The 57,671-nt window shown below is 42.2% G+C and carries 53 protein-coding genes and 1 riboswitch (1 of these 54 running past the window's edge); of the genes, 37 read left to right on the forward strand and 16 right to left on the reverse strand.

Translation table 11 applies throughout. From position 1 onward, the window contains the following. Window positions 1-875: 875 nt before the first annotated feature. From H5181_RS02830 to H5181_RS02855, 7 genes are all read left to right on the forward strand, one after another. Window positions 876-1,292: a hypothetical protein gene (locus H5181_RS02830; RefSeq protein ID WP_182750170.1), complete on the forward strand. Its 417-nt coding sequence runs from the start codon at window positions 876-878 to the stop codon at window positions 1,290-1,292. 81 nt (window positions 1,293-1,373) lie between these two features. Further along, entirely contained in the window at window positions 1,374-2,603 is a 1,230-nt protein-coding gene (locus H5181_RS02835; protein WP_182750171.1) for a hypothetical protein, read from the forward strand. 1 nt (window position 2,604) lies between these two features. Further along, window positions 2,605-2,880 carry a hypothetical protein gene (locus tag H5181_RS02840; RefSeq protein ID WP_182750172.1) on the forward strand — a complete coding sequence of 92 codons (276 nt, stop codon included), beginning with the start codon at window positions 2,605-2,607 and terminating at the stop codon, window positions 2,878-2,880. Further along, window positions 2,870-3,340, forward strand: coding sequence for a hypothetical protein (locus H5181_RS02845; protein WP_220491640.1), 471 nt, complete (start codon window positions 2,870-2,872; stop codon window positions 3,338-3,340). Before H5181_RS02840 ends, H5181_RS02845 begins: the two co-directional genes overlap by 11 nt. Window positions 3,341-3,680: 340 nt before the next feature. Continuing rightward, window positions 3,681-3,803 carry a hypothetical protein gene (locus H5181_RS20660; RefSeq protein ID WP_259396925.1) on the forward strand — a complete coding sequence of 41 codons (123 nt, stop codon included), beginning with the start codon at window positions 3,681-3,683 and terminating at the stop codon, window positions 3,801-3,803. 88 nt (window positions 3,804-3,891) lie between these two features. Then, complete coding sequence (gene trxC, locus H5181_RS02850) at window positions 3,892-4,314, forward strand: thioredoxin TrxC (RefSeq protein ID WP_182750174.1); 423 nt, start codon at window positions 3,892-3,894, stop codon at window positions 4,312-4,314. Between the two features lie 94 nt (window positions 4,315-4,408). Beyond that, a complete protein-coding gene (locus H5181_RS02855; protein WP_182750175.1) occupies window positions 4,409-4,855 on the forward strand; it encodes a DUF3465 domain-containing protein in 447 nt (148 codons plus the stop codon). A 284-nt stretch (window positions 4,856-5,139) separates the two neighbouring features. On the opposite strand, the gene metH is transcribed toward H5181_RS02855, so the two are convergent. Further along, complete coding sequence (gene metH / locus H5181_RS02860) at window positions 5,140-8,856, reverse strand: methionine synthase (protein ID WP_182750176.1); 3,717 nt, start codon at window positions 8,854-8,856, stop codon at window positions 5,140-5,142. Window positions 8,857-9,126: 270 nt separating this feature from the next. Here metH and H5181_RS02865 point away from each other — a divergent pair, with 270 nt between their 5' ends. The 8 genes from H5181_RS02865 (at window position 9,127) to cobO (ending at window position 16,792) form a co-directional block, all read left to right on the forward strand. Next, window positions 9,127-9,870: a histidine phosphatase family protein gene (locus H5181_RS02865; RefSeq protein WP_182750177.1), complete on the forward strand. Its 744-nt coding sequence runs from the start codon at window positions 9,127-9,129 to the stop codon at window positions 9,868-9,870. Between the two features lie 85 nt (window positions 9,871-9,955). Then, a riboswitch (cobalamin riboswitch) is annotated at window positions 9,956-10,089 on the forward strand. A gap of 78 nt (window positions 10,090-10,167) precedes the next feature. Beyond that, a complete protein-coding gene (locus H5181_RS02870) occupies window positions 10,168-10,977 on the forward strand; it encodes an ABC transporter ATP-binding protein (RefSeq protein ID WP_182750178.1) in 810 nt (269 codons plus the stop codon). Next, on the forward strand, window positions 10,970-12,076 hold the full coding sequence (locus H5181_RS02875) for an iron ABC transporter permease (protein WP_182750179.1): 1,107 nt from the start codon (window positions 10,970-10,972) through the stop codon (window positions 12,074-12,076). The genes H5181_RS02870 and H5181_RS02875 overlap by 8 nt, the downstream gene beginning before the upstream one ends. A 129-nt stretch (window positions 12,077-12,205) precedes the next feature. Then, a complete protein-coding gene (cobT, locus tag H5181_RS02880) occupies window positions 12,206-13,261 on the forward strand; it encodes a nicotinate-nucleotide--dimethylbenzimidazole phosphoribosyltransferase (protein WP_182750180.1) in 1,056 nt (351 codons plus the stop codon). A gap of 9 nt (window positions 13,262-13,270) precedes the next feature. Then, window positions 13,271-14,056 (forward strand): adenosylcobinamide-GDP ribazoletransferase, encoded by a 786-nt coding sequence (locus H5181_RS02885; RefSeq protein WP_011636351.1) that lies wholly within the window; start codon window positions 13,271-13,273, stop codon window positions 14,054-14,056. After that, a complete protein-coding gene (gene cobU, locus H5181_RS02890) occupies window positions 14,056-14,586 on the forward strand; it encodes a bifunctional adenosylcobinamide kinase/adenosylcobinamide-phosphate guanylyltransferase (RefSeq protein ID WP_182750181.1) in 531 nt (176 codons plus the stop codon). Before H5181_RS02885 ends, cobU begins: the two co-directional genes overlap by 1 nt. Next, a complete protein-coding gene (locus tag H5181_RS02895) occupies window positions 14,586-16,157 on the forward strand; it encodes a cobyric acid synthase (protein WP_182750182.1) in 1,572 nt (523 codons plus the stop codon). Before cobU ends, H5181_RS02895 begins: the two co-directional genes overlap by 1 nt. Next, the gene (gene cobO / locus H5181_RS02900) at window positions 16,154-16,792 is read left to right on the forward strand and encodes a cob(I)yrinic acid a,c-diamide adenosyltransferase (RefSeq protein ID WP_123777233.1); all 639 of its coding nucleotides are present in this window, start codon (window positions 16,154-16,156) and stop codon (window positions 16,790-16,792) included. Before H5181_RS02895 ends, cobO begins: the two co-directional genes overlap by 4 nt. Window positions 16,793-16,868: 76 nt before the next feature. Here cobO and H5181_RS02905 read toward each other — a convergent pair whose 3' ends face one another. Further along, window positions 16,869-17,678: an ABC transporter substrate-binding protein gene (locus tag H5181_RS02905; RefSeq protein WP_182750183.1), complete on the reverse strand. Its 810-nt coding sequence runs from the start codon at window positions 17,676-17,678 to the stop codon at window positions 16,869-16,871. Window positions 17,679-17,827: 149 nt separating this feature from the next. Then, window positions 17,828-18,184: a helix-turn-helix domain-containing protein gene (locus tag H5181_RS02910; RefSeq protein ID WP_011636356.1), complete on the reverse strand. Its 357-nt coding sequence runs from the start codon at window positions 18,182-18,184 to the stop codon at window positions 17,828-17,830. 121 nt (window positions 18,185-18,305) lie between these two features. Here H5181_RS02910 and H5181_RS02915 point away from each other — a divergent pair, with 121 nt between their 5' ends. The 3 genes from H5181_RS02915 to H5181_RS02925 all read left to right on the forward strand — a co-directional run bounded on the left by H5181_RS02915 (window position 18,306) and on the right by H5181_RS02925 (window position 21,614). Beyond that, entirely contained in the window at window positions 18,306-19,667 is a 1,362-nt protein-coding gene (locus tag H5181_RS02915; RefSeq protein WP_220491641.1) for an aldehyde dehydrogenase, read from the forward strand. A 10-nt stretch (window positions 19,668-19,677) separates the two neighbouring features. Beyond that, the gene (locus tag H5181_RS02920) at window positions 19,678-20,457 is read left to right on the forward strand and encodes a 2OG-Fe(II) oxygenase (RefSeq protein ID WP_182750184.1); all 780 of its coding nucleotides are present in this window, start codon (window positions 19,678-19,680) and stop codon (window positions 20,455-20,457) included. A 572-nt stretch (window positions 20,458-21,029) separates the two neighbouring features. Then, complete coding sequence (locus tag H5181_RS02925) at window positions 21,030-21,614, forward strand: hypothetical protein (protein ID WP_182750185.1); 585 nt, start codon at window positions 21,030-21,032, stop codon at window positions 21,612-21,614. 177 nt (window positions 21,615-21,791) lie between these two features. On the opposite strand, the gene H5181_RS02930 is transcribed toward H5181_RS02925, so the two are convergent. The 4 genes from H5181_RS02930 to H5181_RS02945 form a co-directional block, all read right to left on the reverse strand. Then, entirely contained in the window at window positions 21,792-23,516 is a 1,725-nt protein-coding gene (locus tag H5181_RS02930; RefSeq protein ID WP_404948483.1) for a pseudouridine synthase, read from the reverse strand. A gap of 185 nt (window positions 23,517-23,701) precedes the next feature. After that, window positions 23,702-24,487: a subclass B1 metallo-beta-lactamase gene (bla, locus tag H5181_RS02935; protein WP_182750186.1), complete on the reverse strand. Its 786-nt coding sequence runs from the start codon at window positions 24,485-24,487 to the stop codon at window positions 23,702-23,704. 264 nt (window positions 24,488-24,751) lie between these two features. Next, window positions 24,752-25,135 (reverse strand): VOC family protein, encoded by a 384-nt coding sequence (locus tag H5181_RS02940; protein WP_011636362.1) that lies wholly within the window; start codon window positions 25,133-25,135, stop codon window positions 24,752-24,754. 36 nt (window positions 25,136-25,171) lie between these two features. Continuing rightward, window positions 25,172-26,521: an AarF/ABC1/UbiB kinase family protein gene (locus H5181_RS02945; RefSeq protein WP_182750187.1), complete on the reverse strand. Its 1,350-nt coding sequence runs from the start codon at window positions 26,519-26,521 to the stop codon at window positions 25,172-25,174. Window positions 26,522-26,701: 180 nt separating this feature from the next. On the opposite strand from H5181_RS02945, the gene H5181_RS02950 reads away from it, so the two are divergent. Further along, window positions 26,702-28,276: a sulfotransferase gene (locus H5181_RS02950; RefSeq protein WP_182750188.1), complete on the forward strand. Its 1,575-nt coding sequence runs from the start codon at window positions 26,702-26,704 to the stop codon at window positions 28,274-28,276. Window positions 28,277-28,403: 127 nt separating this feature from the next. Here H5181_RS02950 and H5181_RS02955 read toward each other — a convergent pair whose 3' ends face one another. From H5181_RS02955 to H5181_RS02965, 3 genes are all read right to left on the reverse strand, one after another. Then, entirely contained in the window at window positions 28,404-29,591 is a 1,188-nt protein-coding gene (locus H5181_RS02955; protein ID WP_182750189.1) for an aspartyl/asparaginyl beta-hydroxylase domain-containing protein, read from the reverse strand. A 99-nt stretch (window positions 29,592-29,690) separates the two neighbouring features. After that, entirely contained in the window at window positions 29,691-30,719 is a 1,029-nt protein-coding gene (locus H5181_RS02960) for a sulfotransferase (protein ID WP_182750190.1), read from the reverse strand. A gap of 58 nt (window positions 30,720-30,777) precedes the next feature. Continuing rightward, window positions 30,778-31,320 carry a hydrolase gene (locus tag H5181_RS02965; RefSeq protein WP_059746537.1) on the reverse strand — a complete coding sequence of 181 codons (543 nt, stop codon included), beginning with the start codon at window positions 31,318-31,320 and terminating at the stop codon, window positions 30,778-30,780. A gap of 131 nt (window positions 31,321-31,451) precedes the next feature. Between H5181_RS02965 and H5181_RS02970 the strand changes: the two genes are divergently transcribed. From H5181_RS02970 to H5181_RS03030, 13 genes are all read left to right on the forward strand, one after another. Further along, the gene (locus tag H5181_RS02970; protein WP_182750191.1) at window positions 31,452-32,489 is read left to right on the forward strand and encodes a DUF2235 domain-containing protein; all 1,038 of its coding nucleotides are present in this window, start codon (window positions 31,452-31,454) and stop codon (window positions 32,487-32,489) included. A gap of 255 nt (window positions 32,490-32,744) precedes the next feature. Continuing rightward, window positions 32,745-33,491, forward strand: a complete 747-nt coding sequence (locus H5181_RS02975; protein WP_310734263.1) for a cobalamin-binding protein — start codon at window positions 32,745-32,747, stop codon at window positions 33,489-33,491. A gap of 729 nt (window positions 33,492-34,220) precedes the next feature. Further along, complete coding sequence (locus H5181_RS02980) at window positions 34,221-35,258, forward strand: DUF5677 domain-containing protein (RefSeq protein WP_182750193.1); 1,038 nt, start codon at window positions 34,221-34,223, stop codon at window positions 35,256-35,258. A gap of 788 nt (window positions 35,259-36,046) precedes the next feature. Then, on the forward strand, window positions 36,047-37,306 hold the full coding sequence (locus H5181_RS02985; RefSeq protein WP_182750194.1) for an efflux RND transporter periplasmic adaptor subunit: 1,260 nt from the start codon (window positions 36,047-36,049) through the stop codon (window positions 37,304-37,306). A 77-nt stretch (window positions 37,307-37,383) separates the two neighbouring features. Continuing rightward, window positions 37,384-37,605 carry a hypothetical protein gene (locus H5181_RS02990; RefSeq protein ID WP_041412804.1) on the forward strand — a complete coding sequence of 74 codons (222 nt, stop codon included), beginning with the start codon at window positions 37,384-37,386 and terminating at the stop codon, window positions 37,603-37,605. Window positions 37,606-37,745: 140 nt separating this feature from the next. Further along, window positions 37,746-38,444 (forward strand): ABC transporter ATP-binding protein, encoded by a 699-nt coding sequence (locus H5181_RS02995; protein ID WP_011636372.1) that lies wholly within the window; start codon window positions 37,746-37,748, stop codon window positions 38,442-38,444. A gap of 10 nt (window positions 38,445-38,454) precedes the next feature. After that, window positions 38,455-39,768, forward strand: a complete 1,314-nt coding sequence (locus H5181_RS03000) for an ABC transporter permease (protein WP_011636373.1) — start codon at window positions 38,455-38,457, stop codon at window positions 39,766-39,768. A 30-nt stretch (window positions 39,769-39,798) separates the two neighbouring features. After that, entirely contained in the window at window positions 39,799-41,007 is a 1,209-nt protein-coding gene (locus tag H5181_RS03005; RefSeq protein WP_011636374.1) for an ABC transporter permease, read from the forward strand. A gap of 164 nt (window positions 41,008-41,171) precedes the next feature. Continuing rightward, window positions 41,172-42,575: a sigma-54 dependent transcriptional regulator gene (locus H5181_RS03010; protein WP_041412805.1), complete on the forward strand. Its 1,404-nt coding sequence runs from the start codon at window positions 41,172-41,174 to the stop codon at window positions 42,573-42,575. A 2-nt stretch (window positions 42,576-42,577) separates the two neighbouring features. After that, the gene (locus H5181_RS03015; RefSeq protein WP_182750274.1) at window positions 42,578-43,933 is read left to right on the forward strand and encodes a PAS domain-containing sensor histidine kinase; all 1,356 of its coding nucleotides are present in this window, start codon (window positions 42,578-42,580) and stop codon (window positions 43,931-43,933) included. A gap of 870 nt (window positions 43,934-44,803) precedes the next feature. Continuing rightward, window positions 44,804-45,457: a DUF4145 domain-containing protein gene (locus tag H5181_RS03020; RefSeq protein ID WP_182750195.1), complete on the forward strand. Its 654-nt coding sequence runs from the start codon at window positions 44,804-44,806 to the stop codon at window positions 45,455-45,457. A 76-nt stretch (window positions 45,458-45,533) separates the two neighbouring features. Next, entirely contained in the window at window positions 45,534-46,337 is an 804-nt protein-coding gene (locus tag H5181_RS03025) for a hypothetical protein (protein ID WP_182750196.1), read from the forward strand. Window positions 46,338-46,412: 75 nt separating this feature from the next. Further along, window positions 46,413-46,787 carry a DUF4160 domain-containing protein gene (locus H5181_RS03030; RefSeq protein ID WP_182750197.1) on the forward strand — a complete coding sequence of 125 codons (375 nt, stop codon included), beginning with the start codon at window positions 46,413-46,415 and terminating at the stop codon, window positions 46,785-46,787. Between the two features lie 640 nt (window positions 46,788-47,427). On the opposite strand, the gene H5181_RS03035 is transcribed toward H5181_RS03030, so the two are convergent. The 3 genes from H5181_RS03035 to H5181_RS03045 form a co-directional block, all read right to left on the reverse strand. Beyond that, complete coding sequence (locus tag H5181_RS03035) at window positions 47,428-48,237, reverse strand: DNA-binding domain-containing protein (protein WP_182750198.1); 810 nt, start codon at window positions 48,235-48,237, stop codon at window positions 47,428-47,430. Window positions 48,238-48,239: 2 nt separating this feature from the next. Then, window positions 48,240-49,178: a DUF692 domain-containing protein gene (locus H5181_RS03040; RefSeq protein WP_182750199.1), complete on the reverse strand. Its 939-nt coding sequence runs from the start codon at window positions 49,176-49,178 to the stop codon at window positions 48,240-48,242. Window positions 49,179-49,302: 124 nt separating this feature from the next. Next, window positions 49,303-49,761, reverse strand: coding sequence for a hypothetical protein (locus H5181_RS03045; protein ID WP_011636379.1), 459 nt, complete (start codon window positions 49,759-49,761; stop codon window positions 49,303-49,305). Window positions 49,762-50,147: 386 nt separating this feature from the next. On the opposite strand from H5181_RS03045, the gene H5181_RS03050 reads away from it, so the two are divergent. After that, window positions 50,148-50,531, forward strand: a complete 384-nt coding sequence (locus H5181_RS03050) for an MAPEG family protein (protein ID WP_011636380.1) — start codon at window positions 50,148-50,150, stop codon at window positions 50,529-50,531. 113 nt (window positions 50,532-50,644) lie between these two features. On the opposite strand, the gene H5181_RS03055 is transcribed toward H5181_RS03050, so the two are convergent. After that, window positions 50,645-50,890 carry a hypothetical protein gene (locus H5181_RS03055; RefSeq protein ID WP_011636381.1) on the reverse strand — a complete coding sequence of 82 codons (246 nt, stop codon included), beginning with the start codon at window positions 50,888-50,890 and terminating at the stop codon, window positions 50,645-50,647. 114 nt (window positions 50,891-51,004) lie between these two features. On the opposite strand from H5181_RS03055, the gene H5181_RS03060 reads away from it, so the two are divergent. Then, a complete protein-coding gene (locus tag H5181_RS03060; protein ID WP_404948484.1) occupies window positions 51,005-51,598 on the forward strand; it encodes a uracil-DNA glycosylase family protein in 594 nt (197 codons plus the stop codon). 42 nt (window positions 51,599-51,640) lie between these two features. On the opposite strand, the gene H5181_RS03065 is transcribed toward H5181_RS03060, so the two are convergent. Then, window positions 51,641-52,141: a YcxB family protein gene (locus H5181_RS03065; protein WP_011636383.1), complete on the reverse strand. Its 501-nt coding sequence runs from the start codon at window positions 52,139-52,141 to the stop codon at window positions 51,641-51,643. A 146-nt stretch (window positions 52,142-52,287) separates the two neighbouring features. Further along, window positions 52,288-54,936, reverse strand: coding sequence for a [protein-PII] uridylyltransferase (gene glnD / locus H5181_RS03070; RefSeq protein WP_182750201.1), 2,649 nt, complete (start codon window positions 54,934-54,936; stop codon window positions 52,288-52,290). An 81-nt stretch (window positions 54,937-55,017) separates the two neighbouring features. Between glnD and H5181_RS03075 the strand changes: the two genes are divergently transcribed. From H5181_RS03075 to H5181_RS03085, 3 genes are all read left to right on the forward strand, one after another. Next, window positions 55,018-55,731, forward strand: a complete 714-nt coding sequence (locus H5181_RS03075) for a 16S rRNA pseudouridine(516) synthase (RefSeq protein WP_182750202.1) — start codon at window positions 55,018-55,020, stop codon at window positions 55,729-55,731. Window positions 55,732-55,795: 64 nt separating this feature from the next. Continuing rightward, the gene (locus H5181_RS03080; protein WP_123777210.1) at window positions 55,796-56,752 is read left to right on the forward strand and encodes a LysR family transcriptional regulator; all 957 of its coding nucleotides are present in this window, start codon (window positions 55,796-55,798) and stop codon (window positions 56,750-56,752) included. 336 nt (window positions 56,753-57,088) lie between these two features. After that, window positions 57,089-57,671, forward strand: the 5' portion of a protein-coding gene (locus H5181_RS03085) for an OmcA/MtrC family decaheme c-type cytochrome (RefSeq protein ID WP_182750203.1). Its footprint extends 1,775 nt past the window's final position; 583 of the gene's 2,358 nt are visible here — the first part of the coding sequence; the start codon lies at window positions 57,089-57,091; its stop codon lies beyond the right edge, outside the window.

Genomic DNA, 57,671 nt, shown 5'->3' on the forward strand with positions numbered 1-57,671 from the left:
CTTCGATAAACATAGTTTTCAGTTCTTCAAAAGCTGTGATCACTAGCCAGTCGATGCCGTTAACATGATGGATAAACATTGAGTTTCTCGGTAATTCTGATGCGGAGATTTTAACATTATCAGGGGCAGAACGTAGTAGAGATTTAGTAATTATGTGCAATTTACGGTCATTCATTAGGCCACCTTGAAACACGTCTTTGCCCCAAAGCTTGTTTAGGTTATGGCCTTCGGCCACTAACGTCGTGGCGCTTCACCCACACCAGACCAAAAGGAAACCAACGGCTGTTCCCTCTTGGAACTCCCAGCCGCCCCGCAACATTTTCAAACAGCGAAAAGGTCGCCATGGGGTCAGATCCAGCTTTTAACCTCATTTGAATCTTGCCTCGGTCTTATTCGAAAATGCTAACGCTTCCGATGGTACATCCTGTACCTCGAAAGCTAGCCAGACATCCATGTCTGGACTCACGCCATTTTCTTCAACGACCTCAAGTTCAGAGACAACTCGAAACTTTAAATGAGTAGAATATTTAACTAGCTAATAATTATCATTATTTACAATAAATTAGTGGACAGATTTTAACCGCAGGTTTATTGTGGTTAACTTATAAAGTTATTAATACAAGGATTGCCCTACAAACCAACTAGTTTGTGGCGGAACACACATCAGGAAGATGAACTGCACTCAAAAATGAGCCAGCAGCTTAGTTTCAAACCGCTGTATAAGCGATAGATACAAAACTCTCATCCTAAAGCAGTTCCTATCCTCGTAAATTATTTATATTGAAATAGTGTGCAGAAAGAGCCTGTAACATTTGAGCTGATTGGGTTTATTCAGCTTTTCCATTGTGTTGTTAACGATGTTTGGAAGTTAATGGATGAAATCAGTTTTACAAATTACGCTTGGAATTTTGCTAGCAGGCTTAATCACTCTGTTAGTGAAGATTGGCTATGCCAATTATGTTGAATACCGTGTAACCCAAGAGCTTAACGAATTAGCCATGCAACAAAAGCAAGCACAATTAGTTCGTCAACAAGCAGCGAAAGATCGCCAACGTGCAGAGTACCAAGCGCAACAATTGGCTAGACAAGATAAAGTGAAAAGACAACAGATAGCCAAACAACAAGAAATTGCACGGATACGTAAAACCGAAGCATGGCGTAAGTATTACCTTGTTCCTGAGGATTGTAAAAACTTTAAATCTGACGAGCATATGGTCACTTGCATCAACCAGAAAGCCGATTTAAAAGCAGAGTTTGATAGAACATATCTACCAGAAAATATTAGATACTAGGAATGTCTTAGTTTTTGAAAAATGCAGATCACTATAGAAATATGAAATTCACTTCTTCCACAATTATTAATAAGGTTCTATATGAAGTTACAGGTAATTGATAATGATGTTAACTATTGGGTAGTTCGAGCTGGAAAGCGAGCTAAGTACTTTAATCATTTTAAAAATAATAATGTAGTCGCTTTGGGGCATATAGATCAGTTAAATCCTCAAGAAGGCATATTAGAAAAAATTGACTCAGTGTCATTGACAAAAGCCTTTAACAGCCTCCAAGGTTCAACTTCACAGATTGACACTTCTACTGATGATAATGTTATAAATATAGTAGATAAAGTTGTAAATGATAAATTATCAAATGATGAAAATGATGAGGATTTATTTGGGCCAGACGAGCATGTTCCAGAAAGTATGAATCAAGTTTCAGCAAAAGTAACTCAAGTGTGTACCTTTGTTAATTCAATGAAAATTGGTGATATAATAATAACAGTGAGTGATAAAGTTGTTTTATTAGGCACGATAAAATCAGAAGCTTATATTGAGCACAAAAATTTAGTTCTACTTGACACAAATGGTAAGGAATTTGACCGTAAACTAGACTATCAATTAAGACGTAAAGTGGAGTGGGAATATCCTAAGGAACGAAGTACTATTCCTAAACCAATTAAACCTAGCTTTAGTGCTCATCAAACATTATTTTCAATAAGTGATACAAATAAAGAGTTATTTTCTCATTGGTTATACGGAGTTTTTAGACAAGGTGATAGTCTTTATTTTTCGACTCGAATAGATGAAAAAGATAAGATCAGTCAATTTAATTTAACTGAATTTCAACGAGCTATTCAAAAGTTAGAATTACTAGCAGATAAAATTACAAATGAGGATATCGATTTAAACGATGACTTGATAAAAACTCTTGAAGAACAATATGTTTTGAGTGGGTTAGCGAATGATTTTACTTTGACAACAAAAAATTCCTTTTTATCGCCAGGAAATATGTGGAGTGAAGTAAAGGGGAATCCAATTAAATTAATTGTTTTTGCAATGCTTTTAACTCAATTATATGGTGTTGAAATTGAGAGTGTAGAAGGAGCAGAATTAGAGTTGTCATCATTGCAAATAAATGCAATAAATACATCGGCGAAGTTAATTAGGGCTCAAGGTCAGGGTAATTTTGATTTATATAGAGAAGGAATTAAAGCTAATTTAGACAAACCAAATAAATCGAATAGATCAGTGCAGCCTGACATTTTAATTGGAAAAGAGCGAATAGTATTTCCTGAAACAAAAAGTGAAGGCGAAATAGGAGTTTGATATGGTTTTATTACTTATATTTATCTCTGCAGTTTTCATAGTCATATTGTATCTTTATATTTTTAATAAGCATACAGATGGATCTCTTGGAAATCATACTACCATTAGTTCTACTTTTTATAATATTATTGCTGCGATAGGGTTGGTTGCTACAGGAATATGGGTTGTTTCTACTTTTAATATTTTAAGTCAACGAGATTTTGCTAATGCTCAATTAAAAGATTTAAAAGTAAAATTAAGAAATATTGAATCTTCAAAAATTAGAGTTGTCAACTGAAGTAGTTCCTTATTCTGATAGTCTAGGTTTGAGCAAGAATGTTAGCAAGGGTCTAATTGTTAAGGTTAAAATAACTAACATGGGTAATTCGTCAATTAATTTTGATCTATCAAAATCACCGTTGAAAATTTACGAGGTACTTTCGGAAGATATTAAAATTGGCTATACAAAGTTATATGAACCTCAGATTTTTACTGAACTAGCACAAATAGGTAGTAAAGAAAAAAACACACCTTTGGATGCATTTGTGTCTTTAATATCATCGGAGCGAACATTAAGTTATTTCACTGTATTACCGGCTAATAAAATGTACTACATTGTGTTTAAAACTGAAGCAGGTGATTTATCAAATCATGAAGATTCAATCGATAAATTGACTTCAGGCAAAAAAGATTCGTTAAAGTGTGATTCAGATACCAAATGTAAATGGTTTGCATCTAAATTTATTTTTGTTGAGTAAGAAATCATATTGATTTTTTGTAAGATACATTTATCAGGAGGCCGTTGAAGAAAATAGCGTGAGCCTGACAGGACGTCAGGCTAGCTTTCGCGGTACAGGTCGTTCTTTGGCGTCCTGCCATAACGACATTCGTGAATCCATTCACACCAGATGTACCATCTGAAGCGTTAGCATTTTCACTCTTTACTAATAAGATGGGCCGAAGCAGGCTACAAATGAAGTCCAAAGCTAGATCAATCCCCATGGCGACCTTTTTCGCCGCTGCTATTTAAGTCATTAGGAAAAATGTTGCGAGGTGGCTGGGCCAATTCTTTTATAATGAATAAAGAGGGAATAGCCGTTGATTTCCTCTTGGTCTGGTGTGGGTGAAGCGCCACGACGTTGGTGGGCGCAGGCTATAAAGCGAATTAATCCGGCAGGGTGGAACCTTGCGATGTTAAGCGTTGATGGCAGCAGGCCATAATATAATAAATTAAAACGATTATTCGTTTAACACACCAACAAGGTTTATGATTGAAGAGTCTCGATAATGAAGTTGATGAGGTCTAATCATGATAATAGCTTGCCCCCATTGCGATACCTTAAATCGCGTACCGGAAGAACGTCTTGAACAACAACCAACCTGTGGGAAGTGTAAACAAAGCCTATTCGTTGGTGAACCGATAGAGCTTACTGCTGCCAATTTTAGCCACTATGCTAATAAATCAGAGTTACCACTGGTGGTCGACTTTTGGGCCAGCTGGTGCGGTCCGTGTAAAAATTTTGCGCCGGTATTTACTCAAGCAGCCAAGAAATGGGAACCTAAGTTTCGTTTCGGCAAGCTCAACACCGAAGAGCAACAAGCCCTTGCTGCCCAATTCAATATTCGCTCGATCCCAACCTTGATGGTATTTAAACAAGGCAAAGTGCTTGCACAACAATCCGGTGCTATGCCAGCGTTATCATTCAATCAATGGCTAGAGTCGATTAAATAGATTTTGGACGTTAGATTACTCATTAAAAACGCGATAAACTATCGCGTTTTTGTTTAGCTTTATTTTGATTGTTGTTTAAAAGGAATTGATAAGCATGAAAAAAATCTTAGTTATCTGTTTACTTGGTCTCGCGATATTTGGCTTTTTGGATCAAAAGGGGCAAACAACTCAAATTGTACAAAACGTTTACGCTGGCTATACCGCTGGCAGTGATAGTGCGTTACAAAATGCCATTGATAATAAGCAGAGTAACCTTCAAATCGGTGGTTCAGGGGATGTGGTAAAAATACTTTCCGATGATTTAAAAGGCAGCCGCCATCAACGATTTATTCTAAAAATAGCCAGCGGAAACACGCTATTAGTTGCCCATAATATTGATTTAGCCCCACGGATAGAAAACTTAAATGTCGGTGATACCGTCGAATTTTACGGTGTTTATGAATTTAACAACAAAGGTGGCGTCATCCATTGGACTCACCACGACCCACGCGGCCAACACCCAGGCGGCTGGCTAAAACACAATGGCAGCGTGTATCAATAAACCGTAGCTTTAATAGTATCCAAACAAGTCAAAGTCCACGGGCAACAATCTGGTTGAGTGATCCATGAGAGAGGTACCTTTGGCTTTCTTTTGGTCTGGTGTGGGCGAAGCACCGCGAGGTTGGTGATCGCAGGCCCGTGCAGGGTGGAACCTTACGACCTTAATCCAAACGAAGTTTGGACATAAAAAAGAGTAACCGTGATGACTCAGGGTTACTCTTTATTTGAATCACTCCCTATTCGAGATCATTCTCTACTCTTGACCTTATTCTATTCGAAATAAATCTATTCTGGATCATAGTCCAATATCGGTGACAACCACTTCTCTGCTTCTGCCAACGTCATGCCTTTACGCTGGGCATAGTCTTCTACCTGATCTTTACCAATATTGGTCACACCAAAATAGCGTGATTTCGGATGGGCAAAGTACCAGCCAGATACCGCAGCCGTTGGGTACATGGCAAAGCTTTCGGTGATGTTCAAATCAATCGTTTCATCGGGTTTGAGTAAATCCCATAACAAACCTTTTTCAGTGTGGTCAGGGCATGCTGGGTAACCTGGTGCAGGGCGAATGCCTTTATAACGTTCGCGAATTAACGCTTCGTTATCGAGCACTTCATCCGCTGCATAACCCCAAAACTCTTTACGAACACGTTCGTGCATACGCTCGGCGAAAGCTTCGGCTAAACGGTCTGCTAAGCATTTGAGCATAATAGCGTTGTAGTCATCGTGATTGGCTTCAAAGCGGGCAACATGTTCATCAATACCGTGCCCCGTCGTTACCGCAAAACCGCCCATGTAATCAGCAACGCCTGAATCTTTTGGGGCAACAAAGTCTGATAAACAGAAGTTGTCGTTACCCACGCGTTCAAGCTGCATACGTAGATGATGAGTGGTCATTTCCAATGTGGTGCGGCTTTCATCGGTATACAGTTCAATGTCGTCATGGTTGACGGTATTGGCTGGGAATAAACCGATTACTGCTTTGGCGGTAAGCCACTTTTCAGCAATGATTTGTTTCAGCATGGCTTGGCCATCAGCAAACAATTTAACCGCTTCTTCGCCGACGACTTTGTCTTTTAAAATTTCTGGGTAATGGCCGTGCAACTCCCAGCTTCTAAAGAACGGCGTCCAGTCGATACGTTCAACTAAGTCTTCTAGTGGGTAGTCTTCAAACACTTGGCGGCCTAATACATTAGGCGTGAATGGGGTGTAGCTGTCCCAGTCGTGTTTGCAACGGTTTTCGCGCGCCGCTTCAATCGACACGATGGTTTTACGCTTGGTTTGCGACAAACGTTTCTCACGCATCATGTCGTATTCTGCGTAGGCTTCGTCGATGGTGGCTTGACGAGTAGCGTTATTAATCAGTTTCGACACCATAGGCACGGCGCGAGATGCATCGGCAATGTAAATGGCACCGTGTGGATAATGCGGGGCTATTTTTACTGCAGTATGAATTTTAGAGCAGGTTGCACCACCAATAATTGCAGGGATGGTTAAGCCTTCACGATGGAAGGTTTTGACGTTGTGAACCATTTCATCCAAACTTGGGGTGATTAAACCTGACATGCCGATGATGTCGATATTATGCTCTTTTACCGCATCGAGAATTTTATCGACCGATACCATCACTCCAAGGTCGACCACTTCGTAGCCGTTACAGGCCAGTACCACGCCGACGATATTTTTACCGATGTCATGCACATCACCTTTTACGGTGACCATTAAAATTCGCCCGTTTGACTGGCCAGCCACCTTTTCAAGTTCGATATAAGGATTAAGGTAAGCGACGGCTTTTTTCATTACCCGAGCCGATTTAACCACTTGTGGTAAGAACATTTTGCCCGCGCCAAATAAGTCGCCGACCACGTTCATGCCGTCCATTAACGAGCCTTCGATAACATCGAGTGGGCGCACGGCTTCTAGGCGAGCGGCTTCGGTGTCTTCATCAATAAATTCGGTAATGCCTTTAACCAATGCGTGCGACAAGCGTTTAGACACCGGCCAACTGCGCCAAGCTAAATCTTCTTTTTTGGCCACTTGCGAGCCATCACCTCTAAAGCTTTCAGCGATGTCGAGCAGTTGTTCGGTGTTACTTGAGTCGGCAACCGGGCAAGGTAAGTTTTGGACTACGTTTTCAACCCGTTTTTTGAGCTCTGGGTCAATATCATCGTATATGGCTAACTGACCTGCGTTAACAATACCCATGTCCATGCCTGCTTGAATGGCATGGTATAAAAATACCGCGTGAATGGCTTCGCGTACTGGGTTGTTACCACGGAACGAGAATGACACGTTAGACACGCCACCGGAGATCATCGCGTGTGGCAAGGTGGCTTTGATGTCTTTTATCGATTCGATAAAGTCGACGGCATAGTTGTCGTGTTCATCGATACCGGTGGCAATGGCGAAGATATTGGGATCAAAAATAATGTCTTCTGGTGGAAAGCCAACCACATCGACCAAAATGCGATAAGCACGGGTACAGATTTGGGTTTTACGCTCACGTGTATCAGCTTGGCCGTCTTCGTCAAAGGCCATGACAATGGCGGCAGCGCCATAGCGCTTCACTAAGGTAGCTTGCTCAATAAACTTGGCTTCGCCTTCTTTCATCGAAATAGAGTTAACAATCGACTTGCCTTGAACACATTTAAGGCCCGCTTCTATCACTTCCCATTTTGATGAGTCAATCATGATTGGCACACGCGAGATGTCGGGCTCAGAGGCGATTAAGTTTAAAAACTTCGCCATAGACGCTACGCCATCGAGCATACCTTCGTCCATGTTGACGTCGATAATTTGCGCGCCATTTTCAACTTGCTCGCGCACGACATCTAACGCTTCTTCGAACTTTTCTTCTTTAATTAAGCGTAAAAATTTAGCCGAACCGGTCACGTTAGCGCGCTCGCCGACGTTCACAAATAACGAGTTTTTATCGATGGTAAGTGGTTCTAGGCCAGATAAACGACACGCGACTGGAAGATCTGGGATCTGTCTTGGTTCATGTCTGAGTACTGCTTCACGGATGGCGCTAATGTGAGCTGGTGTACTGCCACAACAGCCGCCGACAATATTGAGCATGCCTTCTTGCGCCCATTGATTAATGACTTCGGCCATTTCTTCTGGGGTTTCATCATAGCCACCAAATTCGTTGGGTAAGCCAGCATTTGGGTGGGCGGAAACATAACATTCGGCAATACGTGACAATTCTTCAACGTACGGGCGTAACTCTTTAGGCCCAAGGGCGCAGTTAAGGCCAATCGATAACGGCTTGATGTGGCGTAAAGAGTTATAGAAGGCTTCGGTTGTTTGGCCGGTTAGTGTGCGGCCTGAGGCGTCGGTAATAGTGCCCGAGATCATAACGGGTAAGCGATCGCCAAGCTGATCGAATACTTTTTCAATCGCGAACAGGGCGGCTTTGGCGTTTAAGGTATCAAAAATGGTTTCAACCATAATGATATCGGCGCCGCCTTCAATTAAGGCGCTGGTTGATTCGACATAAGCTTCAACTAATTGATCGAAACTGACATTACGAAACCCTGGGTCGTTAACGTCTGGGCTGATAGAACAGGTACGGTTGGTTGGGCCTAATACACCGGCAACATAACGTGGTGAACCAGTTTGTGCTGCTACTTCATCTGCTGCTTGGCGGGCGACTCGGGCGCCAGCAAGGTTAATTTCAGCAGCCAGTGACTGCATGTCGTAGTCGGCCATGGCAATGGTGGTGGCATTAAAGGTGTTGGTTTCAATAATGTCGGCACCGTTTAGCAGGTACTGAGTATGAATATCTTTAATGATTTGCGGTTGGCTGAGTACTAATAAATCATTGTTGCCTTTAACATCGCAATGCCAATCTTTAAAACGCTCGCCACGATAATCTTCTTCTTCCAACTTATAGTCTTGGATCATGGTGCCCATGGCGCCATCTAAAATCACAATACGCTGCGCTAACAATGCATTAAGTTGTTCAAGTGTTTGACTGTAAGAAGTCGATTTCGCCATAACAGTTACCTTTTTATCACTATGTTGCTTGATACCTTGATTGAGATAAGCATACCCTTATTTTTACAATAGTAGGGCGATAACATCATTGTTATGTTCAACGGTCATTTGCAATGGTTGCGTTAACCGTTGCAGACAACTGCCGTGGACAATTGTTGCGTACAATGATTATCTTCTAAATGATTACCTGTTAAGATAGTATTTTAGACATATAAACGTATAGACGTCCATAGTACGCGAGTTTTTACTGCCAGAGCAAGGCTGAATTAAATGAAACAAGCCAAGATAATTTTAATGCGCCATGGAGAATGCGAAGGTGGGTCTATATTTCGCGGCCAAACCGATGTACAACTTACCGAGACAGGGATGGCCCAAATGCAGCAAGCATTTGCAGAGCTGCAATTCCCCATTAGCCATGTGTTTAGTTCACCATTGCAACGGTGCCAGCAATTCAGCCAGCCTTTAACGCAGCGATTAACATTACCGTTAATGACGATACCAGCACTGCAAGAAATTGATTTTGGTGTGTGGGATGGGCAATCGTTTGATGCAATTTACCAGCAAAACCCCGCTAAATTTGATGCCTATTGGGATAACCCATGGTCGGCTGAAAGCACGCCAGATAAAGCCGAGTCGGTGATTGATTTTGCTGCGCGAGTGGAGACCGGGCTTATGAGCGTGGTTGATGAACTGTGGCGCTCATGTCAACAGCAGCACTCTTGTTTACTGTCAATCGACGAACAACAAGGGCAAAACGTGCCGCAAACCGCTCAAGCTGTCGATTGCCCCCATGCGTTAGTGATTACTCACGGTGGGGTGATGCGCTGCTTAATGGGCTATGTGCTTAAGGTTGGCCAATCTAGCGGATTATTCGCTAACCTAGCGATCCCCTATGCTGCTATTATGGTGCTCGATGTATATTGGCCTGATGATGTTGATAAGGTTGACGGTTTTCAAGCGACTGCAATGAATAACAATACCGCTAAAGTGAGCTTTACCTTACATTGGCCGTAACATTTCATGAGCTTAACGTTACAACCCTAGTGTCATCATTTTTCGCTATAATTTGCATAATAGCGTGCGTCATAATTGTCGTAATAATCTGCGTCGAAACCATAGTGCCTTTCAAGGTATTGGGAATTGGGATAAGCCCAAACTGTACCCGCAACTGTAGATGTACCCATCGAGTATGGGGACATAAGTCAGATACCAGCTTTGAATCGCCTCAATATCCATGCCTAAGCGGGTGACTTAGGGGAGTTATTAAATAAATGTTTGTGTTAAATAATTGGACATGGCGGGCTAACTTTCATGTCTGAATCTGTATTAGATGTAAATCATCTTTTTTGGCAAGTCGATAATAAAACGATTCTGGCGGACATTCATTTCAGTTTGCCTAAAGGTCAAATGCTAGGGTTAATAGGCCCAAATGGTGCAGGAAAGTCGAGCCTGTTGCGCTGCTTGTATCGTTATATTGTGCCAACCAGTGGCGATATTGAGATATTTTCTAAACCCATCGGTGAATATTCTTCTAAGTTGTTAGCGCAGAATATTGCTGTGGTGCAACAAGATACCCCGCATTATTTTGACATGACTACCGAGCAGTTAGTGGCGATGGGGCTTACTCCGCATAAAGGCTTGTTTGACTCAAACACTGCCCAAGACCGTGAACGTGTGGTAAGTGCCTTAACCAAAGTTGGATTGCAGCAAAAAGCCCAACAACAGTATGAACTGTTATCTGGTGGTGAAAAACAACGCGCCCTTATTGCCCGCGCCATTGTGCAACAGCCGCATATTCTAATTTTAGATGAACCGACTAACCACTTAGATATTCGTTATCAAATTCAAATCCTTGAACTGGTTAAATCATTAGGCATTAGTGTTATTGCTTCTATACACGATCTGAATTTAGCCAGTGCAATGTGCGATAAATTACTGCTACTTGATCAAGGGCGTTTAATTGCTAAAGGTACCCCAACAGAAGTGCTAACCGAACGGCAAATTAGTGAGGTGTTTGGTGTGTGCTGCGACATTAATCTTCACCCACAACACGGTAAGCCGCTGATTAGTTATTTTTATGGTTACCAACCTAGCCAGAAAGGATGCCCCGATCATGATTGATGCATCGCAACGTCGCTACTATGTTTGTTTCAGTCTGTTGGTATTGGCTACGCTGCTTACCCCGATATTTGCCGCCAGTTTTGGGGCGGCCAACATTCATCTTAATGACGTATTAATGATATTTAATACCTTATTAGGCGGCGACATGCCGAGTGCGATTGATGGCCGTGAACATGCGGTTACGATAACCCAACGTATTGTGCTTGAATTACGCTTACCGCGAATTTTGTTGGCCTTTGTGGCTGGCGCAGGGTTATCTATAGCCGGCAGTGTTTTACAAACTGTGACCCGCAATCCGTTAGCCGACCCGTATTTATTTGGCATTAGCTCCGGGGCGTCATTTGGTGCGGTGTTAGTGGTGTCGTTATTCAGCCAGACCGGTTTATTTGCCGAGATGTTTTCTGGAGTATTGACCATAGCGCCAAGCTTTACCGCACAACCTTGGTGGTCTTGGTCGACATTAAGTATACCGATAGGAGCATTCATCGGCGCCAGTTTATCAGTGCTGGTGGTATTTATGTTATCGGGATCTGGTCGAAGTAGCCAGGTTGAACGTATGTTGCTGTCTGGTGTGGCAACGTCGTTTCTATTTGGGGCATTGACCAGCTTGCTGTTGTATTTTTCGACTCCACAGGCTGCGGCGTCAGTATTGTTTTGGAGCTTAGGCAGTTTTGCTAAAGCCAGTTGGTCTAATTTACTCTTACCCAGTGTGACGGTAGGGGTTAGTTTATTGGTTATGTTGGCGTTCAGGCGGCAAATTATGGCGCTGCAAGCGGGTGATGAAACGGCTCATACATTAGGCATTAATGTCGCAAAATTGCGCTTAAGTATGTTGTTACTGTGTTCGCTTATTACGGCAATGTTGGTGGCAACTTGTGGTGGCATTGGTTTTGTTGGTTTGATGATCCCGCATACGGTTAGGCTATTATTTTCCGGACGTCAGCCGATGATCTTAACCGCGATGTTGGGTGGCTTATTTATGGTGTGGATTGACGTGATAGCACGATGCATTTTATTTAACCAAGAATTGCCTGTCGGCATTATTACTGCTGCATTGGGCAGCGTATTTTTCTTGTTTATTTTGCGTCAACGCCGTTAAACGCTAAGCCTTTTGATAAGTACTTCTCTAATCACTTTAATAAGCGTTTAGAGAGGTACTTTTATAAGAATTGGATGAGTGCTGCAATACATCATATTGAATTTATCTGCCCAAATTGCTGGAGTTTTCATGTTTGTCATAGAAGCTGTTAAGTCAGATGTTGATGCCAATATTCAACATAAGATTAATCAAAAAACCAAACCATTAGGGGCGTTAGGGCAACTAGAATCTTTGGCATTAAAAATTGCTCGGGTGCAGTACCGCGGCGATAAACAGTCGTTAAGCACACCGCTGCAAATCACTAAGCCAACGATGTTAGTGTTTGCTGCTGACCATGGTATTGCCGCTTACGGCGTGTCGATTGCGCCAAGCGAAGTGACCACTCAAATGGTGCATAATTTTGTCCAAGGCGGCGCGGCAATTAATGTGTTTTGTCGCCAAGTTGGGTTTGAGCTCGAAATTATCGATTGCGGAATATTACAACCGCTTACAGGCCAAGCAAATGTTATCGACCAACGCTTAGGCGCAGGGACTAAAGCAATGCATTTAGCGGCGGCTATGCCACTTGAAAAAGTCGCCCAAGGTTTTGAATTTGCTCGACAGTTGATTGCTCGCCATGTTGATGCTGGGTGTAATTTAATTGCTTTAGGTGAAATGGGTATCGGCAATACTTCTGCTGCGACTGCGGTAATGTCAGCTATGCTCAATATTGATGTTGAGCAATGTGTTGGTCGAGGCACGGGAATAGATGATGCTACCTTGGTGATCAAAACAAAACTTATTAACCAAGCACTTGATTTACATCAACATGAGTTAGTTTCTCCTGAAGCAATTTTGGCTCACGTTGGCGGTTTTGAAATAGTGCAAATGACCGGGGCGATACTGGCGGCAGCGGAACAAAAAATATTAGTGGTGATTGATGGTTTTATCGCTACTGCTGCAGCATTAGTTGCGGTAAAATTATCTCCACAATCAAGAGACTATTTAGTTTTTGCTCATGAGTCGCAAGAGCAAGGACATAAGCTTCTGTTACAACAGCTACAAGCAACACCATTGTTGTCGCTGGGATTAAGACTTGGAGAAGGCACTGGCGCTGCGTTGGCGTTACCGTTAATTCAAGCAGCGGTGAATTTTTACAATCAAATGGCCAGTTTCGATGATGCTGGCGTTAATAATGTGGTTTAAGGGAACAACATGTCTGGCGAGATAAAATGGTTGCGGCAGTTAAATTTATTTTTTGTGGCGATGAGTTTTTTTACTCGGATCCCCGTTCCATCGTGGGTGGTGATTGATAGCGATAAGCTCAACAAAGCTAGCCGTTATTTTGGTTTAGTGGGCTTACTCATTGGCTTAATTTGTGCGTTGGTATTTTGGCTTGCACAGCTGATTTTACCGGCAAGCATTGCCATTTTATTAGCCATGGTGGCGGGTGTATTAGTGACCGGCGCCTTCCATGAAGACGGCTTAGCCGATACCGCAGATGGTTTTGGTGGTGGTTGGACGGTAGAAGACAAGCTGCGTATCATGAAAGATTCGCGTTTGGGCAGTTATGGTGCCTTGTCGTTGGGATTAGTGTTATTGCTAAAATGGCAATTGCTAGTTGAGCTGGCTTTATATAGCCCAATGGCGGCGGTAAGTGCGCTTGTAGCAGGCCATACACTCAGCCGCGTTGTGGCATCAAGCTTGATTTTTAGTGAGCAATACGTCCGAGATGACGACACCAGCAAGTCAAAGCCGATTGCCCAAGATCAGCAATTAAATGATTTATTTATTTTAATCGCCAGCGGTATTTTTGTGTTGTTATGGCTTAACGGTGTCGCGGCATTTGTGCTGTTTATTACCTTGTGGCTAGTACGCATTTTGTTAGGTGGCTTTTTCCGCAAACAAATTGGTGGCTACACCGGTGACACACTAGGCGCTGCGCAGCAAATCAGCGAAGTGTGTTGTTACTTAGTTATTTTAGCGGTTGGATTAAGCTAATGATTCATTTGGTGTTAGGCGGTGCGCGTAGCGGTAAAAGTCGATATGCAGAGCAATGTGTGGCGGAATACGCTGCTATTGGTTATTCATGTGTTTACTTAGCCACAGCCACAGCGTTAGACCATGAAATGTCTGCGCGCATTAATCGACACCAACAAGACCGTATGTCCAGCGCCCATAGCTGGACATTGCACGAGCAAGCTTATGACGTTGGCCAAACATTGGTGGCGATAGATAAACCACAACAAGTCATATTGCTCGATTGCCTGACGTTATTATTAACCAATCATTTATTGTTAAATGACGGCGCCTCGTGGGCCACGCAAAAGTCATTACTCATCGACAGTTTGTCTGCTTTGCAAAGCGATGTGGTGTTAGTCAGTAATGAAGTGGGCTCGGGCATTGTTCCCATGGGTGAGTTAAATCGTCGTTTTGTTGATGAAGCAGGTTGGCTTAATCAAGAAATAGCCGCAATTTCTGACCAAGTCACTCTAGTAGTTGCAGGCCTGCCGTTGGCTTTAAAAGCATAATGTCATTGGTTGACGATCAATCTCCAAAAGCTCCAACATTACGTGGCGCATTAATGGTGCAAGGCACCACCTCTGATGCAGGTAAAAGTACGCTTGTAGCAGGTTTATGTCGTTTATTTTCCCGTCAAAACATTAATGTCGCGCCTTTTAAACCACAAAATATGGCGTTAAATAGTGCCGTGACTATTGATGGTGGTGAAATTGGCCGAGCCCAAGCATTGCAAGCTATTGCTTGTGGTTTAGCGCCCCATACAGATTTTAATCCGGTGTTGTTAAAGCCAAGTTCTGATACCGGTGCCCAGGTGATTATTCACGGTAAGGCGCTGACAACATTAGAAGCCAAGGCCTTTTTCGGACCCGAGAGTCATGGTTATAAAACCTTAGCGTTAGCGGCAGTGATGCAATCTTACAGGCGCTTACAGCAACAATATTCGTTAGTGGTGATTGAAGGGGCGGGTAGTCCGGCAGAAATCAATTTACGTGAAGGCGATATTGCCAATATGGGCTTTGCCGAAGTGGCCGATTGCCCAGTGATCATTATTGCCGATATTGATAAAGGCGGCGTGTTTGCCCATTTAGTTGGTACGTTGGCGTTATTAAGCTCGTCTGAGCAAGCGCGAGTAAAAGGCTTTGTGATAAATCGTTTTCGCGGTGACATCAGCTTGTTGCAGCCAGGTATTGATTGGCTTGAAGCCTATACCAACAAACCTGTATTAGGCGTATTACCTTATTTGCACGACCTACATCTAGACGCTGAAGATGCGTTAATTGATACCCCTAAAAACTCATTATCAACAGTATTATCTGCCAGCCAGCGTTTGTCTGTATTGGTGTTAGTGTACCCAAGGATCAGTAATCATACCGACTTTGACCCACTGCGTTTACACCCGCATATTGATTTTCATTATGTGAGTATGCAGACCATGGCTCAATCATCCCATTGGCCCGCAGCAGATTTAGTCATACTGCCTGGCAGTAAAAATGTCCGTGCAGATTTAGCTTTTGTGCGCGAGCAAGGTTGGGATATTGCCTTAAAAAAACATTTACGTTATGGCGGCAAAGTCGTCGGCATTTGCGGCGGTTACCAAATGCTCGGTGAATTAATTGATGATCCTTTAGGCATTGAAGACCGTGCCGGTTGCAGTGACGGATTGGGCTTATTACCGATTACTACCGTATTAACTGCCAGCAAAACCTTAACTCAAGTAAGGGGTCACTTACGCTTACAAGACCAGCAGGCAGAGTTTAGTGGTTACGAGATCCATTGTGGTGAGTCTTCACTCACTCAAAGCGACGTTATCCAGCCGCTGTCGATTGAACACTATGCCCAGCAGCCAATGGCCATCACCAAGCTTGATGGCATGGTGAGTAATGATCAACAAATTTTAGCGACCTATGTGCATGGATTATTTGATCATCCCGCTGCATGCCAACTTATTTTGCAATGGGCTGGCTTAGACAGTCGCCATACTATCGATATTAACCAAATCCGCGAGCAGCAACTAAATCGTCTTGCAGACGTATTAGAAGCGCATTTGGACATGAATACATTGAAAGGAATAATCTCATGACAACTGATAACCACGAAAATGAACAAGCTAACACTATTGATGCAAGCAAAGCTGAACGTCATAAAGCCCGCCAGCAGAAAGTCAAAGTGGGCGTAGATGCTAAAATTGCCGCCGCTCAAGATGAAAAAGGCATTTTGTTAGTATTAACCGGTAACGGTAAAGGCAAATCTACTTCAGGTTTTGGTTCAATTACCCGCGCTGTAGGCCATGGCCATAAAGCGGCAGTGGTGCAATTTATTAAAGGCACTTGGGCTTGTGGTGAGCGTAATTTACTCGAAGGTGCTGGAGTGCCATTTCATGTAATGGGCACCGGCTTTACCTGGGAAACTCAAGATAAAGAAAAAGATACCCAAGCCGCAATGGAAGCCTGGCTTGAAGCAGAAAAGTTGCTTAAAGACGAATCGATTAATATGGTGCTGCTTGATGAGCTGACTTACATGGTCAGTTACCACTATATCGAACTTGAGCGAGTATTAGCGGCATTAAGAAATCGCCCACCAATGCAACACGTAATTATTACAGGCCGTGCTTGTCATCGTGACATCATTGAATTAGCCGATACGGTCAGCGAAGTACAACCGATTAAGCATGCGTTTAACGAAGGTATTAAAGCGCAGTTAGGGTTTGATTATTAACAATTGATGTTGCTGAAACCATACATTGGTTTCAGCAACAAGAGCCAGTTAAATAAACAGTGGTTCCATCGTGGTTTTACGATGATTTATCAGGCTTAGTTGTTATTGGGCTCACTACCTGAGTTGCTGTTTGTTGCGATACGGGCTCAGGAAACCATTTTTTTACCAGAAGCTCGAACTGACCATTTTGTTTAATTGTATCAAATGCATGTTGCATCATTTCGAGTAACTCAATCCGAGTCTCTTTATGGGTTGCTAGACCTAGTTCGACATTATTATAAACATACGCCACTGTGAAATCAGACTGTTTAAGCCCAAGTGCTTTTACCGAACCGGATAGACCGATATTATTATTATTAATTAAATCCACGCGTTCAAAATAAAGCATTTTCAGTGCTTTTGTTTGATTTGAAACTAAATATACATTTGGGTGTTTATGTTGAATATTTAGGCTGTCGAGTGAAATGTCACCTCTAGGTAATGCTAGCGTGTAACGATTAATATCTTCTTTGCTATCAATATTGATGTCAGATCGAGAAGCTTTTTTGTAAATAGCATTTTGCACCGTATAAAAATCGCTTACCCACTTAAACTGCTGTAAACGTTTTTCGGATTTACCGATTGAAAAAATAAAGGTATCAGGATTTTTTGCTGCATTTTTATATGCCCGATTCCAAGGCATGATTTGAATATTGATATCAAAATCGAGGTATTGCTGGGCAGCATGTAACACATCAATCGAAAATCCAACCAACTCTCCTTGGGGATTTAGCGACTGAAATGGAGGATAGCTTTCAGTGTAAAAAGTGACGGCGGGTCTAGCATTTGAAACCGGCGAACTGAAAAATGTAATGACCAAAATCACCACAGATAAGTAACGCAACATAAATAACAACACCTTAAATTAAGGCTTCCATGCATTTCATATCCGTAATTGGGGCAAGTTTAACATATTGTAATAATATTGTGATCATTAAGCTTTTTATTGTCAGATAATTAATTTTTGTGGTGAACTACAGGCCATAGTTGTTTTTACTAAACAATGTATTCATCAGCCCAGTCTTTTAAGCGTTCTAAAATATCCAATGCAGTGCGACCAAGTTCGGTAATGCTATAAGACACTGCAATAGGGCGATCACTAATCACATGGCGAGTCACGAGTCCTTGAGATTCTAATTCTTTAAGGCGTTGGTCGACCATTTTTTTACTTGCCCCGCCTAGCATGCGCGATAAATCATTAAATCGAACTGGACCATCTTGCAGGTGCCATAAAATGGATGCTTTCCATTTACCGCCTAATACACGCATACCGCGCTCGACCGAGCAGGGTTCAGCACAAGCGTTGATAACTTTTTTTTGACCGTTAGTCATTGTTTCAATTTTAGTTTTCATAAATTTAATTTAAATTATTCTAGGTTACTAAAAGTATACTGGTTGCTTTTGTATTCCATTGTATCAAAATAGGCAGTAATTAGACTAGCGTCACTTTAGTACCATTAAGGAATGTTTCTCCATGGCAGTATTAACCTCTTACGATCCCGCGAGCTATCACTATGTTGGTGAACACATTGAAGCCACTGCAGTCGGTAGTGTCGAAACAACCGCTATTGAGCAATTACCTACCGTAATAAACAATGCGAAGGTTGCTCAAAAGGCATGGGCAAGCTTGCCTTTAATAGAGCGTCAGCAGTATGTGGTAAAAGCGTATCAACAATTGCACGCGGTTCAAGATGAGCTGGCGACACTTATTGGCCAAGAAATGGGTAAAGATTATCGTCGGGCCACTTATGAAGTCGGCGGTACATTACAAAATGCAGGCTATTTTGCCAGTGAAATCGGTGATGCATTAGCCACCGAAGATGTGGGGAATCGCACTGAATTACAATATCGTCCTTTGGGTGTGGTAGCCGTGATTTCGCCATGGAATTATCCACTTGCGATGGCCAATAACTTATTAATGCCTGCGTTAATTGCAGGTAATAGTGTGGTGTTAAAGCCGTCTGAAGAAACCCCGCTGGTAGCTGAGTTATTTATTAATACACTTAACCAGGTGTTACCACAGCACGTGCTGCAGGTGGTTCAAGGTGGCAAAGCCCTTGGTCAAGCATTAGTGGCGGCAGACATTAACATGGTGGCGTTTACTGGGTCGATGGCCGCAGGTAAACACATTATGGCCAATGCGGCGTCTGGCTTAAAACGCCTAGTGATGGAGCTTGGCGGCAACGATCCTATGATTGTGATGGCGGGTGCCAATATGGATGCCGCGGTGCGCTTTGCTGTAGCCAGTTCGTTTGAAAATGCAGGGCAAATGTGTACCTCAACTGAACGTGTTTATGTGGATGAACGTATTGCCGATGAGTTTGAGCAAAAAGTGGTAGCGCTTGCTAGTCGGTATCGTGTTGGTGCATGGGATGGTGCAAATGTGAATATTGGTCCAATAGTCAATCCAATCCAACATCAAAAAGTGCTTGAGCAGTTAAAAGATGCCAAAGCCAAAGGAGCGAGCTTTTTATTGGGCAGCGATGATTATGCATTACCGTTTATTCAACCCACGGTAGTCAGTAACATCACCCCACAGATGCAACTCGAAACAGAAGAAACCTTCGGGCCTGTTGTCGCCATTAGTCGCTTTGGTGACATTGATGAAGCTATTAGTCGTGCCAATAACAGTCATTATGGTTTAGGTGCAGTGGTATTTGGTGGCCCTAGTGCGAATGCCGTTGCCGATCAGCTTGAAGCTGGCATGGTGGGCGTAAACCAAGGTGTGGGCGGTGGTAATGCCCCTTGGGTTGGCGCAAAGCAAAGTGGTTTCGGTTTTCATGGCACGGCTGCTGGGCATAGACAATTTGCTCAAGTACGTGTGATCAGTCGTTAAGGTGAATGTAATGAATAATACAGCAGAAAATGGCCAATACTTTGTCGCAGCTTTTGAGCCAGGAGCAGAGCATCCAGCGTTACCAACATGGGCAAGCTGTAACGACAATGGTGCAGAGCTAGCTTTATCCGCGCCTAGTACCGTGAGTAAAAAGCCGTTAACGGATGTTCCTGGGGCATTTCAATTATTAAATGTACTGAGCGCTGATGAATGTCAGCGACTCATTTCTGTCAGCGAAACTATGGGGTTTTTACCTGACGCTGCGGTGTCTTTACCGCGCAATGTGCGTCATAACGACAGCTTAACCTGGGTGGTCGATAACACCACCGAACGGCTTATTTGGGATCGTATTGCAGGGGTAATGACCGACGATTTAGGCATTTTTGAAGGTAAAGCCGCGCTGGGATTAAATAATCGTTTCCGTTTTTATCGCTATAACGAAGGTGATTATTTTAAGCCGCATTCAGACGGTTCGTGGCCGGGCAGCCAAGTTATTGATGGCGAGCTTGTGCGTGATGCTTTTGGCGATCGATACAGCCAACTCACATTTTTGATATTACTGACCGAAGACTTTGAAGGCGGTGCGACACGCTTTTTAGTCAATGCCGACAAGCCCAATTTACCAGCAAAACACGGCGATAATATGCGCCAAGTTGATGTGCGAACGCCTGCGGGAAGTGTGTTGTGCTTTCCTCATGGCATGCACCCGTTGCACTGTATACACAGCTCAGAGCCGATTTTCTCTGGGGTTAAATACATTATCCGCACCGATGTGCTGTTTGAGTTATAGCACTGGCAATCTTATAGCATGGGTTTTCACAGCGGTTGGCTTGACGATAAGCCAGCCCGTTTGTGAGTTGTTCTACTTCTCGCGGGGTAAAGCACAAGGTTCGCTCAGTTCGAGCCGTTTTTGTATTTTTCTCCTTGCTTAATCCTCGCTGAATTAAGCAGATGATTCGCAATCAGCCATGTTTTTTCTGCTCAAAATAAACACGCTTTTATCAAACTTACTCGCATATCATTTTCAGCAATGAACTTATAGAAAGCTGATCAAATAAGCTTACTCTTCGAGAGGGCTATTGTAATGGCGAATACTCGTCAAATAAAATTATCAGCGTGATTAGCATATGGCATGGCTAGGATTATCATTCAATAGCAGTGACTGAAGCATATTGATTGTTACTGGTGAAACGGTGTAAAAAATCGATTAATTTTTTACTATCGAGTTTATCAATCGGCGCTGTTACCCCCGAGAACACTGGAATTCATTAACACGATTTAATGTGCCACAGTACTTGCTATTTGACTGACTAAACTATCTAATTGCGCCGCTTTCCCAACCACATATATAGAGATATTTACATGAGATCAGTACTGTGTAGTTTGTTTGTTGTCAGTGTTATTAGCTTATCAGGATGCGCTGCACCGCAGAATAATTTTGCGTCAAAAGTGAAAGCGGAAGGTGAGCAACACTTAGACTTATCTCAACAGTGGGAACAAGGACAAAAAGACCTCAAGAAAGGTAACAGTTTATTAATCGATGGGCGTGAGTTAATCGGTAAAGGTAAAAACCAAATTCGTGAAGGTGAAACGTTAATAGCACAGGCTAAAGAAGCAGCGCAGAAACAACGTCAACTATTTCAATCGATGGCTAATACATTAAACAGCGCTCAAAATGGTGCCCGTGCAGTAGTGTTAGTTGATAGATTGGATGATGTAGCCGATCTCTGGGAAGATGCCGATGATAAGTATGCTGATGGTAAAGAACTTATTGAAGACGGTAATACCAACCTTGCTAAAGGCGAAAGTTCAATTGAACAAGGTCAAAACATGGTGACTAGCGGCCGTAGTAGAATGCAACAAGCGGAATCTACCTACCAACAACGTACTGGTAAAGGTTTAGTTGAGCAAATGCATTTAGAAGAACAAGCTAGTGAATTTAATTAGTCCGAGCTAATCTAGCTTGAGTTCATCTAATTTGGGCTATTTTAGTTAAGTTACGAAACCAAAACCCAAACCAAAACCGATATTGCTAATTCAATATCGGTTTCATAGTTTCTAGGGTTCAGTTTTAACTAAAATGATTAGGTACTTACACAGAATTTGTTACAGGGTCCTAATGCTCTATTCAAAATCCGCTTTGATTTCAAACACCATTTCTTTTCCGCTTACCGGATGATTTAAGCTTAAATACTGCGCGTGTAAATGCAATCTGTTGGTCGCGACACCGTATAAATCGTCACCGACAATTGGCATATGCAGGCCATCGTGATGAGCGCAATGCATCCGTAATTGATGGGTTCGCCCCGTTTTAGGGTACAAATATACTAAAGTGCGTTGCCCTTGACGTTGATACACTTGCCAATGCGTTTCGGCATGCTTGCCATGTTCATAACACACTAGCTGCTTAGGGCGGTCGTCCAAATCTACCCGTAATGGCAAACTAATGTCGCCCTCATCTTGGCTCGGCACACCTTCAATTAACGCGATATAACGTTTAGTGACACTGCGTTGAATAAACTGTTGTTGTAGGGCTTTGTTGGCTTCTTTGGTGAGTGCTATCACCATTAACCCTGATGTAGACATGTCTAGGCGATGAACAATCAGCGGCCCCGTTGCATTGGGGAATTGTTGCTGCATACGGCTAAACACCGAGTCGGTGATATTTTTTCCTGGTACCGATAATAACTCCGCCGGTTTATTAATAATCACCATCGCATCATCTTGATAAATAATATCAATATGCTGATCTTTACCCGGATTAATCAATAGTGGATCGTCATCAACCAGCATGCCTTTTAGCATGTGGGTTAAAATAGGTCGGCATTTTCCGTGACAAGCGGGATAGAAATTTTTGTGCTGTTTTATTTCAGATTTAGGTGATGATCCCCACCAAAACTCTGCCATGGCAATTGGAGTAAATTGATGAGTAAATGCGTATTGTAATAACTTAGGTGCAGCACATTCACCTGCACCAGCAGGCGGTAAATGATTCGGTGCATCATTAAAAATATCGTTTAAGTCACGCGCTTCACTCAAGACATTTAAAAACTGATATTGAGCAAACAGCTTTTTTTGTAATCCATTTGAAAGTTGTTTACGTTGTTGTTTTAACTTTTTAATTTGTTGCGCAAGTGCATCTAAGGCCACTTTAGTGACTTCAATTTGAGTCTGCCACTGTTGTTTTAACGCGTTTAGCTGATGTTTTTGCTGCACACTTTGACGGCTTAACTCGATAGACAGTGTTTTATGGCTATCGTCGTTAATGCTTGCTTGTGCTAATGCATCATCTGCTTGCTCACGTTGCAGCTTACGCTGTTTGCGGCCTTCAACTATTGCGTTACGTTGCTGCTCAAGCTCATTTTCTGCCTGGTGCTGTTGCGCAGCTAAAGTCGCGGTTAATGTTGCTAATAACGGATTCGCTTCATGCTGGCTTATCGACAGATTAATTTGGTTAATCTGTTTATTTTCATGACTAAAAAAACTGTCTTGGGTCAGCATGTCAAACACCGGTGGCACAAACGGTGGCAAGATATTTTGGTCGGCTAACTTACCTGAAAATGCGGCTAAAAAGCCAAGTTGCCCGAGCGTGTCTGTAACCACCAACACACCAAACATCTTGCCAATCACCATGCCACGATCACGTTCGCTGTCTAAGCCAAAATTATGTTCCCAAGGATTCGTCTCAAGTAACACCTGCTGTAACTGCTGTGCTGCCAGTATGGTTAATGGATGAGGTTGATAATAAAACGGGAAGGTAAAAGATTCAGGCAACCCTTGTTCGGCAAGCATGTAATTGAAAGCCATCGCATCACTAAAAGGAATAAAACACGGGTCGTTAACAGACATCAAAAACACACTCACTACACCAAAGGGCAGCTATTTTACCCTTTCAAACTAACAGATGCATTATTTACTGAGAGTGGATTTTTTAGGATGTTAATTCAAACAACGTTGCAGAAACGATAGGGATAATCCAAGAGGGGATTGCTGTAGATCCCCTTTTGGCCTGTGCAGGGTGGAAGCGTTCGATCTTAATCCAATTGATGTTTGGAAAGATAAACGTTAACTAACTCTTGTGTATGGTTAAGCAGCTCCGCATTGCCAATGGCTCCATGCCCTGGCACAACAACCTCAGCATCAGTGAATGCTGCTTTAACCTTGCTAATCGTTACTGGCCAATCGGTTAACGATGCCTCAGCAATATAGCCCATACTCTTACTATGAGCACTTTTTACCAAACAGCCGCCAAAGAGTAATTGTGCTTTAGGAAGCCACACCACAATGTTATCAATTGTATGGCCAGCGCCTAAATAGCGAGCCTCGAGTAAACCATTAGCTAGGGTAAACGAGTCACCATCAAACGGCTGACTTGCGAGTGCTTTATGTTGTGTGGTCAATATTTTTTGAGTCATTGCAGATACGTGAGTGCTAACACCAATACTGTTTAGGTAACTTATTCCAGCCGTGCGGTCGGCATGTGAATGGGTTGAAATACTGGCTTTGAGTATAAAATTTTGCTGCTTTATCCACTCGACTAACGCAATAGTGTCTTTCTCGCTCCATGGGGTATCGATTAAATACGCATCTTTACCTTCAACAACCACTAGACCATTAGCATCGACCAAACCAAAATCGTCAGTTTTGAAATATGACTGATATTCAAATAGTTGGATTTGTGTCGCTTGAGCTTGATTCGCCTTAACCAAAGCATTGCTACTGAGCGGTGTGATAGTCAGTTGGCCTGATGACTCAGCGCTTATCGCAAGTGGCACACAGCAAATAAAACCAATTAGTAATATCAATATTCGTGAAAACATAATGGTACTCAATTAACGTTCAGTCGAAGTTCAGTTGAAGAGAACAGGCGTCAAAGTGTATCACTGAATTTGTGGATAATGGATAACAAAGGCAAACTCATGCCTGATGACATTGGTTGTGTGAAGCGGATAGTATTGAACGAATAGATGGGCAATAGTCTTAAGCTATTAATTCTTAAGCTATCAATATAGATGAAACCGTACAGGTCTCATCTATATTTGGACATCATTATTGATGACAGAAGGTATTATCAATAACGACGATTATGCCTTTGGTCTGTGTAATACGCAGACTTTGTTACCAGAAGGATCGCGTAAATAAGCTAGATATAATGGACCATTTGGGCTGTCGCGAACACCAGGAGCATCTTCGCAAGCTTCGCCACCACTCGCTACACCAGCAGCATGCCAAGCGTTAGCCTGTTCTGCATTATCAGCATGAAAACCTATGGTGCTGCCATTACCATTGCAAGCTGGTTCACCGTTTAATGGTTTTGATAACGCAAAAATACCAGTACTAGTCATATAAAAACAACGACCTTTAGGATCAATTACCCCTGGTTTAATGCCGAGTTCGCCTAGTGTTGCGTCGTAAAAGGCTTTTGATTTTTCGATATCATTGGCACCAAGCATGATGTGGCTGAACATTGTGACTCTCCTTGTGGGGGTGAATAAACACCAATTTTATATATCTGTTTTACTTATTTGATTACTTATTTTTTTACTATTAACTACCTGATTAAACAGGGTATATACATTAATGTTGGCGTTAAGTTTAGCGGCTAATAAATACATACCTGCCAACTTGCGATGTATGAAAATAGCATCGGTTGGCGGTGTGTGCCATTCATTTTGTTGAGTACTCATGGCTTTACCTGCTTGAGTGATCCTTTTCGCCAAATCACTTGCGCCAAAATCATACGCTCCTTGGGTACGTAATGGCTCACAAGCTTGATAAAAAATATCAATTATCAGTTGTTTCTGTTGTGGGTCGATAGCGTCTTGAAAAAAGCCGATCTGTTGTGCTGCATTGCTCATTTGCTGTTTATCATCGGCTATCGCACCTTGCATTAATTGCATATAACCTTGCGATAACGTGTCGCTAATGGTGCGAGTGGCGCCAAAGTCGAATAACACTATTTTCTGGCTGTCTGCTTGATACTGAAAGTTGGCAAAATTAGGATCGCTTTGCACCAGTTGAAAACAAAATAGCTCTTTAAAACACAGCTCCATCAGAGCGTTGGCAACCTTGTCACGCACATCTTGTGGATATTGAGCGACTGCTTCAATCGGGACACCTTCCACAAATTGCATACATAAAATGCTGTTGTTGCTCAATTGCGGATAGACCTTAGGCACAATGAAGTAAGGGTTATCGCCCAACTGTTGTTGGTAGAGTGCTATTTGCTGTGCTTCAAACTGATAGTCTGCTTCGTTATGTAACTGCGCTTTGGCTTCTGCCAATAAGGTATCGAGTTTTACGTTTGCTGGAATTAATCGCGAGACTTTTAATAAGCTGGCAACGTTATCAATGTCGCTGTCGATGCTGTCGCGGATCCCTGGATATTGAATTTTTATCGCCAGCTTTTCGCCCGTATCCAAATACGCTAAATGCACTTGGCCGATAGATGCGGCTGCAAATGGGCGCAGCTCAAATTGGGCAAAGGGGGCTAGCCAGTCACGGCCCCAGTGTTGAACTAATAATTGAGTTAACTGCTTGTGTGGCATGGCTTTAGCGTCTGAGCGCAGCTTTGCCAATATTTCAGCCAATTCAGGAGGCACTAAGTCACCGGCATCCATTGACAACATTTGGCCCACTTTCATCGCCGCGCCGCGCAGTTGCGACAGTTTATCTGCCACATGACCAATGTTTTTAGGAGTCATCATCAGTTGTTGCATTGATGGCGATTTACCTTGGCTAAGCTGTTTTGCCCCTTCTAGTAGCACGTTACCCGCTAGGCGAGAAGCGAGTCCGCCCATTTTTGATAATCGGGACAATCGACTGGTTGGCACTTTAGCTTCATTATTTTTCATTAGATCTCACTTGTGTCGCATGAACTCATAGCGAATATAAATAATTGTACGCTGAAGTTGATTATTTCGTTCAATATGAGCCAATAGCGTGGTCAAAATTTACTATTTTCTATGTTACTCTGATTTTAGAGGCATTTAAGCTATTCTTTGGGTGAGCAAAACAATAATAAGGACCCTAGTTTGAGTATTATTGAACAATATTTAAGCCAAGCGGAAGCGCTGTTTCAGTCTAAAAACTATTCATCGGCCAGAATGTACGCACGTAAAGTGATTAAGCGTGATGATAAACACCTGGGGGCATTGAGCTTATTAGGTCAGATTCATTTACAGCAACAACAATATAATGAGGCCGAAAACTATTTTGCTACAGCCGCGGCCGTAGACCCTAATGCAGTGCCTGTATTGATTGGTTTATTGGCTATTGCTGAAGTAAAACAAGACTTTTTTTTGGCGAAAACGTATTTATTACAATTAATTAATACCCAAGGTAACGTCGAAACATATCAATACAAACTTGGATTAGTCGCCACTAAAGTTGGTGATATGGCTTTGGCTGAACAATGTTTTGAATGGTGTGTGGCAAATGATTTTTCTGAGCCAGCAGTGCAGCTTAATTTGGGTCATATCTATAAGGCCAAAGGCTACACAGAAAAAGCGGCAAATTTTTATCATCAATATAATCAATTAAGCCCAAAGCAAGTGGGTGTAGGCTATTGGAGTTTGGCAGATTTAAAGCAGTACCGATTCAGCACTGATGATTTAACCTTATTGCAAGGTTTTGCAACTGATGAGTCGTTAAGCAAACAAAATCAGGCGCTGGTGTATTTTGCTTTATGTAAAGCTTACGAGCAAACACAGCAAATCGATAAAGCTTGTGAGTCGATGTTATTAGCTAATCAAATAATGGCGCTTCACAGGCCGTTTAAACAAGCCCAGTTTGCCAATATTGTGTTGTCACTGCTTGGGCATACGCCATCGCCACATATTGATAGCTTGCCGACTGCGAGCCAAACACCTATTTTTATTGTTGGCATGCCTCGTTCTGGTACGACATTAGTAGAGCAGATTTTGGCGTGTCACAGTGACGTTGGCGCGACCGATGAGTTACCGTTTATGGAACGCTTTGCGCTGCAAATGGACATGTCGGGTGGTTATAATGCAAGACTAAGTCAGCTTTCTGCCAGTCATATCGATCAGTTTCGTCAACGGTATTTAGCCGAGGTGAATCATTACTTTAGCGATGCGCCAACGTATGTAATCGATAAAAATCCAAATAACTTTTTGCACATTGGCTTAATTAAAACCTTATTCCCTCAAGCACAAATCATTAATGTGGTACGTAATACCGTCGACAATGGCTTGAGCGTATTTAAGCAGTATTTCAGTTTTGGGCATGACTATTCGTACTCGTTTGCCAGTATTTCAAGTTATTGGCAACACTATTTAGACATCATGCAACATTGGGATAGGTTGTACCCTAATGAGATTTTACATGTCTGTTTTGAACAATTAGTGCGTGAGCCAGAGTCACAAATTCAACGCATATTAGATTACTGTGAGTTAACGACTCAAGCGCAATGTTTTACCTTTTATGAGTCTGAACGAGCCGTATTAACGCCTAGCGCTAGCCAAGTTAGGCAGCCTATGAACCTTAAGGCAATTGGTCAGGCAGACAAGTATCAAGCTTTTATACCTGAGCAAATAGTCGAGTTGGATGCCATTGCGAAAAAAGCAGCACTGCAATTCTTTGGTTAAGCAGAACTTGGAATAAGAATTTCTTATAAGCCAAAACAACGTAGTTTGGCTGACTTTATAGAAATGGCGCCTAATGGTGCCATTTTTGTATATATTCTCAGATAAACCTATGCAGGTATTCTTCTCACTAATTCACTTTACCGTGACATGCTTTATAGCGCTCGCCACTGCCGCAAGGGCAAGGACTATTGCGAGATGGCGGTGCAGCAATAGTGCGAGCGTTATTTTCAGCTGTTGTTTTTGGTATTATTGATGTTGATGTTGATGTTGCTGGTGCAGATTTTACGGATGCTAAATTTGCACTTTTGGGTGAGCTTTTTGGTAAAGTCATAGCCTGTTTGCGTGTTGCTAATTGCTCACTAAGTTCAACATTCATACACGCCACGATAACCAATTGTTCGAACGCTTTTACCGCCGAACCAGCATGGGTCAATTGCAGTGATTTAACGCACTGTAGTGCTTTTATCATGGTTTGTTCACGTAGCGCATGATAATGCGGCCAACCTGCTTTAGTGCACTCATATTGCAGCCATAACATTCGCCAATCGGCAACAAAGTCTGTTATTAATAACGAAAATGCATTCACATCTACAACCTGATTTACGGGGTTGTGTTTTACTTCAGCTAACAACTCATTGGTTAAGTATTCAACCTCAGCGACAGGCATGATCACTGGGGCATTAAATTGCTCAGTGATGAATGTTGCCGGTGAGTTTGGGTTAAAACCGACGAATTGACTGTTTAATGTTGTTGATTGATCATCTGCTATTGAACGTGAATGTTGAAATACCGTGCGCCAAAATTGACTAGAACCGGCTAAATCAACCACTAAATGAACACGGTATTGGTCGCTGTTGTTCTCCACTTTGTGAAGCTTCCATGAGTCGAAAATCCAACATTCTCCTGCGCCCATATGCACTTGTTTGTCATGACAAAAAAATTGCACTTGCTCAGTGGTGGTAATGGGAATATGCACTCGAACACGTTTATACCAATGGTAATTAATGTCTGAATGCAGTGGCACTTGCGCACCTGGCGCTAAGCGCATTAATCTTGATCGGCTGAGTACCTCACCAAATGAGGCGAGTATTTGCTTGATGTAAGGGCTTTTTGCTAACGCCGCAGTGGGCAACATTGGCCCTTTAAAGTCATTATTAAACTCGCCATTGACCGAGATTAACGGAATAGCCGAATTACCCTGAAAACCTTCATGATGAGTCACCCAATCTGATTCGGTAAATTGCTCGATCTCTTTGGCTAATTGACCAACATCAAAGCGAAAAGGTAACTGATAAAACTCATGGGGTAACTTCATAATTGGGCTCTCTGTAATACGGCGCTTAACGTTATGATTTTCTTTACAAGGTATTTTTACCCGTTCTGCTGGCTATTTACAAATGGCTAACTCAAACGGCTAACGTAACTGGCCATGGCATTGTTTAAATCGTTTGCCAGATCCACAAGGGCAGGGACTGTTGCGAGATACATTTTGCTCGCTTGGCGTAGCGAGTTTTTCAGTTGGTTCGGGTGTCAGTGCTATAGGCTCAGCAATGTCGTGTTGCTGCCATTGAGTGTTATAGATTGGATGACCGCGTTCGCCTAAAAGATGATTTATTTTGTTCAGTGTTGTAGAAGCATTCGGCCAAATTTTGGCGATGTCATGGTAATTTTCGAGCCACTTATTGGGTTTGGGTGTCGAGATGGTGTAGCGAGAATGCGCTAATGGCTTACTGCATAATTGCGCTAAAGCAGGGTCAAAACCCGTATCAGTAAATTGGCATAGCTGTTTAACGGTTTTCGCAGGATCTGCAATTAATTGATCATAAGACACCATGCACCAGCGATTACTGTCAATCTTTTGCAATGAATCCATAATCGCTTCATTAGCGGCTTGCCATTGAAATGCGGCAATAGACTGTAACGGCTGGCGATTAAGTTGTTGCCATTTTTCTGGTAGCAGTAGCGACCAATTACGTTTATCCCATCCCGGTAGATTTGGGTAAGTGACAAACTTATTCGACCGCCACGCTTGCATAATACTGCTGATGTTTTCTTTAGGCTCCCTCACTAAATAGATAAATAAAGCGTCGGGAAACAGTGAATTAAAAAAGTCGACCCGCAAACTGTTTTTTGGGGTTTTTTCTAAAAAGCGGATATTAGTCGTATCAGTACTACCGGGTTTATTACCATGATTATCTTGCAGCGCATCGCTAAAACGTAGCAGTAATTGCTGGCGTAGTTCGTCATCAACATCTTGTTCCGTTAACGCATTAGAACTAAATTGACGATAGGCGATATTCAGCTTGGGTATGGTTTCAATGAGCGCATGACTTTCGCCGCCAATGGTCCATATGGACTGGCTTTTTGATAGAACTTCGAACAACAAAGTGCTGCCTGAACGAGGCGCGGATAAAATAATAATGGGCCGATCAAATTGATGCATAGCGGTATGATGTTATTGTTATATTTTTTAACATCATACCCACACCGTTATCATATGGCTACTTTATCAATTTAAGTAAGGCCTTAAAGCGATCACCTTGGGCAACATGTTGTAGCTCAAATAGCAGTGATTCAACATTGGTGAGATTGGCGCCATCATTAAGCATCATTTGCACCCCAAGTACTTTATTGTCTGTACCTCGTGATGCAACGGCATCGGCAACAAGATGTACTTGATAGTCGTTGGCCAGTAAATCTTTGCACGTTTGGTAAACGCAAACATGGGTTTCGATACCCGCAAGAATGACATTATTACGGTTTAATGCTTTAAGTTGTTGTTTTGCTTCTTCACAATGCCAGCCACTAAAGTGCTCTTTAGCGATGGGTTTTGTTGTTTGCGATAATATTTGTGCGAGTTCATCGCTGGTATGGCCTAATTTATTGGGTAATTGTTCTAACCAAATAATCGGAATATCAAATAGTTGTGCACCTTGAATTAATACTGCAAGCTTTTGGTGTAGTTGAGCGGATTGCTGCATAACCTGGGCTAGTTTGCCTTGCACGTCTACAATCATTAATACACTTTGTTCTGCTGTTATCATGGTCCGTTACTCGAATGATTAAGTGAGCTGTCGAGTATTGGTTATTTTTACCGTGGTGCAAATAAGCATTTAGTCTATTATGGCTATGATAATTGTTATGAATGTTCACTCAAAGAATGTCAGGGATTGATATGAATAAACGTATTGTCATTTGTGCCGACGGAACCTGGAATCGGCCAGAAAAAGATCTTGAAAAAGATCACGCCACTAATGTACTTAAACTCGCCAGAGCCATCAAACCCATTGCTGATGATGGTGTACCGCAACAGGTGTTTTACGATTGGGGAATTGGTTCGTACTATGACTCCATGATTGGTGGGGCAACTGGGCGCGGCTTACATAAAAACATTATGGATGCTTATCGCTACATAGTGCAAAACTACTCTCCTGGCGACGAGATATACTTGTTTGGCTTTAGCCGTGGTGCATACACAGTGCGCTGTTTGTGTGGCCTCATCAATAATTGCGGCATTGTCACTCGACCAGATGCCAAGCTTATTCAGCAAGCGTTTGACCACTATAAAATGAAAACTAAACCTTTTGCACCAGATGGTGAACGCTCGGTGGCATTTCGTCAGCAACATTCGCATCCTTCACGTGAAGTGGCCTTTGTTGGTGTGTGGGATACCGTTGGGGCAATGGGGATCCCACTGTCTTTTTTAGGAATGTTTGAAGACAAAGATGAGTTTTATGACGCCAAGTTAGGCCGAAATGTCAAAGTGGCTCGCCATGCTCTCGCGTTAGACGAACATCGCAGCGATTTTGAACCAACCATTTGGGCACCTCGTACCAGCATAGGCATACAGCAGGTTTGGTTTATTGGCGCCCACAGTAATATTGGTGGTAGCGTTGCCCCCAATGATGACGGCAGCACCTTGTCTGATATAGCGTTGCAGTGGATGATAAGCCAAGCGCGAGCGGTTAACTTAACGGTCGAGTTACATTTAGCCGATGCTTTATTGCCTAACCCTATGGCGAATATTCAAGATTCATATCGCAGCTTTTATCGGGTTAAAAAACGTTTTATGCGCGAGCTAGATCCAGAGCAAGCACCGATATTATTACATCAGTCAGTTAAAACTCGTTGGCTGAATGACAGTAATTATCGACCGAAAAATTTAGTAAATTACATCGCTAACCATGGTTGGCCCGATAAACTGGTGCAATAATCTGTGTTAACACCATCATTAATAACGAGTGCTAGCAACCACTAATAGCAACCACTAATAGGAACCATTAGTCACTACTATTACTAACCACTATTACTATTCATTACTAAAAACATTTCGATTAAGGACAGTATTTTGCTACGTGTATTTTTAACGCTCATCACAGTGATTGGGTTCTCGTCTGTATCACTCGTTTTACCCGCGGCTGAATCGACGGCTTCAGATGATTTACAAGATAAGTCGCCAGCGAAACGGATTATTGTTTTATCGCCTCATGGCGTTGAAATGCTGTTTGCTATTGGTGCTGGCGACTCAATTGTAGCCACCACTGATTATGCCGATTTCCCTGCAGCAGCTAAGAATATTCCGAGTATCGGTGGTTATTACGGTATTCAAATCGAGCGAGTGATTGAACTAAATCCTGATTTAATTGTGGTGTGGCAAAGCGGCAATAAAATAGAAGACATTAATCAGTTACGTGATTTAGGTTTTACCATTGTTAATAGTGACCCTAAGCGCTTAGCTGATGTTGCCACGGATATTGAACTGCTGGGTAAACTCACCGGACATTCGGGTAAAGCCAAACAAGTGGCAGATGACTATCGTCAGCAGTTGGCTGATATTACGTTGCAAAACCAAACGAAACCTGCGGTAAAAGTGTTTTATCAATTATGGTCAACACCGCTGATGACCGTCTCTAAAGGCAGTTGGATCCAAAATCTTATTGAAGTGTGTCATGGTGAAAATGTGTTTTATAACGCAGCAAGTGAGTACCCACAAATTAGCATTGAAAATGTGTTATTAACTGGCGCAGAAGTGATTTTACAAAGCCAAGATGAAGGCAATATTTTAGGTATCAATTGGTCTGATTGGCCTGAGCTACCCGCGGTAAAAAATCAGCATATATATCAGTTTGATGCAGACTTACTTCATCGGGCAACCCCAAGGGCAATTCAAGGCGTTAATGCGGTTTGCGGGGCGTTGGATAAGGTACGAGGGTAGAGTTTTTTATTTCAAAGGTAACGGTTGTTACGTGAATATGGCCTGCGGCCACTAACGTCGTGGCGCTTCGCCCACACCGGATTTTTCAAACTTCGTTTGAATTAACATCGCAAGGTTCCACCTTGCACGGGCCAAATACTTTGTCATTCCGGCAATGTTTTTGAGCCGGAATCCGGGTGTTTACTTGTTGCTTTTATGGCCTGCGGCCACTAACGTCGTGGCGCTTCGCCCACACCAGAGCAAAGGGGTAAAGCGCTTGTACCCCTTTGCAAACCCTCAGCGTTCCGGCAACATTTTCAAACAGCGAAAAGGTCGCGACGGAAATAGATCCAGCTTTTGACCTCGCTTGTAGATCGCTTCGGCCTTATTCGAAAATGCTAACGCTTCCGATGGTACATCCTGTACCGCGAAAGCTAGCCTGACGTCCTGTCAGGCTCACGCTATTTTCTTCAACGACCTCAAAGTATTGAATCCTGGGAATTGGCCTAATTACACCTTTAAAGATGTAATTATAACAAGTGATTAGTCTAATTAAGGTATGAAAACACTACCGTTAAAAAGCAAATTCCTATAGCATCTTAAGCTAGATAACTAATTACCGATTAATATGGATGTGGCATCGGCCAAGTCCAACAAGCGATTTATGCTGTTGCAAAGAGCACAGCACACAAATACTAAAACGTTGGTATTCTATAAAGTTTGGAGTAACTATTGTTCGAGGAATTGTTAGTGCTTGTTGAAGCAAAACTCCGTGAAAATGGAGCTAGTCCAGATTACGAATCTGTCATCGATTTGGCATCTAAAATGTTGATTGAAGATACCAAAGAGCAAGAGCAAAGTAATATCAAACGTGTTATCTCAGAACATGACGCATTTACGAAAAGAAATCGCAAAAGATGGGATGTTGGTTTTACCAAGTTACATGCTTTAAGAGAAACATGCCTGCAAGCTGGAATCAATTTTCAACAGCAATTCCTACAATTACCAAGATACGAAAATGACGAGCTAGTTGGTGTTCTCATGCGACAACATGCTCACGCATGCAGAATATCTGGAGAGATAATTCATCTTTTAGAAGGTGGATATCCTGATGCAGCGTTAGCACGTTGGCGGACGCTATATGAGATAGTAGTGACGTGCCTTATAATCAAAAAATGTGGTAGAGAAGCTGCAGTTGATTATATTAAACATGGTATGGTTCAGACCGCAGAAATAATTGAAGAACACAGAAAAACTGCAGAAGCGATGGGAAAAGAAACTTTCTCGGATGAAGAAGCTAAAAAGTACTCTGATCTAAAAAAAGAAATTACTAATGGTGACTCCGGATGGCATTGGGCTCGGAAGCATACAGGATTTAAGAAAATAGATAAGTTACGTGAGTTTGTAGAGCTAGATAAATGGTCTCATAATTACAAGCTTGCGAGTCGTAATATTCATTCTGATTATTACGAAATGGCTTCGTTATATGCAATGAATGAGGCAAATCAAGACATGTTGCTTTGTGGTCAATCAAACTCGGGATTAACTGAGCCTGCTCACTTTACGGCTATCAGCCTAGCTCAAGTTACAACTACCTTTTTAAGTTCTTATATTGAAGATGAAAATAGTGGTTTGGATTACAAAGATTCCTTATTGTTTATGAAAATAATTGAGAATTATGTCAAAGAAGTCGGAGAGGCTTTTTTAAGTGTTGAAAAGCAAAAAAATAACATATGCACTATATATGGATACCTAATAGTTATCACTTATTTCCCCAATATGTGCTGATCATCCGTATTAGCCTTACCTCCAGACGGCCATGAAGTTTAGTCAAATTACAGGTGTAGATGAGTTAGCGAGTATCCAAAATAGTGATGTTTTGGTTAAGCCCACAGGTATGTGCTCGTGGCGTCTCGCTTAATCATCAGCACATCAGCACATCAGCATGCTGCAGGCAATATGTTTAAATGAAGCTAAGTTATATATCAAGCTAAACCAATACCAAGTCAGCTGATTTAATCAATACCTCAAACACACCTTTGTCCATAAGTACGTTATATGCCTTGCTTAAAAATGGATAAATTCAACTCTGGACTTGAGGCCGTTGAAGAAAATGACGTGAGCTGGCCATGGACGGCCAGCTAGCTTTCGAGGGGAAGGGACGCCCCATCGGAAGCGTTAGCATTTTCGAATAAGGCCGAAGAATACTCAGACGAAGTTAAAAGCTAGATTCAACCACGTCGCGAAATTATCGCTTTTTAGATGATTTTGATGTGGCGGCTGGGAGTTCCAAGAGGGAACAGCCGTTGGTTTCCTCTCGGTCTGGTGTGGGCGAAGCGCCACGACGTTAGTGGCCGTAGGCCATAAGTGCAAAACAAAGTGTCCGCTCGGACACTTTCTTAATAACCGGACAGTTTCCAAAGCTGTCCGCGGACACTTTTAGGGTGTTCGGTTATCTTTATAAATCCTTATCATTCTGAAAATAAACAATAAATAACTATTGGCATGGCTTGTGCTTTATCTTGGTATAAATGTGAAGAGGTGGGTGCGGTCAGCGCGTTACCTAAGGACCTGAGATGATTAAAGACACAAGTAGCCAAGATACTGTTATTGCGCCTAAGTTAGGCCGTAAATTGCGCTTACCCTTGATGATAGGTTGCGGTGCAATTTTGATGAGCGCGTTGGTGTGGGCGAGTTTAAGTCATGACAGTAATCAACGTTCGGTTGATGGTGCAGATTTACGTTTTGCAACCTTAACCCGTGGCACGTTGGTGCGTGATATTGCCACTACCGGTAAAATTGTCGCGGCCAATGCGCCCATTTTATATAGCACGGAAGAAGGTGTGGTGACGTTATTAAGTCAGCCTGGTGATGAAGTTGAACTTGGGCAAGTGGTAGCCAAGATTGAGAGCCCGCGTTTACAAAGTGAATTGCAACAACAGCAGTCGATGCTTGAAGGCATGCAAGGTAGTTTAGAGCGCGCCAAGTTAGATGCCCGCCGTGAGCAATTGCGTGTTAGCCAGATTTTAGACATGGCGAAAGTGGATTTAGAAGCCGCAGATCGTGAAAGCCGTCGTGGCGATCAACTGATTGAGTCGAGTTTGATCAGCAAAATCGATTTTGAAAAAAGCAAAGATGATTTACACAAAGCCAAATTATTGCATAAGCATGCCCAGCAAGAAGTGGAGCTTATGCGCGATACCCTCAGTTTTGAAATTAAAAACCGTACCCTTGAAGTACAACGCCAGGCTCTAGTGGTGAGAGAGTTAACTCGTCAAGCCAATGCCTTGAGTATTATCGCGCCAGTTAGCGGCATTATTGGTAACTGGTTGGTGGAGCAAAAAGCCCGTATTGCCGCCAGCCAACCAATATTAACTGTGGTCGATTTATCTGCTTTTGAAGCTGAGTTAGCTGTGCCAGAGTCTTATGCTGATGAGTTAGGTTTAGGGATGGATGTTGAGTTGAGTTTTGGCAACGTTAATGTGGTTGGCCAATTGTCGTCAATTTCACCCGAAGTACGTAATCGTGAAGTGACCGCCCGGGTGCGTTTTGCTGACAGTAACACTTTATCGTTACGTCAAAATCAGCGTTTGTCTGCCCGAGTATTACTGGAAAACAGACCCAACGTGTTGATAGTGAAACGCGGTGATTTTCTCAATATGGGCGGCGAAGTGGCGTATCAAGTGAGTGACGCTGTTGCTCATAAGAAAGTCGTTAAATTGGGCGCACGCAGTATGAGCCAAGTTGAAGTGCTTGAAGGCGGTGAAGCCGGTGACGTATGGGTGATATCTGGTACCGAAACCTTTAAAAATGATCCAACAATTCAAATCCGATAGCTAAGTTGATAATTAAGTCGATAGCTAAATCAATAACGAAGCAAATAACCAAACACTCAACTGAGTAAGGACATTCTATGATTTTTATTCAACGTAGACAGCTTATCGCGCTACTGGCGTTATTTATTCTCGCAATAGCGGTGAGTTATCGCATTGATAATCATACAGATTGGTTATCGGTTAGTTTGCAGTTAATTGACATGAGTAGCCAAGTTTCGAATCGATTAAGAGATATTAGTCCTACCGTTAGTTTGCATATTGATATTAGCGACATGGTCAAGATTAAGCTGCTGTTTTAGCCATGACTAATACTAACGGCGCTGACGCCAATAGCATTAAAAACAAAAGTATTTAACAAAGCCGTATTCAGATTTGCAAGATTGACATTATCAGCCCTAAGCGCTGGGATGCGACAACCGAATAAACCAAGGAAGCCATTATGTTATCCATGAAAAATATCAGTAAAGTATTCAAAACTGACTTAGTTGAAACCCATGCACTGCGTGACTTTAACCTTGAAGTGAATGAAGGCGAGTTTGTCGCGGTTACAGGGCCGTCTGGTTCAGGTAAAACCACCTTTTTGAATATTGCGGGGTTGCTCGAAGGCTTTACCTCTGGCGAGTTCAGCCTTGATGGCGTCAATGTGTCGAATTTAAGTGACAACAAAAGCGCTAAAGTTCGAAATGAAAAAATTGGCTTTATCTTTCAGGGATTCAACCTTATTCCAGACCTTAATTTAGCCGAAAATGTTGAAGTGCCGCTGCGTTATCGCGGTATGAATGCCAGCGAGCGTAAGCGCCGAGTAGAATCCGCATTAGAACAAGTCGGCTTAGGTGCGCGGATGAAACACTTACCGACACAATTGTCTGGCGGACAACAACAACGTGTCGCTATTGCGCGTGCATTAGCAGGCGAACCACGGTTTTTATTAGCCGATGAACCAACCGGTAATTTAGACAGCTTAATGGCGCGCCAGGTGATGGAATTACTTGAAAATATCAATCAACAAGGCACCACTATTATTATGGTGACCCATGACTCAGAGCTTGCGCGTCGGGCCCAGCGCAATATTCAAATTGTTGATGGCCAGGTGTGTGATTTTTCGATGTACCAACCAGCGGCTACCGGCACTCGCTAAGGGGAACACTATGTTTTTTTACTATTGTGATTTAGCGTGGCGAAGTATCCGTAAAACACCGATGTTATCGATGTTGATGGTATTAGCGATTTCGATTGGTATCGGCATTACTATCACTACGCTCAATGTCTATAAAACTATGTCTTATAATCCGGCGGGCGATCGCAGTGAGGTGATTAATTCAGTGCAGTTGTGGAGCCAAGGCTTGGATACCTGGGATGAGTTTATTCCAAGCATCACCTATATGGATGCGATGAACTTACGCAATAACAAAGAATTAAGCCTCAAAGCAGCGACTTATCGAACTGGCTTAGCATTGCAATCTGACAATCCTAAAATTGAACCCGTGTTGAACAGCGTTCGGTTAACCGACAGAGACTTTTTTAGGATTTTTTCGGTACCCTTTATTTATGGCAGTTACTGGGATGCCAGTGTTGATTTACGCCCAGCTTACCAAGTGGTGATTAGTCAAAAATTAAATTTACGCTTTTTTGAAGGTAAAAATAGCGTAGGCAAAACACTCTTTTTAGACCGTAAACCTTATCAAATTGTTGGGGTGATTGATGACTGGAATCCGCAACCTAAATACTACGATCCACTTAATGGTGCCTTTAATGATGCTGAAGAGATATTCATTCCGTTCTCGTTAACAGGCCAAGAAGAATTTGATGTATGGGGTAACACCAGCGGTTGGAAGTTCGAACCCATGATCACATACAGCGACCGCTTAGCGTCAGAAAAAGTATGGATTCAATTTTGGACTGAACTGAACACCGATGAGCAGAAACAAAGCTTTTTAGGCTGGTTAACGCGTTATGTTGAGCAGCAAAGAGCGCTCGGCCGCTTTACTGATACCGCTAAAATCCCTAGCGAGTCAGTGCAAATTAGCGACATCGCGAAATGGCTTGAAGATAACGATGTGGTGCCCAAAGATAACAAAATACTAGTCGGTTTAAGCTTGCTGTTTTTAAGCGTGTGCTTGGTGAATATTCTCGGGCTGTTGCTAACCAAGTTTTTAAAGCGTGCGCCAGAGGTGGGTGTTCGTCGTGCTATTGGTGCCAGTCGTGGACAGATTTTTAGTCAGTATATGGTCGAAGTGGGTATGATTGGTTTTATCGGTGGCGTAGTGGGTTTGTTATGGGCTTGGGGGTCGTTAACGGCGCTGCATAGCTATTTTTCAATGGACCAAAGTGTTACTGGGCTTGATGCCAGTATGTGGATTATCACGCCATTAATTGCTATCTCTACCGCGGTATTGGCTGGGGTTTACCCTGCTTGGGTGGTGTGCCGCACTAAACCCAGTGTGTATTTAAAAGCCCAATAACTCCAGTTAAGCTTAAGAAAGGACATCACCATGTTACATATCAAACCGATTTTATCCAGTTTAATGCGCAGTAAAAGTGCGCCGGTTTTATTGCTATTGCAGATTATTTTGTCAGTTGCGATAGTCGCCAATGCGAGCTTTATTATTAACGAACGTTTGTCGCTAATGCAGCGAGAATCTGGCTATGCCGAAGATCAGATCCTGACCTTTAACCTGTATAATTTCGATCCTGCTATCGACAACATGAAACAAAACCAAGTTGACCAACAAATTTTGCGTTCGCTGCCCAATGTAATTGATGCCAGTTACAGCAATATGTTGCCGTTAAGCGGCAGCGGATGGATGGATCGCTATGTTGACGGCCCAGATGCCGATACCGCTAAAAGCACCCCTGGGTTTGCCTTTTATTTGGGTAATGAGCACTTACTCAATGTGATGGGAGCGAAGTTAATTGCCGGGCGAAATTTTACCGCCGATGAAATTAATACCAGCTTAGATGACAGCGGCATGATGGCGTTAGTGTCGCAACCGTTAGCCAAAGCCTTTTGGGGCGATGAGTCACCTTTAGGTAAAACCATGTATCAAGGTGAGCAAGCCGTGACCATTATAGGCGTAGTGGATAAGCTGCAAGGTGCTTGGGTTGACCACGAAAACTTTGAATACAGCGTGATCCAGAATATCGATTTTGGTGGCAGTAGTAGTAATAAATCATACATGGTGCGGGCATTACCTGAACATATTCCAGCGTTAGAAGAAGCCATTAGTAAAGCCTTGTATGCAGAAAACCCAAACCGTGTAGTGGAGAACTTCCAAACACTCACCACGATTAAAAATTTAACTTACAGTAACCACCGTTTAATGGCGACAGTGTTAAGTATTATGGTGGTGTTATTGTTATTAATTACAGCGTTGGGATTAACCGGTATGGTGATGTTTAATATTCAACGCCGCACCAAACAAATAGGCACTCGCCGCGCGCTGGGTGCACGTAAGCGTGACATTATTGAATACTTTATGGTGGAAAATTACCTAATTTGTATTGTCGGTGGGGTCATCGGTGGCATGCTATCGTTAGTACTTGGGCAGCAATTAATGTCACTGTATAGCTTGCCTATGGTGCCAGTGATTTATCCGATTGTATCTGTTATTGGTTTGCTGGTAGTGACAACGCTAGCGGTAATAGTGCCGGCCGCTAAAGCCGCGAATATTTCACCCGCCATGGCAACGCGCAGTGTGTAATTTGTTAAACTGCGGCGCTTGCGCTTAACAATAATGTGACAGTGAGGTCTTCTGTCATGTTATTGTTTATTTACGTTTGTGAGTAAATGTTTATTGTATAAACATGCAGTTGCATAAACATGTTTTTGTATAACAGCAACCTAATTGGACTCAAACATATTCTAATGGATAATATTTTAATTGTTGATGACAATCACGCCATTTGCCAAGCGCTTGCGTTAATGATTGAACTGCATGGCTATCAGGCAATTTTTTGTCATTCACCAGAAGCTGCAGTTGAGATTGTCACCAACAAAGAAATCAGCTTGGTGATCCAAGACATGAACTTTAGCCGTGACACCACCTCGGGTGAAGAGGGTAAGCAACTGTTTTACGCATTGCGTCAGTTACAGCCTAATTTACCGATTATTTTAATGACCGCGTGGACCCAATTAGAAACCGCTGTCGAGTTGGTTAAAGCGGGAGCGGCCGATTACATGGGTAAACCGTGGGATGACGCAAAGCTGCTCAATAGTATTAGTAACCTATTATCAATTTATCGACTGTCTCAGCAAAATAGCCAATTAACCCGGATAGACAGTGAACGTATGTCGGCTATTAATGGCGCCGATTTATGTGGCTTAATTTTTGGTAGTGGTGCCATGCAGCGCTGTGTTGATTTGGCATTGCAAGTTGCGCGATCCGATGTGTCGGTGATGATCACTGGCCCAAATGGTGCGGGTAAAGACAAAATAGCCGATATTTTACAGGCCAATTCGCCACTAAAAGATAAACCTTTTATTAAGGTCAACATTGGCGCTTTACCAATGGATTTATTAGAGGCCGAATTGTTTGGCGCAGAAGCAGGTGCCTTTACGGGCGCTAATAAAACCCGTATGGGCCGATTTGAAGCTGCCGATGGTGGCACTTTATTTTTAGATGAAATTGGTAATTTGCCTTTATCTGGCCAAGTAAAGTTATTACGGGTATTACAAACCGGTGAGTTTGAACGTTTAGGCAGTCATCAAACCCGCAAAGTGAATGTGCGGGTGATTAGTGCTACCAACGCGGATTTAGCCGACGACATTGCTCATGGGCGTTTTCGAGAAGACTTATTTTATCGCTTAAATGTCATTGAGCTAGCCATATCACCATTGAATCAACGCCAGGACGATATTTTACCGTTAGTGAAACACTTTATTGGTGCCAATTTTAGCCTTGATAAGTCGACCCAGCAGGCGTTAATTAATCATAGTTGGTCGGGTAATGTGCGTGAATTAGAAAATGCCTGCAAAAGGGCGGCGCTGTTAGCTAAGTCACCACTATTAACGATTGATGACTTTGGCTTGATGGCGATAGCTAATGGCGGCGCAGCTACCCAGCATGCGCTTGTTGTTGAACATCAACTTGGTCAACAAGAACAGGGCATTGATGATACTCAGTCGATTTGCGAACCTGATAAGCAACAGCTAGAAGACGCCTTAGTGCAATACAATGGCGTCATTGCCAGAGTAGCAAAATCCTTTGGCTTAAGCCGACAAGCCCTTTATCGCCGTATGGAGAAATACGGCCTTAGGGTGACTAAATAATGATGTTATCACTGCGCACTAAATTGCTGCTCAGTAACATGTTGAGCTGCCTTTTGGGGACGATGTCAGGCGCTTTAGTGTGGCTTACATTGGGTGATGACACCTTATGGTTAGCTATTATTGTGATGCTGGCGGTGTGTTATTTTTGCAGTATGTGGCTAACAAGGCGATTAAGTGAAAGTCTGCAAGCACTGGAAATCGGTCTACTTAACTTTAAAGATAATGATTTTAGTGTGTCGCTGCATCCCTACGGCGAACCACAATTAGATGCGCTAGTGAGCTTATATAACCAAGCATCGGCAAAATTGCGTAGTGAGCGACAGTTTATTTATCAGCGCGAGTTAATGCTCGATAAAGTGATTCAGAACTCACCTAATGTCATGCTATTAATTGATGATTCCCAGCGAGTTATTTATGCTAATGGCGCTGCAAGACATTTGTTTAATCAAGGTGTCAAAGTAGAAGGTATGTTGTTACCTGATCTTGTGGTGATGTTACCCGACACGCTTAAAGCGGCGTTAAGCAGTGAGCAAGAAGGTCTGTTTTCGATGGGCGGTAGCGAGGCAGATGGTGTTGATAGTCATTCTAATACTGATGCTGATAGTAGCGACGTTGAAACCTGGCATATCTCTCGTGGCCGTTTTACTCAAAACAATCAGCAGCACCATTTAATTTTGCTTAAACAACTCACCAAAGAACTTAACCGCCAAGAAGTGGCTGTGTGGAAAAAGGTGATTCGAATTATTAGCCACGAGCTTAATAATTCAGTCGCGCCCATTGCTTCTATGGTCAACTCCGGTAAGTTTTTAACTCAACACTTAGACGACAGCAAGCTGCAATTGATTTTTGATACCATCGAAAATCGCACCACACACCTGAGCCAATTTATCTCTCATTATGCCCAGTTTGCTAAATTGCCGCTGCCACAAAAAGCTTTGATTGATTGGACTAAGATGACCCAGCAATTAGCGCAACAATATCCATTTAAGCTGTTATCACCTTTACCAGTTAATCCAATCAAGCTCGATGCAGTGCAATTAGAACAAGTCTTTATCAATCTGCTTAAAAATGCCCACGAGTCTGGCGCAGTGGCGGACACAGTGTCGTTAATGTTTGAGGAAGTGACTCATCCTGTTAAAGGGTTATTAGTTAAAGTAGAAGATCAGGGGAGTGGGATGTCTAGCGAGGTATTGTCGCAAGCCTTGTTACCGTTTTACTCAACTAAACAATCTGGTACAGGTATTGGTTTGCCATTATGCCGCGAAATTATTGAAGCCCACGGTGGCCGAATTAGCATGCAAAACCGCCCCGAAGGCGGCTTAAGCGTTAAAGTATGGTTGCCTTCACAGCAGAGTTAACACTGACTAATGATGAATAAAGCCTGATTGTTTTGAGTTATATTTTCCAAAGAGAGTTGAAGCCTTAAAGTGTTTTTCAAATATGGCCTGCGGCCACTAACGTCGTTGCGCTTCGCCCACACCAGATTAAGGTAGTCAGTTGTCAACTTACGCAGGGTAATTTAATCGTCTTCCCGGTAATGCTTTTGAGCCGGGATCCTGGTGTTAGTTTTTGTCGTTTTGTCGTTTTGTTCTTATGGCCTGCGGCCACTAACGTCGTGGCGCTTCGCCCACACCAGACCAAGAGGAAACCAACGGCTGTTCCCTCTTGGATCACCCAGCCGCCCCGCAACATTTTCAAACAGCGAAAAGGTCGCCATGGGGTTAAATTTAACTTTGACCTGCATTTGCAGACTGCTTCGGCCTTATTCGAAAATACTAACGCTTTCGATGGTACATCCTGTACCGCGAAAGCTAAGCTCACATCCATGTGAGCTTCACGCTATTTTCTTCAACGTCCTCAAGTTCAGAGTTGAATTTGTCCCTTTTAAAGTCAGTATATCTGACACGTTTATGCCCCAAAGTTTGTTAGCAAGGAGCTGTTGAAAAAGAAATTGCTACCTTATTGCCCTAAAAATTCTCATCTATGTCCTGCTTTCAACTATTCGCTATGGGTGGCCTAAACTGGAAAATCATACAGTAGTATTGCAATCGCTTCGCTTCGTTTCGAACAGTTTTAAGTCAATATCTTTGCACGTTTCCCCTTGTGGTGTATTTGAGAGAAAGCTGATAACTTCGAGTTAATACAGATTGTTAACTATGCGCATTTTTACTAGTCTAATAAGGTGAATGCGCATTCGCACTAAAAAATGTTAGCCATAGGGGGCCAGAATGTGCCGCATAACTAAAGCTCACTGCAACACCTGTGGTGGAGAAAGGAATCACGACATCCTTCATTCTGAAAAGAAAAATTGGCAGGATGATGAGGCTCCCGTTCATGGTTCTGATACATATGAAACTCTGCGTTGCAGAGGTTGTGAAGAAATAAAGCTGCGCCATACATCTATGTTTTCTGAACATCAGGAAGATGACGTACATTATTTTCCGCCTTTAGTATTTCGAAGGCGACCCGAATGGTTTGAAGATTTATATTTTGAAGTGTCGAGTGAAGAAGAATTTGTTGAAAGTCTATTGAACGAAATATATGTCGCCGTACAGAATAATTTACTCAATTTGGCTTTAATGGGGGTTCGCTCGCTGATTGAAAAAGTCATGATCGCGAAAGTAGGTGATAATCGCTCGTTTGCAAAGAACCTCAATGCTTTTGCTTCTAAGGGGTTTGTTTCAATAAAACAAAAAGAAAATCTTTCAACTATTCTTGAGGCGGGGCATGCTGCTATACATAGAAAATATAACCCACGGGAAAATGAAGTTATAACCGTATTAGATATTACAGAGCATATTATTGAGTCAGTGTATCTGCACGAATCTAAAGTTAGTAACTTAAAAAAACGAGTACCTCAGCGGGTCCCTAAAAATGACTAATTAATGCAGTCTTTCGGAGCTCATTTCCGCTCCTTAGTCGCTACAAGTGCGGGCGTTAGGCAAATTGGATGTCCTGATGGAAAATATAGAAACACTAAAAGAAATACATGAGTCAGAATGCTTTAAAGCACAAAAAAAATATTTCATGAGATTAACTATGGATGCTTCAAATGCATTTAGGGCTGCATATTCACATGCCATAATTGCAAAGCCATTTGCAGAACAGTCACTGACAATTCAATCTACAGACGACTTCGAACAATCTGTAATGGCTATAAGCTTTTTATATGACGAGGGCCTTCTTAACCCTATAAAACGTGAATTACGCTATATTATTGAAGCTTCAGTCAAGTATCTTTATATAGATCAAATGAACCCTAGTGCTGGACTGAAAGAGAAGATCCCGATGGTTAATAAACTGGGTTCCTCTATAGATATCAGAAAAGACCTTAAATTAGGTGCATTTCATTCAGAAGACAGTCAACAATTTATTAACGAGTTGTATGATGCTTACAAACAATGTTGTGCTTATATACATCTTTCTCCAAAACAGATTGAAGAAAGGTTGGCTCAAAGGGTCCGAGGTGGTGCATTGGGGTATGAAACAACCGAAGAACTGAGAAAAATAAACAGACTTATTTTTAGAGTTTATGATTTAGTCTTAACTATATACTTTCATGCCTATAGCCTATCACTATCAGGAGATTTGTTTATAAACCTATTCGATAGACTGCCAGAATGGGTTTTCCATAGGGGTAAGTATATTCCAGCATTTTCATCTTATTTTGATTATAAGGTTGAAAGAAGGCACTCTAAAAATGATACAACCGGAGGCTGGAATTTTGATAACTGGCCTCCTAAAAGATTCAGCAATGCCTAACAAACGGCGGTAGTCGGACTCGGCAAAAGCTTTTTCCTCGCAGCTTTGCCGGGCGTTAGCAATCAAGGAAGGTTTATGTACAAAGTCGAGTTCGATGACGAATGTATCTATGAGTTGGGAGAAAGCTTAGATAGTGGGTCAATCATAAAGTTAAAAGAAGAAAATGATGGGCTTCACGAAATCTTATCTATTAAAAAGCAACTTATAGTTCGGGAGGGGGGATATGGTCTTCATATTTATGCCAAAGAACATCCACCTCCACATTTCCATGTCAAATACGGGCAAGAAGAAAATAGTTTTTCAATCGTTGATTGCGAACCGTTACATCCAAATAATGGGCTATCAAGATACTTTAAAAACATAAAAAAGTGGCATTCAAAACATAAGGAAAAGCTCATTGACGCTTGGAATAATTCAAGGCCTGAAAACTGTCCTGTTGGGAGGATTTGACTACTAGCAAACCAAGCCGGCGGGATACTTGCTTGTGAGCTACTATCACTTTAAATTCCGTATTTTAGCCCACGTGCGATTGCTCCTGCTTTGGGCGTTAATTTTAGTTTGCAATATTTATCCTAACCTGATGAGCTATTAGGCTCTAACACGCTTTTGTCCATAAATGAGTTAGATGCCTCAGCTTGAAATGCCTAAATTCAACTCTGAACTTAGGCCATTGAAGACTCTTTATAAAAGAATACGTGAGCTGGTCATGCACGGCGAGCTAGCTTTAGAGGGGAAGGGACGCCCCATCTGAAGCGTTAGCATTTTCATTCTTTACTATAAAGAGGTGGCCGAAGAACACACAGACGAAGTTAAAAGCTGGATTCAACCACGTCGCGAAATTATTGTTTTTATTATTTAAATCAAATGGGATAATTTTGATGTGGTGGCTGGGCCAATTCTTTTATAGAAAATAAAGAGGGAACAGCCGTTGGTTTCTTCTTGGTCTGGTGTGGGTGAAGCGCCACGACGTTAGTGGCCGCAGGCCATATGTACAAAAGTACAAACACCTGGATCCCGGCTCAAAAGCACTGCCGGGACGACGAGAAGGTCGTTATCAAGCTTTGTCCAGAAATGAGTTAACGTAAATTAGCTACTTACTCACTACCGCTCGAATTAAGCCGCGTTGAAACCAGGTTTGCATGGTTTGCAGTACCATCATTGGCGCAGATTGCTCGTCGTGCCATTGCAGCATCTGTTCGCACTGGTCGGCAAAGTTGTTGCCCTGAATAAATCCGAGTAACAACGCATGTTGCTCTGTCGTTAATGATACAAATTCTGTTAACCGCGACTCTCCCCGCCATAACAACCATGCTCTAGGTGACTGATTGTCAGGTTCTGGCGGCGCGGTATCCACTTTTAACGCTTGCCAAGCTTCGACGGCATTACTGTTACAAGTGAATATTTGTACGCTGGGATGAAAGCGTAAACAGCAATTGGGCCACAATTCTGGTGAAATGGCCTGTAAGTCACTAAAGCTTGCACGGGCACAGTCTGCAGCATCAAATGCATTGAGTAACCGGCGCTCGAATCGGGCTAAATCGGCAATAATCGGATGCTGTTTAAAAAACGCGTCTTGCTGTAAAAACTCCGGTAAACCATCACAAAACTGGCGCAGTGACTTATTGTTTGATGGAAATTGACGGGTATAGTCGGCCGCCATTTTATCGAATAAATAGTCACCTAAATACAACCCCAGCAGCTGGTGGTCGGTTTCAATAGTTTCTTTTAATCGAATTCGGTAAGCGTTGGCATAAATTTGTAGGCGATCATCGGCGCTGATCCCCGCTTGTTCAGACACATTCGCTTTCATCACCGACTGAATTTGTCCATGCTGTGTATCCGAACTATCAGACAGTAAATACTGCATAAATTGCTGTTGAATTTCAGCTAAACGACTCATGTTTATGCCCTGACTTTTTGCGATGAAGCGTGATTAGCGCTGATAAACTTGCCTAAATCATCAAGTGAACGTGTGCCAAATTGCGAACGTGCTAGGGCAGGATCGTCGGGCAAGGTTAACTGAGCAATATGTTTAGCTTCAAGTAATTCATTATATAATGCGGGGAACTCAGGAATATTCGCGTCACGTTCAATCATGGTGCTAACAGCGCCAAAGCGTTCTAGTGCCGCTTGGTAAAGTGTCCATACGGACGGCGGTACATCATGGTCGTGGGTATCAATGACATAATCACCAAAGTCGCTATGACCCGCTAAATGAAATTGTTGTACTCGGCGCGGGTCGATTTTTTTAAGGTAATCCAACGGATTAAAATGATGATTACGGGCGCTGACATAAATGTTATTGATGTCGAGTAACACTAGGCAATCTGCCGCTTCTGCCACTTGGCTTAAAAAATCCCATTCATCCATGGTCGAGTCTTGGTATGACAAATAACTTGATACGTTTTCCAGTAATATTCGACGACCGAGTACGTCTTGCACTTGTCTAACTCGCTGCGCCACATGATTAACGGTTTCTTCGGTATAAGGCAGTGGCAGTAGGTCATGGCTATTAACGCCGTGAATTGAGGTCCAGCAAATATGATCAGATATCCATTTCGGTTGAATGTCGTTACTGAGTTTTTTAAGGGCTTTTAAGTAATCCATATCTAAAGGATCGCTACTGCCTATCGACATCGATACTCCGTGCATCACAACGGGATATTGTTCTGCGATGGCTTCTAAATAATATCGGGGTTTACCGCCAGCAACTAAGTAGTTTTCAGATAGCACTTCAAACCAGTCAATGTCTGGCTGGTGTTGCAAAATGTATTCGAAATGGTCGGTTCGTAAGCCCAAGCCAAATCCGAGAAAGTCTTCTGTAATGCGCGTATCAGGCATGGTGAATCCTACTTTAATGCAAATGTTCTAGCTTGAGTTAGGCAAAACTTGCGTTAATAATTGAGATAGTAAGCTGATGACGCTGTCACAATAGTAAGCGACAGAGTCATCAAACGAAGCTTAATTAGCTTGTTTTACCGCCAATATCACCACAAGATTTTGCTGTGGTGTTAACAAAACCAGTACCTTTACAGCTTGCCATACCGCCACAAGCGTTATCGGCACCTTTACAGTCATTATGGCCTTTACAGACGTTAACACCGTAACAATGTACTAAATCGGCTTTAGTGACTTTACCAACCCAATCATCTTTTTGCGTGCCGCCGACATCAGCACAAGCTTTTGAAGGCATGCCAACAAAACCAGTGCCTTTACAGCTTGCTTGACCGTTACAAGCATTGTCAGCTGTTTTGCAGTCATTGTGACCTTTACAAACGTTTACGTCGTAACAATGGACTAAATCTGTTTCGCCAGCAGCTAAAGGTGCTGTGCTTGTTTCAGCGGCCATAGCCTGACCTGATAAGCTTGCCATTGCGAGTGCTAATGCTGCGCCGGTTAAGCTAGTTTGTGCTTTGGTATTCATGATGTATTCCTTACAATGTTGATTATTATTTTTACTGCTTATTCTTGTTACTCGTCACAAGATTGATTTGCTGCAGCTATCACACTTGTTAGGAGTTATTAGTATTGACCGTGAAGTGACTCAATATCTTTCAAGTTAACATGTAGACTAGTCACTAAAATGTTGTTGATGTGTTAACTTGTGATTGATTTATATGGTGAAACAATAAATTATAATTTTTCAGATGAGTGCTTAAGCATTATATGAATTAGGTTGTTATTAAAGTCTGTTGATTATGTTATTTTGTTCTCATTACACTAATGGTTAACACAACTGGTTCAATCGCGACTAATACAACTAATGCACAGCTAACACATAATAAGAATATTAATAACTAAGGATAGATTATGCAGACGATACTGATATGTTTATTGATTGCCATGCTGTTGCCGTATGCGGCAAAAGTTCCATTAGCGATGGCAATGGCTAAATTGGGCCGATATGACAATGACCATCCAAGAGCGCAGCAAGCTCAATTAACCGGTTTTGGCGCGCGGGCATTAGCAGGACATCAAAATGCATTTGAATCGCTAATCGTATTTGGGATTGCAGTATTAACCGCATTGATCACCAATAATGTTACCGATGTCGTTGCGCTTTTAGCCATAGTACATGTGGTCGCACGGCTGGTTTACCATGCGCTGTATTTATTGAATTTTGGAACATTACGTTCATTATCTTGGTTTGTGGCCATAGGTGCATCGATAGGGATATTTTGCCAAGCGTTTTAAGCTTATTTTACTCAAACAACATTTTCTCCTATAAAAAAACGCCTTAATGGCGTTTTTTTATGGGAGTCAGTTGATACTAGTCATTATGAGGGTAGTCTAGGCTTAGTACTGGCTTAATCTAGGCTAGCAACACGTTCGTAGCCCATTTCGGTTAATTGGTCGTTAACGCAATCAAGCAAAAATGCGTCGACTTCACTTTCTGGCAGTTGGTCTTCAAGTGCAATTTGTTGGCAGGCTTCTTTTAATGAAACCACATCGTTAACGGGTGCTTGGGGAAGTGCTGCAGCGCTAAAACTTATCGCTGTACCGCTAATTAACATAGCAGCTAAAGTTGTACGGGCTAAACGTGAATGTTGCATGGTTGTTCCTTCTTGGGAGAACTTTGTTATTTTGACAAATACTACTGCAGCTTAGTTCCGTTGGATATAGTGATTTACACGCTTTTTATGATTTTATATACAAAAAGTAAGGCATTGGATATGGTTTCGTTACTCACTCAAGTAAAAAATTGTCAGCTTTGTGCATCATGTCTAGTTGATGGTGTACGGCCAGTAGTACAAATTGATCCGCAAGCAAAAGTGTTGATCATCGGTCAGGCCCCTGGACGTAAAGTACATTTGTCGGGTATTCCATTCGATGATGCCAGTGGCGACCGATTGCGGTTGTGGCTAGGGGTAACTAAAGACGTTTTTTACGATGCTAAACAGATTGCTATTATGCCGATGGGTTTTTGTTATCCGGGCAGTTATGCCGGTTCTGGTAAAGGAAAGTCTGGCGACTTACCTCCACGGCCAGAATGTGCGCCTAAATGGCATAGTTTATTGCTGCAACAGTTAGTTAACGTCAAGTTGATATTATTGGTAGGACAATATGCACAACAGTATTATTTAGCCGATAAGCCGAAAACATTAACCGAAACTGTGCAGCAATGGCGCAGGTTTGGGCCACGTTATATTCCTCTGCCGCATCCCAGTCCGCGCAATAATATTTGGCTTAGTCGTAACCCATGGTTTGAAGATGAGTTACTTAGCGACATTCGTCTTCGTGTTGCGAATGCATTAGCCTAGGCACTATTGTTTGTGCGCTATTAGGTTAAGTTATATTTCAAGCTATTGTTTCTGATTAATAAAGTCGATAGCGCTTTTATCTAAGCAGCGTTTAGATAAATAAGTCGTGGTTTTTTGCAGTTTAATTAACAAGCCTGCATCGGTTTCAGTAATTCGATAAATATCAGTCCACAAAATCTGTTGATTAACATGGAGTGACTGACTATTGATACCATTATCATCTATTGTGAGATTGACATGCTCACCAGCCGCTTTACTCATCATTTGACGCCATAACCACCAGGTTTTATTAAAACGAATACTCAAAAACTCTACCACGGCCAAACCAATAAAAAAGTAGCCTAAATAGTAGGTTTCTTTAGTGCTCATCGATGTTGGGCTTACTGTGTCGAGCATTAGAATAGCCAAACCTACAAGCGCAAAGATTGTGGTTTTAATGAAACGTTTTGGTGAGGTGTTGGGGTTAATTGATTGCTGATAACATTCTTCAAAGTACGATTTGTCTAGTACATATTCAGCAGTATAACTAAAGGCTTGTGACATGATGACCTAATTAACGGCAGTTGATGGGGGTGATTATCGCATAGTCATCAGTTTGCTCAAAGTCTGCTTAGTGGTGAAATAAAAGCGCCACGTGATTAATTCACACATGGCCCATTTATATCAATAACACTGACTGATTAAGGTTGTTATTCGTCTGTGGTAATGGCTTGCATTAGTGTTGCTGACAATTGCTGCTGTTGTTCTGGGGTTAATTGTTGATCGTCTTTATTGGATAATAAAAACACATTGTCTGCGCGTTCGCCGACTGTACTGATGGTGGCCGAATGAATATTCAAATCCAATTCTCTAAATGCACTGGCAATTTGTTCCATAAATTCACTGGTGTCTAATGCTGAAACATTGACTAAACTACGGGTCGATTTTCGTGAATGTAGAAATTCGATATTGGGCTGATTATCGAAACTCTGATGCCGTCTAGACTGGCGTTTTTTCGGTAAATTAACGCCTTTATCTAACACTTGGTGTAATTTGTCGATGACCTGTTCACGGCGCTGAGCGCTGGTAATGGGCTTTTCATCAAAATCGAGTACTTTAAATGACTCAACCACATAACCATCTTTAGTTCGGGCTATTTGTGCTTGTTTTACCGAAATACGTAACGTCGCTAACGTATTGAATAATTTAACAAACAATCCGTGTCTGTCTTTGGTGTAAACAAACACGTCACTGCAACCTTTCACCACTACATCGTCGAGTAAAATCAAGGTGTTGTATTGATTTTCGGCTACTGGTGTAAGATCGTGGTTAATCATTGCTTGGGTATATCTGGCGATATCATCCGCTTCGGCGTTACTGAAAAAGGCGATAGGTAAGCGACGCCATAATTTTTTGATCTCGTCACTGCTATCGTCATCGGCGGCTAATAAATTCAGTGCTTCTTGTTTGTGTTCTCGCACCAAAGTACGCAGTTGCAGAATATTTTCAAAGCCATTGCGCAGTGCTTTACGAGTAACAAAATACAAATCTTTTAATAATGATGCTTTCCAGTCATTCCACAGATCATCATTGGTTGCCTGAATATCGGCAATGGTCAGGCAGTACAGGGCGTCTAAACGGGTTAAGGTGCCTACTTTTTTTGCAAAAGCATTCACGACTTCAGGATCATAAATATCCATGCGTTGTGAGGTAATAGACATCAACAAATGATTTTCTACTAACCAGCAAATCAGTTTTTCTTGTGAGACTTTTAAGCCATGAAACTTAGCAAATAAATTGGCATCAACAGCACCAAGTTTACTATGGTCACCACCACGGCCTTTAGCTAAGTCATGGAACAATGCTGCAAATAACAGTGTCGATTTGTTAGACATTTTTTGGTAAATATCAGCGGCTAATGCCAGATCTTTATCCAACGTTTTGATGTCGTTTCCGTAGATGTATATATTTTTAAGCACCTTGTGGGTGTGCTCATCGACCGTATAGGCATGGAATAAATCAAACTGCATCTGGCCAACAACTTCACGCCATTGTGGTAAATAAGACGCTAAAATACCGTGTTGATGCATCAAGGTAATGGCAAGTCCCATGCCTTGAGGATGAACAAATATCGCTTTAAATTGCTCTCTACAACGCTGAAAATCTTGTAAGTCACCCATTAAGCGACGTCTTACTTGGCGCAAAGAACGTAAGGTTTCTGCAGTAATACCAATTATTTTGTCGTGATGAATCGCGATAAACTCAAATAACGCCATAATTTGAGTGCGATCGATAAATACGGTTTCGTCTCGAACGTGAATGTACTTATCAACAATTTCAAAGTTATCGTTAATCGCGATTATTTGCGGATTAAGCTCTGGAATAATTTCTCGTTGAAAATACGCCATTAAGATTTTGTTTAATTCGCCTATGCGCTTCATTGCACGAAATAATTGGCGCATCATTTTTTCAATGGCAATATTGCCGCTTTCGCCGATGGCCATACCATCACCAAAACCCATTAATTTAGCCACTTCAGCTTGGTATTGTAGTAATAAACGATTTTCAGAACGTTGGGCTGCTTGATGCAACGCAAAGCGCACTCTGAATAAAAAGTGTTGGCACTCCATTAACTCAGCGTATTCGTCGTTGGTTAAAAAACCAAAGCTCCGAAGTGATTGCATATTGGCAACGCTGAAATGTTTGCGAGCAACCCAGGTAAGGGTTTGAATATCGCGCATTCCACCAGGGCTAGTTTTAAGATTGGGTTCAATGCTGTATGAGGTGCCTTGTGCTTTGGCGTGACGCTCTTGCTGTTCGCTGAGTTTGGCATTAAAAAATGCTTGGCTTTGCCATAAATCTTGGCCGTACAGTGCATTCAACACTTGCTGTTGATGCTGACTATTACCGAATAAATGACGGATCTCCAGTAAGCTGGTTGCAATGGTTACATCATCCTTACAAGCTTGGAATGTGTCAGTTAAACTGCGTACAGCGTGGCCTAAATCGAGATTAAGATCCCAAAGTTGAGTCAGAAATTGGCTTACAGAAGCAGCTTCCGTAGGGGTTAATGGACCATCGTGAATAACGCAGATGTCGATATCAGAGAAAGGATGTAAAGTTTGCCGGCCGTAACCCCCAACTGCATTGAGCGATATACGTGCGGGATCTAATTCGAAGGGGTGCCAAAGTTGGCATAATAGCGCATCGAAAAAATGTGATCGCTTATTCAAGGTGTCATTAATTGCACTTTGAAAAATGTTATCTTGTAAATATTGATCCAGTGACTTAATCGCCTGTTTTAATTCAGCGCAGGTCATATCTGGGCGCAAATCTGTACTAGCAGGTTGCGAAAGCATGTTACTCCTTAATGTTTTTGCCTTTTAACAGAATAAGGTATTCTTAAACAAATTGGTATCATTCTATATTGGTGAAGTTTTATGGTGTCTAAACGAGGTCGACTTGACCAATTTATTGCAGGTACGTTACAGATCCCGAAAAAAGCGGTTCGATTATTGTTAGTTACCAATAAAGTGCTTGTCGATGGCCAGTTTGCTAAGTCACCAGATTTACAGGTTGATGAATTTACTCATATTGAATGTAATGGTGTGGTGCTGCGTCAATACCAAAAACAGTACTATATGCTCAATAAACCTGATGGGGTGGTGAGTGCGACCATTGATGATAAACACGCTACGGCATTAGGATTAATAACTGGCGTCAACACTGATATGTTACATATTGCCGGTCGGTTAGATTTACATTCTACCGGATTATTATTGCTAACCAACGACGCTAAGTGGTCCGAAGCGTTAATGGATCCGCAGCATAAAGTCGACAAACAGTATCTGGTGACGTTAGGTAATCCATTAGATCAAGAATATGTCGAGGCCTTCGCCAAAGGGATGTATTTTGAATTTGAGGGCATCACCACATTACCGGCTCAACTCGCGGTATTATCGAGTCATCAAGCTCGGGTGGTGTTGCGCGAAGGAAAGTACCATCAAATTAAGCGGATGTTTGGTCGTTTTAGAAATCCGGTGGTGGCGCTGCATCGTGAATCTATTGGTAAAATTGTGCTTGATAGCCAACTTGCCTTAGGTGAATTTCGTTCATTAACAAAAGCTGAAGTTGATAGTGTTTTTCAGCACTAGATCAATTTTTTTTATTTGAATACATGTTAATTTAATCGCCTCATTACAGCAGATTAGGTGATATGTGGATATTCAAGCACTGAAAAAAGTCAGCGAATTAGATGTATTTAGTTTGTTGGTGTTTAAGCTCATTTACGAAACCGGCTTTGCTAATTTTGCAGCCAAAGAGCTTGCTGTATCCGCGCCAAAAATTAGTCGATGTTTAACATCATTAAGGGCTATTTTTAATGACGAATTATTTTTTCGTCGCCAACAAGGGCTAAAACCAACGCCATTAGCAGAACGTTTGTATCAGCCTGTATGCCAATTGTGTGACATGATGAGCCAAATTGAGCGAGTGGCTGACGATCGCTTAAATCATCATCAAACACCGATTTTACATATTGCAGTATCGCCGAGCATTATTACCAGTGTAGCCATTGCGTTAAGTAAGCTTCCGCGTGATGTTATCGGCAAAGTTAAACTTCACAGTTGGCAAGCCGACACTGAAGAGTTGATTTACAATGGCGAACTCGATTTTGGTATTGGCTTTGAAACTCAAGATTCTCATGGTTTAGAGGCTTATCCTATTGCCAATGTGACGTCTTTATGCGTTGTAGGCAATATCAACCATCCATTTTGGGGCAGTGCTGAGAACATCAAGTTAGAAGATATTATTCAACACCCTGTCGTGTATTTACGCTGTAAAGGCTTTAACAATCGTATCGATCCTTTAGAGTTATATTGTCAAACCCATGGTTTGCTACTAGAAGATATTGAGTGCGCAAGAAAGCTCGAAGATTGGTATTGGCACATACTGACCATGGACAGTTTAGCCATTACGATTTGTAATGAAGGTTCGTTCGCACAACAAATCCCTCAATTACGAGTAGAAAAACTTCCACATCATGAATTTAACAAGCTCAATAGCGTGATGGCGATGCCAAGTTATTGTTTAATTGAGCGAGCAGAACACTACCGCCGTTATTCGTCAAATGTTAAGGAAATGATAATCAATATCGTTAAGTCATTGCTGGTGTGAAGGTTATTAATATTTTTAATGAGGTTCAGAGCACTTAATTTTGTGACCTGAATCTTTTTTATAACCATTATTTTATATATAGCGTTGATTTTATAGTTTTTTATTTATCATCCTCTGCACTTTTATATTACCCCAACTTATAAAGTACCTCTTTAGGGTTACCTTATCTGAAACTGACGGTTTCATTTTTGCGGATACCTAAAACTAAAATCATCAATTTCTGTTAACGAATTTGTAACCAAACCTCACAGGTTTATCACAGCAAGCGGGTGTTTTGTCTCATTTACTTATATTTTAGATGCGTAAAACCTACAAATTTAAATCGGGGGATTTAAAATGAAAAATTATAATAGAACATTACTTGCTGCAGCGTTTATTGCAGCGTTGGGTGTAACAGGTTGTGGCTCTGACGGCAGTGATGGTGCTGACGGAGCTGCAGGTACTCCGGGCACACCAGGCACACCAGGCACACCAGGCGCATCAGGTGGTTCGGTCGTTACTACGGTTGAAACTGCCTATGACTTTAACTTAACACTGGCTCCTACAGATATCGTCGTAGTAGGTGCAGATCCATTTAACGTTAAATTTACCGTAACAGGTAAAGGTAGTGGCGGAGCGGACGTTCCATACTCGGGACTTGATAAAGTCGCGTTATATGTGATGAGTCAATCAGCTAATACTACTGACACTGGCGCGCCAATGTTATGGACCAACCATGCCCTTGCCAATGATTTTGGTAGCAGCATGTATTGTACCTTAACCGGAACTGCCGCAGCACGAGGAGGCGCTGTAGTCGATGCTTGTACATTAGTTGAAGATGAAGCTAATCCTGGCACTTATACTGGTACTTGGGCACACGACGGTAACGCGCCTGTAGTATTGGCTAGTGGTGATGCAAACGATTTAGCTCGTGTGTTTA

Source organism: Shewanella sp. SG44-2 (genome assembly GCF_014164215.1).
Lineage (GTDB): Bacteria > Pseudomonadota > Gammaproteobacteria > Enterobacterales > Shewanellaceae > Shewanella > Shewanella frigidimarina.

Coding starts and splice junctions, on each gene's coding strand:
- H5181_RS02830 (WP_182750170.1), top strand. CDS start 876: ATGAAATCAGTTTTACAAATTACGCTTGGAATTTTGCTAGCAGGCTTA.
- H5181_RS02835 (WP_182750171.1), top strand. CDS start 1,374: ATGAAGTTACAGGTAATTGATAATGATGTTAACTATTGGGTAGTTCGA.
- H5181_RS02840 (WP_182750172.1), top strand. CDS start 2,605: ATGGTTTTATTACTTATATTTATCTCTGCAGTTTTCATAGTCATATTG.
- trxC (WP_182750174.1), top strand. CDS start 3,892: ATGATAATAGCTTGCCCCCATTGCGATACCTTAAATCGCGTACCGGAA.
- H5181_RS02855 (WP_182750175.1), top strand. CDS start 4,409: ATGAAAAAAATCTTAGTTATCTGTTTACTTGGTCTCGCGATATTTGGC.
- metH (WP_182750176.1), bottom strand. CDS start 8,856: ATGGCGAAATCGACTTCTTACAGTCAAACACTTGAACAACTTAATGCA.
- H5181_RS02865 (WP_182750177.1), top strand. CDS start 9,127: ATGAAACAAGCCAAGATAATTTTAATGCGCCATGGAGAATGCGAAGGT.
- H5181_RS02870 (WP_182750178.1), top strand. CDS start 10,168: ATGTCTGAATCTGTATTAGATGTAAATCATCTTTTTTGGCAAGTCGAT.
- H5181_RS02875 (WP_182750179.1), top strand. CDS start 10,970: ATGATTGATGCATCGCAACGTCGCTACTATGTTTGTTTCAGTCTGTTG.
- cobT (WP_182750180.1), top strand. CDS start 12,206: ATGTTTGTCATAGAAGCTGTTAAGTCAGATGTTGATGCCAATATTCAA.
- H5181_RS02885 (WP_011636351.1), top strand. CDS start 13,271: ATGTCTGGCGAGATAAAATGGTTGCGGCAGTTAAATTTATTTTTTGTG.
- cobU (WP_182750181.1), top strand. CDS start 14,056: ATGATTCATTTGGTGTTAGGCGGTGCGCGTAGCGGTAAAAGTCGATAT.
- H5181_RS02895 (WP_182750182.1), top strand. CDS start 14,586: ATGTCATTGGTTGACGATCAATCTCCAAAAGCTCCAACATTACGTGGC.
- cobO (WP_123777233.1), top strand. CDS start 16,154: ATGACAACTGATAACCACGAAAATGAACAAGCTAACACTATTGATGCA.
- H5181_RS02905 (WP_182750183.1), bottom strand. CDS start 17,678: ATGTTGCGTTACTTATCTGTGGTGATTTTGGTCATTACATTTTTCAGT.
- H5181_RS02910 (WP_011636356.1), bottom strand. CDS start 18,184: ATGAAAACTAAAATTGAAACAATGACTAACGGTCAAAAAAAAGTTATC.
- H5181_RS02915 (WP_220491641.1), top strand. CDS start 18,306: ATGGCAGTATTAACCTCTTACGATCCCGCGAGCTATCACTATGTTGGT.
- H5181_RS02920 (WP_182750184.1), top strand. CDS start 19,678: ATGAATAATACAGCAGAAAATGGCCAATACTTTGTCGCAGCTTTTGAG.
- H5181_RS02925 (WP_182750185.1), top strand. CDS start 21,030: ATGAGATCAGTACTGTGTAGTTTGTTTGTTGTCAGTGTTATTAGCTTA.
- H5181_RS02930 (WP_404948483.1), bottom strand. CDS start 23,516: ATGTCTGTTAACGACCCGTGTTTTATTCCTTTTAGTGATGCGATGGCT.
- bla (WP_182750186.1), bottom strand. CDS start 24,487: ATGTTTTCACGAATATTGATATTACTAATTGGTTTTATTTGCTGTGTG.
- H5181_RS02940 (WP_011636362.1), bottom strand. CDS start 25,135: ATGTTCAGCCACATCATGCTTGGTGCCAATGATATCGAAAAATCAAAA.
- H5181_RS02945 (WP_182750187.1), bottom strand. CDS start 26,521: ATGAAAAATAATGAAGCTAAAGTGCCAACCAGTCGATTGTCCCGATTA.
- H5181_RS02955 (WP_182750189.1), bottom strand. CDS start 29,591: ATGAAGTTACCCCATGAGTTTTATCAGTTACCTTTTCGCTTTGATGTT.
- H5181_RS02960 (WP_182750190.1), bottom strand. CDS start 30,719: ATGCATCAATTTGATCGGCCCATTATTATTTTATCCGCGCCTCGTTCA.
- H5181_RS02965 (WP_059746537.1), bottom strand. CDS start 31,320: ATGATAACAGCAGAACAAAGTGTATTAATGATTGTAGACGTGCAAGGC.
- H5181_RS02970 (WP_182750191.1), top strand. CDS start 31,452: ATGAATAAACGTATTGTCATTTGTGCCGACGGAACCTGGAATCGGCCA.
- H5181_RS02985 (WP_182750194.1), top strand. CDS start 36,047: ATGATTAAAGACACAAGTAGCCAAGATACTGTTATTGCGCCTAAGTTA.
- H5181_RS02990 (WP_041412804.1), top strand. CDS start 37,384: ATGATTTTTATTCAACGTAGACAGCTTATCGCGCTACTGGCGTTATTT.
- H5181_RS02995 (WP_011636372.1), top strand. CDS start 37,746: ATGTTATCCATGAAAAATATCAGTAAAGTATTCAAAACTGACTTAGTT.
- H5181_RS03000 (WP_011636373.1), top strand. CDS start 38,455: ATGTTTTTTTACTATTGTGATTTAGCGTGGCGAAGTATCCGTAAAACA.
- H5181_RS03005 (WP_011636374.1), top strand. CDS start 39,799: ATGTTACATATCAAACCGATTTTATCCAGTTTAATGCGCAGTAAAAGT.
- H5181_RS03010 (WP_041412805.1), top strand. CDS start 41,172: ATGGATAATATTTTAATTGTTGATGACAATCACGCCATTTGCCAAGCG.
- H5181_RS03015 (WP_182750274.1), top strand. CDS start 42,578: ATGTTATCACTGCGCACTAAATTGCTGCTCAGTAACATGTTGAGCTGC.
- H5181_RS03020 (WP_182750195.1), top strand. CDS start 44,804: ATGTGCCGCATAACTAAAGCTCACTGCAACACCTGTGGTGGAGAAAGG.
- H5181_RS03025 (WP_182750196.1), top strand. CDS start 45,534: ATGGAAAATATAGAAACACTAAAAGAAATACATGAGTCAGAATGCTTT.
- H5181_RS03030 (WP_182750197.1), top strand. CDS start 46,413: ATGTACAAAGTCGAGTTCGATGACGAATGTATCTATGAGTTGGGAGAA.
- H5181_RS03035 (WP_182750198.1), bottom strand. CDS start 48,237: ATGAGTCGTTTAGCTGAAATTCAACAGCAATTTATGCAGTATTTACTG.
- H5181_RS03040 (WP_182750199.1), bottom strand. CDS start 49,178: ATGCCTGATACGCGCATTACAGAAGACTTTCTCGGATTTGGCTTGGGC.
- H5181_RS03045 (WP_011636379.1), bottom strand. CDS start 49,761: ATGAATACCAAAGCACAAACTAGCTTAACCGGCGCAGCATTAGCACTC.
- H5181_RS03050 (WP_011636380.1), top strand. CDS start 50,148: ATGCAGACGATACTGATATGTTTATTGATTGCCATGCTGTTGCCGTAT.
- H5181_RS03055 (WP_011636381.1), bottom strand. CDS start 50,890: ATGCAACATTCACGTTTAGCCCGTACAACTTTAGCTGCTATGTTAATT.
- H5181_RS03065 (WP_011636383.1), bottom strand. CDS start 52,141: ATGTCACAAGCCTTTAGTTATACTGCTGAATATGTACTAGACAAATCG.
- glnD (WP_182750201.1), bottom strand. CDS start 54,936: ATGCTTTCGCAACCTGCTAGTACAGATTTGCGCCCAGATATGACCTGC.
- H5181_RS03075 (WP_182750202.1), top strand. CDS start 55,018: ATGGTGTCTAAACGAGGTCGACTTGACCAATTTATTGCAGGTACGTTA.